This is a genomic window from Curtobacterium sp. UCD-KPL2560, assembly GCF_001705035.1.
Lineage (GTDB): Bacteria > Actinomycetota > Actinomycetes > Actinomycetales > Microbacteriaceae > Curtobacterium.
This window is the reverse complement of record NZ_MCIG01000001.1, coordinates 57,672-115,342: the sequence shown is the minus strand read 5'-3', so window position 1 is coordinate 115,342 and position 57,671 is coordinate 57,672. Positions and strand designations below refer to the sequence as shown.

At 72.8% G+C, this 57,671-nt stretch carries 44 protein-coding genes, 1 tRNA gene and 2 pseudogenes (2 of these 47 cut by a window edge); 32 read left to right on the top strand and 15 right to left on the bottom strand.

What is annotated here, in order from left to right; all coding sequences use genetic code 11:
* The 8 genes from trpC to BEP24_RS00460 all read left to right on the top strand — a co-directional run.
* Positions 1–303, top strand: the 3' portion of a protein-coding gene (gene trpC / locus BEP24_RS00495; protein WP_065959303.1) for an indole-3-glycerol phosphate synthase TrpC. It extends 498 nt beyond the left edge of the window; 303 of the gene's 801 nt are visible here — the last part of the coding sequence; the start codon falls outside the window, past its left edge; it ends in the stop codon at positions 301–303.
* 65 nt (positions 304–368) lie between these two features.
* Entirely contained in the window at positions 369–1,583 is a 1,215-nt protein-coding gene (trpB, locus tag BEP24_RS00490; protein ID WP_065959130.1) for a tryptophan synthase subunit beta, read from the top strand.
* Between the two features lie 35 nt (positions 1,584–1,618).
* Positions 1,619–2,383, top strand: coding sequence for a tryptophan synthase subunit alpha (gene trpA / locus BEP24_RS00485; RefSeq protein ID WP_216093094.1), 765 nt, complete (start codon positions 1,619–1,621; stop codon positions 2,381–2,383).
* A 274-nt stretch (positions 2,384–2,657) separates the two neighbouring features.
* The gene (lgt, locus tag BEP24_RS00480) at positions 2,658–3,650 is read left to right on the top strand and encodes a prolipoprotein diacylglyceryl transferase (protein ID WP_083229944.1); all 993 of its coding nucleotides are present in this window, start codon (positions 2,658–2,660) and stop codon (positions 3,648–3,650) included.
* Between the two features lie 208 nt (positions 3,651–3,858).
* Positions 3,859–8,466: a glutamate synthase large subunit gene (gene gltB, locus BEP24_RS00475; RefSeq protein ID WP_139266483.1), complete on the top strand. Its 4,608-nt coding sequence runs from the start codon at positions 3,859–3,861 to the stop codon at positions 8,464–8,466.
* Positions 8,459–9,916, top strand: a complete 1,458-nt coding sequence (locus BEP24_RS00470; RefSeq protein ID WP_065959127.1) for a glutamate synthase subunit beta — start codon at positions 8,459–8,461, stop codon at positions 9,914–9,916. Before gltB ends, BEP24_RS00470 begins: the two co-directional genes overlap by 8 nt.
* Positions 9,917–10,055: 139 nt before the next feature.
* Entirely contained in the window at positions 10,056–11,501 is a 1,446-nt protein-coding gene (pyk, locus tag BEP24_RS00465; RefSeq protein WP_065959125.1) for a pyruvate kinase, read from the top strand.
* A 373-nt stretch (positions 11,502–11,874) separates the two neighbouring features.
* Positions 11,875–12,963 carry a VIT1/CCC1 transporter family protein gene (locus BEP24_RS00460; RefSeq protein ID WP_253181515.1) on the top strand — a complete coding sequence of 363 codons (1,089 nt, stop codon included), beginning with the start codon at positions 11,875–11,877 and terminating at the stop codon, positions 12,961–12,963.
* A gap of 177 nt (positions 12,964–13,140) precedes the next feature.
* Here the strand turns inward: BEP24_RS00460 and BEP24_RS00455 are convergent, their stop codons facing one another.
* The 7 genes from BEP24_RS00455 to BEP24_RS00425 are packed head-to-tail and all read right to left on the bottom strand — an operon-like array spanning position 13,141 to position 21,890.
* On the bottom strand, positions 13,141–13,680 hold the full coding sequence (locus tag BEP24_RS00455) for a DUF308 domain-containing protein (protein ID WP_139266484.1): 540 nt from the start codon (positions 13,678–13,680) through the stop codon (positions 13,141–13,143).
* A 29-nt stretch (positions 13,681–13,709) separates the two neighbouring features.
* Positions 13,710–14,327 (bottom strand): hypothetical protein, encoded by a 618-nt coding sequence (locus BEP24_RS00450; RefSeq protein ID WP_065959120.1) that lies wholly within the window; start codon positions 14,325–14,327, stop codon positions 13,710–13,712.
* A complete protein-coding gene (gene eccCa / locus BEP24_RS00445; protein WP_065959118.1) occupies positions 14,324–18,274 on the bottom strand; it encodes a type VII secretion protein EccCa in 3,951 nt (1,316 codons plus the stop codon). The genes BEP24_RS00450 and eccCa overlap by 4 nt, the downstream gene beginning before the upstream one ends.
* Positions 18,271–19,125, bottom strand: coding sequence for a hypothetical protein (locus tag BEP24_RS00440; protein ID WP_065959117.1), 855 nt, complete (start codon positions 19,123–19,125; stop codon positions 18,271–18,273). Before BEP24_RS00440 ends, eccCa begins: the two co-directional genes overlap by 4 nt.
* The gene (locus BEP24_RS00435; protein WP_065959115.1) at positions 19,125–20,453 is read right to left on the bottom strand and encodes an EsaB/YukD family protein; all 1,329 of its coding nucleotides are present in this window, start codon (positions 20,451–20,453) and stop codon (positions 19,125–19,127) included. Before BEP24_RS00435 ends, BEP24_RS00440 begins: the two co-directional genes overlap by 1 nt.
* Positions 20,450–20,827, bottom strand: a complete 378-nt coding sequence (locus BEP24_RS17775; protein ID WP_065959114.1) for a hypothetical protein — start codon at positions 20,825–20,827, stop codon at positions 20,450–20,452. Before BEP24_RS17775 ends, BEP24_RS00435 begins: the two co-directional genes overlap by 4 nt.
* A complete protein-coding gene (locus BEP24_RS00425; protein WP_065959112.1) occupies positions 20,820–21,890 on the bottom strand; it encodes an FHA domain-containing protein in 1,071 nt (356 codons plus the stop codon). The genes BEP24_RS17775 and BEP24_RS00425 overlap by 8 nt, the downstream gene beginning before the upstream one ends.
* Before the next feature lie 134 nt (positions 21,891–22,024).
* On the opposite strand from BEP24_RS00425, the gene BEP24_RS00420 reads away from it, so the two are divergent.
* From BEP24_RS00420 to BEP24_RS00395, 6 genes are all read left to right on the top strand, one after another.
* Positions 22,025–22,441 (top strand): hypothetical protein, encoded by a 417-nt coding sequence (locus tag BEP24_RS00420; RefSeq protein ID WP_366556872.1) that lies wholly within the window; start codon positions 22,025–22,027, stop codon positions 22,439–22,441.
* A 16-nt stretch (positions 22,442–22,457) separates the two neighbouring features.
* A complete protein-coding gene (locus tag BEP24_RS00415) occupies positions 22,458–22,772 on the top strand; it encodes a pore-forming ESAT-6 family protein (RefSeq protein WP_065959111.1) in 315 nt (104 codons plus the stop codon).
* A gap of 155 nt (positions 22,773–22,927) precedes the next feature.
* Positions 22,928–23,272, top strand: coding sequence for a DUF6507 family protein (locus BEP24_RS00410; protein ID WP_139197247.1), 345 nt, complete (start codon positions 22,928–22,930; stop codon positions 23,270–23,272).
* On the top strand, positions 23,269–25,752 hold the full coding sequence (locus BEP24_RS00405; protein WP_065959107.1) for a DNA/RNA non-specific endonuclease: 2,484 nt from the start codon (positions 23,269–23,271) through the stop codon (positions 25,750–25,752). Before BEP24_RS00410 ends, BEP24_RS00405 begins: the two co-directional genes overlap by 4 nt.
* An 18-nt stretch (positions 25,753–25,770) precedes the next feature.
* A complete protein-coding gene (locus BEP24_RS00400; protein ID WP_065959105.1) occupies positions 25,771–26,619 on the top strand; it encodes a hypothetical protein in 849 nt (282 codons plus the stop codon).
* Between the two features lie 5 nt (positions 26,620–26,624).
* A complete protein-coding gene (locus tag BEP24_RS00395) occupies positions 26,625–27,488 on the top strand; it encodes an SseB family protein (RefSeq protein WP_065959103.1) in 864 nt (287 codons plus the stop codon).
* A 33-nt stretch (positions 27,489–27,521) separates the two neighbouring features.
* On the opposite strand, the gene BEP24_RS00390 is transcribed toward BEP24_RS00395, so the two are convergent.
* Positions 27,522–27,998: a hypothetical protein gene (locus BEP24_RS00390; protein ID WP_065959102.1), complete on the bottom strand. Its 477-nt coding sequence runs from the start codon at positions 27,996–27,998 to the stop codon at positions 27,522–27,524.
* A 908-nt stretch (positions 27,999–28,906) separates the two neighbouring features.
* Here BEP24_RS00390 and BEP24_RS16775 point away from each other — a divergent pair.
* On the top strand, positions 28,907–29,581 hold the full coding sequence (locus BEP24_RS16775; RefSeq protein ID WP_171898684.1) for a hypothetical protein: 675 nt from the start codon (positions 28,907–28,909) through the stop codon (positions 29,579–29,581).
* A 46-nt stretch (positions 29,582–29,627) separates the two neighbouring features.
* On the opposite strand, the gene BEP24_RS00375 is transcribed toward BEP24_RS16775, so the two are convergent.
* Both BEP24_RS00375 and BEP24_RS00370 read right to left on the bottom strand, forming a co-directional pair.
* Positions 29,628–30,026, bottom strand: coding sequence for a hypothetical protein (locus BEP24_RS00375; protein WP_065959098.1), 399 nt, complete (start codon positions 30,024–30,026; stop codon positions 29,628–29,630).
* Positions 30,016–31,101 (bottom strand): DUF6177 family protein, encoded by a 1,086-nt coding sequence (locus tag BEP24_RS00370; RefSeq protein ID WP_065959096.1) that lies wholly within the window; start codon positions 31,099–31,101, stop codon positions 30,016–30,018. The genes BEP24_RS00375 and BEP24_RS00370 overlap by 11 nt, the downstream gene beginning before the upstream one ends.
* A gap of 130 nt (positions 31,102–31,231) precedes the next feature.
* Between BEP24_RS00370 and BEP24_RS00365 the strand changes: the two genes are divergently transcribed.
* Together BEP24_RS00365 and BEP24_RS17900 are read left to right on the top strand one after the other, a co-directional pair.
* Positions 31,232–32,773: an aldehyde dehydrogenase family protein gene (locus BEP24_RS00365; RefSeq protein ID WP_065959094.1), complete on the top strand. Its 1,542-nt coding sequence runs from the start codon at positions 31,232–31,234 to the stop codon at positions 32,771–32,773.
* Positions 32,774–32,880: 107 nt separating this feature from the next.
* A pseudogene (locus BEP24_RS17900) lies at positions 32,881–33,207 on the top strand (DUF779 domain-containing protein); the annotation flags it as partial.
* 134 nt (positions 33,208–33,341) lie between these two features.
* On the opposite strand, the gene BEP24_RS00355 reads toward BEP24_RS17900, so the two are convergent.
* Positions 33,342–34,607, bottom strand: coding sequence for a glycosyltransferase (locus BEP24_RS00355; RefSeq protein WP_083229940.1), 1,266 nt, complete (start codon positions 34,605–34,607; stop codon positions 33,342–33,344).
* 62 nt (positions 34,608–34,669) lie between these two features.
* Here BEP24_RS00355 and BEP24_RS00350 point away from each other — a divergent pair, with 62 nt between their 5' ends.
* From BEP24_RS00350 to BEP24_RS00340, 3 genes are all read left to right on the top strand, one after another.
* A complete protein-coding gene (locus BEP24_RS00350) occupies positions 34,670–35,566 on the top strand; it encodes a UbiA family prenyltransferase (protein ID WP_253181514.1) in 897 nt (298 codons plus the stop codon).
* Entirely contained in the window at positions 35,563–37,089 is a 1,527-nt protein-coding gene (locus BEP24_RS00345) for an FAD-dependent oxidoreductase (protein WP_065959091.1), read from the top strand. Before BEP24_RS00350 ends, BEP24_RS00345 begins: the two co-directional genes overlap by 4 nt.
* Positions 37,090–37,261: 172 nt before the next feature.
* A complete protein-coding gene (locus BEP24_RS00340; protein ID WP_065959089.1) occupies positions 37,262–38,467 on the top strand; it encodes a GAF domain-containing protein in 1,206 nt (401 codons plus the stop codon).
* Positions 38,468–38,656: 189 nt separating this feature from the next.
* Here BEP24_RS00340 and BEP24_RS00335 read toward each other — a convergent pair whose 3' ends face one another.
* A complete protein-coding gene (locus tag BEP24_RS00335; protein ID WP_065959087.1) occupies positions 38,657–39,106 on the bottom strand; it encodes a hypothetical protein in 450 nt (149 codons plus the stop codon).
* A 144-nt stretch (positions 39,107–39,250) separates the two neighbouring features.
* Between BEP24_RS00335 and BEP24_RS00330 the strand changes: the two genes are divergently transcribed.
* Together BEP24_RS00330 and BEP24_RS18165 are read left to right on the top strand one after the other, a co-directional pair.
* On the top strand, positions 39,251–39,934 hold the full coding sequence (locus tag BEP24_RS00330) for a response regulator transcription factor (RefSeq protein WP_065959085.1): 684 nt from the start codon (positions 39,251–39,253) through the stop codon (positions 39,932–39,934).
* Positions 39,935–40,599: 665 nt separating this feature from the next.
* Positions 40,600–41,511: pseudogene (locus tag BEP24_RS18165) on the top strand (HAMP domain-containing sensor histidine kinase); the annotation flags it as partial.
* A gap of 122 nt (positions 41,512–41,633) precedes the next feature.
* Here the strand turns inward: BEP24_RS18165 and BEP24_RS18160 are convergent.
* Together BEP24_RS18160 and BEP24_RS00320 are read right to left on the bottom strand one after the other, a co-directional pair.
* The gene (locus BEP24_RS18160; protein ID WP_065959083.1) at positions 41,634–43,175 is read right to left on the bottom strand and encodes a tetratricopeptide repeat protein; all 1,542 of its coding nucleotides are present in this window, start codon (positions 43,173–43,175) and stop codon (positions 41,634–41,636) included.
* A complete protein-coding gene (locus BEP24_RS00320; RefSeq protein ID WP_065959081.1) occupies positions 43,165–44,592 on the bottom strand; it encodes an ATP-binding protein in 1,428 nt (475 codons plus the stop codon). The genes BEP24_RS18160 and BEP24_RS00320 overlap by 11 nt, the downstream gene beginning before the upstream one ends.
* Positions 44,593–44,794: 202 nt before the next feature.
* Between BEP24_RS00320 and BEP24_RS00315 the strand changes: the two genes are divergently transcribed.
* The 3 genes from BEP24_RS00315 (at position 44,795) to BEP24_RS00305 (ending at position 46,271) form a co-directional block, all read left to right on the top strand.
* Positions 44,795–44,875: transfer RNA gene (locus BEP24_RS00315), tRNA-Leu, on the top strand.
* Between the two features lie 92 nt (positions 44,876–44,967).
* Positions 44,968–45,573 (top strand): response regulator, encoded by a 606-nt coding sequence (locus BEP24_RS00310; protein WP_022903868.1) that lies wholly within the window; start codon positions 44,968–44,970, stop codon positions 45,571–45,573.
* A gap of 227 nt (positions 45,574–45,800) precedes the next feature.
* Positions 45,801–46,271, top strand: a complete 471-nt coding sequence (locus BEP24_RS00305) for a GNAT family N-acetyltransferase (RefSeq protein WP_065959079.1) — start codon at positions 45,801–45,803, stop codon at positions 46,269–46,271.
* Between the two features lie 11 nt (positions 46,272–46,282).
* Here the strand turns inward: BEP24_RS00305 and BEP24_RS00300 are convergent, their stop codons facing one another.
* Positions 46,283–46,651 carry a hotdog fold thioesterase gene (locus BEP24_RS00300; protein WP_058743365.1) on the bottom strand — a complete coding sequence of 123 codons (369 nt, stop codon included), beginning with the start codon at positions 46,649–46,651 and terminating at the stop codon, positions 46,283–46,285.
* Between the two features lie 116 nt (positions 46,652–46,767).
* On the opposite strand from BEP24_RS00300, the gene polA reads away from it, so the two are divergent.
* The 7 genes from polA to uvrA all read left to right on the top strand — a co-directional run.
* Positions 46,768–49,440, top strand: coding sequence for a DNA polymerase I (gene polA, locus BEP24_RS00295; RefSeq protein WP_065959075.1), 2,673 nt, complete (start codon positions 46,768–46,770; stop codon positions 49,438–49,440).
* A 126-nt stretch (positions 49,441–49,566) separates the two neighbouring features.
* Entirely contained in the window at positions 49,567–51,246 is a 1,680-nt protein-coding gene (locus tag BEP24_RS00290; protein ID WP_065959298.1) for a DUF885 domain-containing protein, read from the top strand.
* Positions 51,247–51,594: 348 nt separating this feature from the next.
* Positions 51,595–53,073 (top strand): 30S ribosomal protein S1, encoded by a 1,479-nt coding sequence (rpsA, locus tag BEP24_RS00285; RefSeq protein WP_065959074.1) that lies wholly within the window; start codon positions 51,595–51,597, stop codon positions 53,071–53,073.
* 140 nt (positions 53,074–53,213) lie between these two features.
* Positions 53,214–53,825, top strand: coding sequence for a dephospho-CoA kinase (gene coaE / locus BEP24_RS00280; protein ID WP_065959071.1), 612 nt, complete (start codon positions 53,214–53,216; stop codon positions 53,823–53,825).
* 87 nt (positions 53,826–53,912) lie between these two features.
* On the top strand, positions 53,913–55,985 hold the full coding sequence (gene uvrB, locus BEP24_RS00275; RefSeq protein WP_065959296.1) for an excinuclease ABC subunit UvrB: 2,073 nt from the start codon (positions 53,913–53,915) through the stop codon (positions 55,983–55,985).
* Positions 55,975–56,904, top strand: a complete 930-nt coding sequence (locus BEP24_RS00270; RefSeq protein ID WP_065959069.1) for an SDR family NAD(P)-dependent oxidoreductase — start codon at positions 55,975–55,977, stop codon at positions 56,902–56,904. Before uvrB ends, BEP24_RS00270 begins: the two co-directional genes overlap by 11 nt.
* A gap of 121 nt (positions 56,905–57,025) precedes the next feature.
* On the top strand, positions 57,026–57,671 hold the start of the coding sequence (gene uvrA, locus BEP24_RS00265) for an excinuclease ABC subunit UvrA (RefSeq protein ID WP_065959294.1). 2,315 nt of this gene lie beyond the right edge of the window; 646 of the gene's 2,961 nt are visible here — the first part of the coding sequence; it begins with the start codon at positions 57,026–57,028; its stop codon lies off the right edge, out of view.

The following is a 57,671-nucleotide window of genomic DNA, read 5'->3' as shown; positions in this document are numbered from 1 at the left end:
TCCGCCGACGAGGTCGCGCGCGGCCTCGACGCCGGGGCACGCATCCTCGGCGTGAACGCCCGTGACCTGACCGACTTCTCGCTGGACCGCGACCTGTTCGGCTCGCTCGCCGACCGGATCCCCGACGGGGTCGTCCGCGTCGCCGAGTCCGCCGTCGCCGGTCCCGCCGACGTCGCGCACTACCGCTCCGCGGGTGCCGACGTCGTCCTGGTGGGGGAGGCGCTCGTCACGGGCACCGACCCGGCCGCAACCCTCGCGTCGTTCATCGCCGCCGCGGACGGCCTCGGCCGCCCGCGCGCCTGACCGCGCTCCGTCCCACCGGCCGCGCCCGACTCCGGGCGCGGCCGCTCCACCCCGGGAGACCCACCGTGACCTCACTCCGTGACCTGCAGGGCCCGTACTTCGGCGACTTCGGCGGACGCTTCGTCCCCGAGTCCCTGGTCGAGGCGCTCGACGAGCTCGAGACCGCCTTCCGTGAGGCCTGGGCGGACCCGGCGTTCCGCGAGGAGCTCGACACGCTCCAGCGCGAGTACACCGGCCGCCCCTCGATCATCACCGAGGCGCCGCGGTTCGCGAAGCACGCCGGTGGTGCCCGGATCATCCTCAAGCGCGAGGACCTCAACCACACCGGTTCGCACAAGATCAACAACGTGCTCGGCCAGGCCCTGGTCGCGAAGCGCCTCGGCAAGACCCGCCTGATCGCCGAGACCGGCGCGGGCCAGCACGGCGTCGCGACCGCCACCGCGGCCGCACTGTTCGGCATGGACTGCGTCGTGTACATGGGTGCGGTCGACACCGAGCGCCAGGCGCTCAACGTCGCCCGGATGCGGCTCCTCGGCGCCGAGGTCATCCCGGTCGAGACCGGCTCCCGCACGCTCAAGGACGCGATCAACGACGCGCTGCGCGACTGGGTCGCCAACGTCGAGTCGACGCACTACCTGCTCGGCACGGTCGCCGGCCCGCACCCGTTCCCCGAGATGGTGCGCGAGTTCCACAAGGTGATCGGCGAGGAGGCCCGGCAGCAGGTGCTCGACCGCATCGGTCGCCTGCCCGACGCCGTCGCCGCGTGCGTCGGCGGCGGGTCGAACGCGATGGGCATCTTCGAGGCGTTCCTCGACGACGAGTCCGTCCGGCTGCACGGCTTCGAGGCCGGCGGCGAGGGGATCGAGACCGGTCGTCACGCGGCGAGCATCTCGCTCGGTCGCACGGGTGTCCTACAGGGCACGATGTCCTACCTCATGCAGGACGAGGACGGCCAGACGATCGAGAGCCACAGCATCTCGGCGGGTCTCGACTACCCGAGCGTCGGCCCGGAGCACGCCTACCTCGCGTCGATCGGCCGCGCGCAGTACACGCCGATCACCGACGCCGAGGCGATGGAGGCGTTCCGTCTGCTCGGCCGCACCGAGGGCATCCTGCCGGCGATCGAGTCGGCCCACGCACTGGCCGGCGCGATCAAGCTCGGCAAGGAGCTCGGCCCGGACGGCGTCGTGCTCGTGTCCCTGTCCGGACGCGGCGACAAGGACGTGGCGTCCGCCAGCCGCTACTTCGGCATCCTCGACGAGAACGCGGTGCAGCTGTGACGACTCCCGGAACCACCCGCTCGGTCGCGACGACGATCGACACCGCCAACGCCGAGCGTGCGGGCGCGGTCGTCGGGTACCTGCCCGCCGGCTTCCCGGACGTGCAGACCAGTGTCGACGCGGCCGTCGCCCTCGCCGAGAACGGCGTCGACGTCATCGAGTTCGGCCTGCCCTACTCCGACCCGGTCATGGACGGTCCCGTCATCCAGCGCGCCGCCGAGGAGAGCCTGGCGAACGGCTTCCGCGTCGCCCAGGTCTTCGACGCGGTCGACCAGATCACGAACCGCGTGGACGTGCCGGTCCTGGTGATGACCTACTGGAACCCCGTGCTCCGGTACGGCGTGGAGCGCTTCGCAGACGACCTCGTCGCCGCCGGGGCCTCCGGGCTCATCACCCCGGACCTCATCCCCGACGAGGCTCGTGCCTGGATCGACGCCTCGGAGCGCACCGGGCTCGACCGCGTGTTCCTCGCCGCCCCGTCCTCGACGGACGCCCGGATGCAGCAGGCCGTCCGGTCGAGCCGCGGGTTCGTCTACGCGGTGTCGACGATGGGCGTCACCGGCGCCCGGGTCGGCGTCGACGTCGCCGCGCGCACGGTCGTGTCGCGGCTCCGCGACGCGGGCGTCGAGCGCACCTGCGTCGGCCTCGGGATCTCGACGGCCGACCAGGTCGCCGAGGTGCTCGAGTACGCCGACGGCGCGATCATCGGATCGGCGTTCGTGCGCGCCCTCGCCGACCTCGGCGTCCAGGGCGTGGCCGACCGTGCGGCCGACCTCGCGTCCGGCGCTGCGCGCCGCTGACGACGGATCCGGGGTGCGCGGCCGACCGCTCCTCCGGCACCGCTGACCACCGGACCGACGCGCGTGGGGCCGTCACCGCGTTCCGGACGGGAGGCGCGGTGCGGGTGACCGACGTCGCTCACCCGCACCGCGCCTCCCGTCCGTGCGTGCGGTCACAGTTCCCACAGGTCGGTCGCCGGCGTTCCTGCCGGGCGCGGTTCCCGCGCTACAGTGAGCGGGGCCGCCGCCTCGGCGGAACCGCGGCCGTCCAGCACCGAAAGGCGACAGCACCTCCATGCCCCTCCTGAGCATCCCGAGCCCGAGCACCGCGTGGCAGTACTTCGACCTGACCGCCTGGCTGCGCGACGTCTTCGGCTGGAACCTGCCGCTCGACTTCCGCATCCACGCGTACGCCATCTGCATCCTGCTCGGGATCGTGGCCGCGGTGCTGCTCGCGAACCGTCGCCTGAACGCGCGCGGGGTCGAGCGGTGGATCATCATCGACATCGCGATCTGGGCGGTGCCGCTGGGGATCATCGGCGGACGGCTGTTCCACGTGTTCACCCACGTCAAGGACTACTTCGGTCCCGGCCGTGATCCGTGGTCCTTCCTCTACGTGTGGGAGGGCGGTCTCGCGATCTTCGGCGCGATCATCCTCGGGTCGCTCGGCGCGTGGATCGGGTGCCGCCAGGTGGGCCTGCGCTTCACGACGCTGATCGACGCCATCGCTCCGGGCGTGCTGCTCGCACAGGCGTTCGGCCGGCTCGGCAACTACTTCAACCACGAACTCTTCGGCATGCCGACGAACCTGCCGTGGGGCCTGCAGATCGAGTCGACGAACCCGGCGTTCCCGACCGGCCTGCCCGCGGGCACGCTGTTCCACCCGACCTTCCTGTACGAGATCATCTGGAACGTCGTCGGCGTGGTCGTCATCCTGCTGCTCGACAAGCGTTTCCAGCTGCAGTGGGGCAAGGTCATGGCCCTCTACCTGATCTGGTACGGCACCGGCCGTTCGGTCCTCGAGTCCATCCGTGTCGACACGAGCGAGACCTTCGCCGGCATCCGCACGAACGTCTGGATGTCCTTCGCGGCGATCCTCGTGGGCGTGATCGTGTTCCTCGTGCAGACCCGTCGCCACACCGGCAAGGAGCCCGGCCCGTACCGCCCGGGTCGCGAGCCGCGTCGGACCTCCGATGTAGACTCCGATGACACCTGGTCGGAACACGACGACGACGCTCCGGCAGCCGTCACGGACTCCGATCCGGTCACCGCAGCGGGCCGCGCCTAGGAAGCACCCCTCCCGCGTGGACGGCACCCGCCGGCCACGCGGCCACGCTGCACCGGTCCTCGTCGCCACGAGCGACGGCACGACCTCGCGCGTCGCCACCGACCACACCGACAGCGTCGCGCACGGGCACCTGTCCCGCCCGCTCGGGCGGAACGCACCACCGGGCCACCGACGTCCCTGTTCCACTTCCTCGTGAGGACGGTTCCCCATGGCGCTCCAGCCACACACTGCCCCCCGGTCGACCGGCGCGCTCCTGCCGCCGCACCGACGCTTCTCGGCCGTGCCCGACGCCGTCGGCGCGTACGACCCGGCGAACGAGAAGGACGCCTGCGGGCTCGCGATGGTCGCGACGCTCCGCGGCACGGCCGGACACGACATCGTCGACGCCGCCCTCGGCGCCCTGCGCAACCTCGAGCACCGCGGTGCGGTCGGGTCCGACGCGGGCACCGGCGACGGCGCCGGCATCCTGTGCCAGGTGCCGGACGCCTTCCTGCGCGACGAGGTCGACTTCGTGCTGCCCGCCGCGGGGGAGTACGCCGTCGGCACCGCCTACCTGCCCGTCGACGACGACGCCCGGCACGCGGTGCAGGGCGCGATCGAGCGGATCGCACGCGAGGAGGGCCTCAAGGTCCTCGGTTGGCGTCCGGTCCCGGTCCGTCCGGAGGTGCTCGGCACCCTGGCGCGCGCCGCGATGCCCGCCTTCGAGCAGCTCTTCGTCGCGTCGATGCGGCACGACGCGCACGGGGCCGCCTGGAGCGGCATCGCCCTCGACCGCCAGGCCTTCCGGCTCCGCAAGCGCGCCGAGCGCGACACCGAGGTGTTCTTCCCGTCGCTGTCGAGCCGGACCATGGTCTACAAGGGCATGGTCACGACGCTCCAGCTCGAGCCGTTCTACCCCGACCTGAGCGACGAGCGCTTCGCCTCGAAGCTCGCGATCGTGCACTCGCGGTACTCGACGAACACCTTCCCGTCGTGGCCGCTCGCGCAGCCGTTCCGCACCCTCGCGCACAACGGCGAGATCAACACCGTCCGCGGCAACCGCAACTGGATGCGCGCGCGGCAGTCGCAGCTCGAGAGCGAACTGCTCGGCGACGTCGCACCGCTGCTGCCCATCGTCAGCCCCGGCGCGAGTGACTCCGCCTCGTTCGACGAGACCCTCGAGCTGCTCACGCTGTCCGGCCGCTCGCTGCCGCACGCGGTGTCGATGATGGTGCCCGAGGCGTGGGAGAACCAGGTCGGGATGGACCCCGACCTGCGGGCGTTCTACGAGTACCACTCGATGCTCATGGAGCCGTGGGACGGCCCGGCCGCGATCACGTTCACCGACGGGTCGATCGTCGGCGCGACGCTCGACCGCAACGGCCTCCGTCCCGGGCGCTTCCTCGTCACCGACGACGGGCTCATCGTGATGGGCTCCGAGACGGGCGTCATCGACGTGCCGCCGGGCAAGGTCGTGCGCAAGGGCCGGCTGCGGCCCGGTCGGATGTTCGTCGTGGACACCGAGGCCGGCCGCATCATCGAGGACGACGAGGTCAAGCGCGGCCTCGCGGCCTCCGGTCCCTGGGCGCAGTGGCTCGACGAGGGCCGGATCAACCTGTCCGACCTGCCCGACCGCGAGCACATCGTGCACACCCCGGCCTCGGTGACGCGGCGGCAGCGTGCCTTCGGCTACACCGAGGAAGAGGTCCGGATCCTGCTCCGCCCGATGGCGCAGACCGGTGCCGAGCCGCTCGGTGCGATGGGTTCGGACACCCCGATCGCGGTGCTCTCCACCCGCCCGCGCCTGCTGTTCGACTACTTCACGCAGCAGTTCGCGCAGGTGACGAACCCGCCGCTCGACTCGATCCGCGAGCAGGTCGTCACCTCGATGGGCATGGGCCTCGGGCCGGAGCGCAACCTCCTGGACGCCGGACCCGAGCACGCGAAGCAGATCGTCCTCGACTTCCCGGTCATCGACAACGACGAGCTCGCGAAGATCCAGCACTTCGAGACCGCGTCCGGCCGCGACCTGACCGTGACGATCCGTGGTCTGTACCGCGTCGACGCGGGCAAGAAGGCGATGCAGAAGCGCATCGCCGCGGTGTGCGACGAGGTCGACGCCGCGATCGAGTCGGGCAAGCAGTTCATCGTGCTGTCCGACCGCGACGGCAACGCCGAGCAGGCACCCGTCCCGAGCCTGCTGCTGCTCGCCGCGGTGCACCACCACCTCATCCGCACCGAGCAGCGCATGAAGGTCGGGCTCATCGTCGAGGCCGGCGACGTGCGCGAGGTCCACCACGTCGCGACCCTGATCGGGTACGGCGCCTCGGCGATCAACCCGTACCTCGCGATGGAGACGTGCGAGAACCTCGTGCGCTCGGGCATGATCACCGGCATCACCCCGGAGCAGGCCGTCAAGAACGTCATCAAGGCGCTCGGCAAGGGCGTCCTGAAGATCATGTCGAAGATGGGCATCTCGACGGTGTCGAGCTACGCCGGTGCGCAGGCGTTCGAGGCCGTCGGGCTCAGCCAGGAGTTCGTCGACCGGTACTTCACCGGCACGTCGTCGATCCTCGGCGGTGTCGGCATCGAGGTCATCGCGAAGGAGAACGCCGAGCGGCACGCCCAGGCGTACCCGCAGGACGGCGCGGTGCTCTCGCACGAGCGGCTGCAGACCGGCGGCGAGTACCAGTGGCGCCGCGAAGGGCCGCCGCACCTGTTCAACCCGGACACCGTGTTCCGGCTCCAGCACGCCACGCGTGCCCGCCGGTACGACGTCTTCCGCGAGTACTCCAAGGCGGTCGACGACCAGTCCGAGGAGCTCATGACCCTCCGCGGGCTGTTCCGCTTCCGGCACGGCGTCCGCGAGCCGATCGCGCTCGAGGACGTCGAGCCGATCGAGTCCATCGTCAAGCGGTTCAACACCGGTGCGATGTCCTACGGGTCCATCTCGAAGGAGGCCCACGAGACCCTCGCGATCGCGATGAACCGCCTCGGCGGCCGGTCGAACACGGGTGAGGGCGGCGAGGACGTCGAGCGGCTGCTCGACCCCGAGCGCCGCAGCGCGATCAAGCAGGTCGCCTCCGGCCGGTTCGGCGTCACGAGCATGTACCTGACGCACGCGACCGACATCCAGCTGAAGATGGCGCAGGGCGCGAAGCCGGGCGAGGGCGGCCAGCTCCCGCCGACGAAGGTGTACCCGTGGGTCGCCCGCACCCGGCACGCGACCGCGGGCGTCGGGCTGATCTCGCCGCCGCCGCACCACGACATCTACTCGATCGAGGACCTCAAGCAGCTGATCTTCGACGTCAAGCGGGCGAACCCGTCGGCGCGCGTCCACGTCAAGCTCGTGAGCCAGTCCGGGATCGGCGCGGTCGCCGCGGGGGTGACGAAGGCGCTGGCCGACGTCGTGCTCGTGTCCGGCCACGACGGCGGGACCGGTGCGTCGCCGCTGAACTCGTTGAAGCACGCGGGCACCCCGTGGGAGATCGGCCTCGCCGAGACGCAGCAGACGCTCATGCTCAACGGCATGCGCGACCGCGTCGTCGTGCAGGTGGACGGGCAGATGAAGACCGGCCGGGACGTCGTCGTCGCCGCGCTGCTCGGGGCCGAGGAGTACGGCTTCGCCACCGCGCCGCTCGTCGTCGAGGGCTGCATCCTCATGCGGGTCTGCCACCTCGACACGTGTCCGGTCGGCGTCGCGACGCAGAACCCGGAGCTCCGCAAGCGCTTCACCGGCCAGGCCGACCACGTCGTGAACTTCTTCGAGTTCGTCGCGCAGGAGGTCCGGGAGATCCTGGCCGAGCTCGGGTTCCGCACCCTCGACGAGGCGATCGGCCAGGTCGACGCGCTCGACACCGACCGCGCCGTCGAGCACTGGAAGGCATCCGGCCTCGACCTGGCACCGGTCCTGCACGGGCCCGAGTTCGGCCGCCACGAGCCGCGCCGCCACCTGCGCGACCAGGACCACGAGCTCGACGAGCACTTCGACGTCCAGCTCGTGCAGCAGACCGCCGACGTCCTCGAGCACGGCGGGTCGGTCGCGCTCGACCTCCCGATCCGGAACACCGAGCGCGCGGTCGGCACCATGCTCGGCCACGAGGTCACGCTCCGCCACGGCGAGCACGGGCTCCCGGCCGGGTCGATCGACATCACGCTGCGTGGTTCGGCCGGGCAGTCGCTCGGCGCGTTCCTGCCGGCCGGGATCACCCTGCGCCTGGTCGGGGACAGCAACGACTACGTCGGCAAGGGCCTGTCCGGCGGGTCGATCACGGTGCGCCCCGACTCCGAGTCGGCGTTCGAGGCGTCCGAGAACGTCATCGCCGGCAACGTCATCGGCTACGGCGCGACCCAGGGCAGCATGTTCATCCGCGGCATCGTCGGTGAACGCTTCCTGGTCCGGAACTCCGGTGCGACCGCGGTCGTCGAGGGCGTGGGCGACCACGCGCTCGAGTACATGACCGGGGGCCTGGCGCTCATCCTCGGCGAGACCGGCCGGAACCTCGGCGCGGGCATGTCCGGCGGCACCGCGTACGTGCGGGACCTCCGGCGTGAGCACGTGAACACCGACGCGCTGGCGAGCGGTGAGCTGCGGCTCGAGGAGCTCGACAGCGCCGACGTCGAGATCGTCACCGACCTGCTCCGTCGGCACCACGCCGAGACCGGGTCGACCGTCGCGGCCGACCTGCTCGACTCGGGCGACCTGAGCGGCTTCACGAAGGTGCTGCCGCGGGACTACGCGGCCGTGCTCGCGACCCGTCAGCAGGCCGTCGACGAGGGCCTCGACCCGGACGGCGACGTCGTCTGGAACCGCATCCTGGAGGTGACCCGTGGCTGACCCCAAGGGCTTCTTGAAGGTGCAGGAGCGCGAGCTCCCGCCCCGCCGACCCGTCCCCGTGCGGCTCATGGACTGGAAGGAGGTCTACGAGCAGCAGGAGTCCGGTGCCCTGAAGCGCCAGGCCGGCCGGTGCATGGACTGCGGCGTGCCGTTCTGCCACCAGGGCTGCCCGCTCGGCAACCTCATCCCGGAGTGGAACGACCTGACGTGGCGCGGCGAGGGCCGCCAGGCGATCGAACGCCTGCACGCGACGAACAACTTCCCGGAGTTCACCGGCAAGCTGTGCCCGGCTCCGTGCGAGGCGTCGTGCGTGCTCGGCATCAACCAGCCGCCCGTGACGATCAAGCAGGTCGAGGCGTCGATCATCGACGACGCGTTCAAGAACGGCTGGGTGACGCCGCACCCGCCCGAGCGCCTGACGGGCAAGACCGTGGCCGTCGTGGGGTCCGGTCCCGCCGGACTCGCCACCGCGCAGCAGCTCACCCGCGCCGGGCACACCGTCGCGGTCTACGAGCGCGACGACCGGATCGGCGGGCTGCTCCGCTACGGCATCCCGGACTTCAAGATGGAGAAGCGCCAGATCGACGCGCGCCTCGCCCAGATGCAGGCCGAGGGCACCCGCTTCCGCGCGGGCGTCGAGATCGGTGTCGACATCACCTGGGACGACCTGAAGTCCCGCTACGACGCGGTCGTCGTCGCCACGGGTGCAACGGTCCCGCGCGAGCTGCCGATCCCGGGCCGCGACCTGGCCGGCGTGCACTTCGCGATGGACTACCTCGTCCAGCAGAACAAGACGAACGCGGGCACGACGGTCGACAACCAGGTGACCGCCGAGGGCAAGCACGTCGTCGTCATCGGCGGTGGCGACACCGGCGCCGACTGCATCGGCACGGCCCACCGCCAGGGCGCGCTCAGCGTGACGAACCTGGCGATCGGCAAGCAGCCGCCGCTCGAGCGTCCCGACGACCAGCCGTGGCCGATGTTCCCGACGGTGTTCGAGGTCTCGAGTGCGCACGAGGAGGGCGGCGAACGTCACTACCTCGCGTCCACGGTCGAGTTCCTCGGCAACGCGGCCGGCGAGGTCCGGGCACTCCGCGTGGCCGAGACCGCGTACGTCGACGGCCGGCGTGTGCCGAAGTCGGGCAGCGAGCGCGAGATCCCCGCGGACCTCGTGCTCATCGCGATGGGCTTCACCGGCCCGGACACCGAGACGCTCGAGCCGCAGCTCGGTCTCCCGGTGACCGCCGCCGGTGCCGTCGCCCGGCAGGCCGACTACTCCACGAACGAGCCGGGTGTGTTCGTCGCCGGCGACGCCGGTCGTGGTCAGTCGCTCATCGTCTGGGCGATCGCCGAGGGCCGGGCCGCCGCGGCCAAGGTGGACGAGTACCTCGAGGGCTCGACCATCCTCCCGGCGCCGGTCAAGGCGACCGACCGTGCGATCAGCATCTGACGCCGTGGACACCTCGACGACGCACGACCGTCAGTGACCAGCAGGCCACCGGCACTCGATAGGGTGCAGGTGGCCTGCTCGCGTTCCGCGCGGCCCCACAGCGCGGAAACCAGCACCATCAACCACACGAAGGAATCCATTGAGACGCGCAAAGATCGTTTCGACGCTCGGACCCGCCACGTCGGAGTACGAGACCGTCAAGGAGATCATCGAAGCGGGCGTCGACGTCGCCCGACTCAACCTCAGCCACGGTGACTACAGCGTGCACGAGGCCAACTACGCGAACGTGCGCCGCGCCGCCGAGGAGCTCGGCAAGCCGGTCGCGATCCTCGTCGACCTGCAGGGCCCGAAGATCCGCCTCGCGAAGTTCGCCGACGGCCCGCACGAACTCGCGGTCGGTGACGTCTTCACGATCACGACCGAGGACGTCCCCGGGTCGAAGGAGATCTGCGGCACGACGTTCAAGGGGCTGCCCCAGGACGTCAAGCCCGGCGACCCGCTCCTCATCGACGACGGTCGGGTGCGCCTCCGCGTGCTCGACACCGACGGCGTCCGCGTGCGCACCGAGGTCGTCGTCCCCGGTACGGTCTCGAACAACAAGGGCATCAACCTGCCCGGCGTCGCCGTCAACGTCCCCGCGCTGAGCGAGAAGGACGAGGCCGACCTGCGCTGGGCGATCCGCCAGGGGGCCGACCTCATCGCGCTGTCGTTCGTGCGCAACGCCGCCGACGTCGACCGCGCGCACGAGATCATGGACGAGGAGGGCAAGCGCCTCCCCGTCATCGCCAAGGTCGAGAAGCCGCAGGCCGTCGACGCGCTCGAGGAGATCATCGACGCGTTCGACAGCATCATGGTCGCCCGCGGTGACCTCGGTGTGGAGCTGCCGCTCGAGGCCGTCCCGATCGTGCAGAAGCGCGCGGTCGAGCTCTCCCGCCGCATGGCGAAGCCGGTCATCGTCGCGACGCAGATGCTCGAGTCGATGATCTCCTCGCCGATCCCGACCCGCGCCGAGACGTCCGACGTCGCGAACGCGGTGCTCGACGGCGCGGACGCGGTCATGCTCTCCGGCGAGACCAGCGTCGGCGAGTACCCGGTGCAGACCGTCCGCACCATGGCCCGCATCGTCGAGTCGACCGAGGACCACGGCCTCGAGCGCATCGCGCCGCTCGGCACCAAGCCGCGCACCCTCGGCGGCGCGATCACGCTCGCCGCGGTCGAGATCGCCGAGTTCACCGAGGCGTCGTACCTCTGCGTGTTCACCGAGTCGGGCGACTCCGCACGCCGCATGTCGCGACTGCGCCACGGCCTGCCGATCATCGCCTTCACGCCGAACGAGGCCACCCGCCGGCGGATGGCGCTCACGTGGGGTGTCCGCTCGTTCCTGGTCGACCGGAAGACGCACACCGACGAGCTGTTCTCGCAGGTCGACGACGTGCTGCTCGCGAACGGCCTGGCCGCCCCCGGCGACCGCGTCATCGTCACCGCCGGGTCGCCTCCCGGACTCGAGGGCTCGACGAACGACCTCCGCGTGCACCGCGTCGGCGATGCGCACGCCGAGGCCGCTCCGGCCTACGTCCGGAGCTGACGCCCGGTCACCACGCCACGGGGCGCGGACGGGAGGCACGGCGCAGCACGCGCACGTCGCCTCCGGTCCGCGCCCTTCCGCGTCCCCGTCGAGCCCGCCGCCGTCCGTCCCTGTTCCGTCCGGCTCCCGCGAAAGCGACAGTTCGCCGCCTCGGCATGGCCTTGTCTCCCGCGAGAGCGACAGTTCGCCACCGATGGTTCGCGGCGAACTGTCGCTTTCGCGACGGGGACCGAGCACGGCGACCGTGACCTGTCGCTTCCGCGACAGGGACCGAGCACGGCGACCGTGACCTGTCGCTTTCGCGACGGGGACCGTCGCGTCCCACGGCACCGGTGGTGACCCGACGCCGCCGCGAGCGGGCAGGATGGCCGGTGTGAGCCTCCAGGACGACACCCGCTCTGCACCCACCGCAGCCGACGTGCGCCGGTGGCGCCGCTACCTCGCCGACGAGCGGGCGGAGGCGGCCGTGTACCGGAACCTCGCCGCGCGGCGCGACGGCGAGGAGCGCGAGATCCTCGCCGCCCTGGCCGAGGCCGAGGGGCGGCACGAGCAGCACTGGGTCGACCTGCTCGGCGCCGAGGCCGGTCGGCCGCTGCGCGGGAGCCTGCGCACCCGCGTGCTCGCCGCCCTGGCGAAGCGGTTCGGGTCGGTGTTCGTGCTCGCGCTCATGCAGAACACCGAGGACCGCTCGCCCTACGCCGACGACGACGACGCGACCGCCCGGATGGCCGCCGACGAGCGCATCCACGGCGAGGTCGTCCGCGGCCTCGCGAACCGCGGGCGGATGCGACTGTCCGGCACGTTCCGCGCCGCGGTGTTCGGCGCCAACGACGGCCTCGTGTCGAACCTGGCGCTCATCATCGGCATCAGCGCCTCCGGGGCGGACCGCCACTTCGTGCTGCTCAGCGGCATCGCCGGTCTGCTCGCGGGCGCGCTGTCGATGGGTGCGGGGGAGTACGTCTCGGTGCGGTCGCAGCGGGAACTCCTCGACGCCTCGGCACCGCACCCCGATGCCGGCGACGCCGTGGCGCACCTCGACGTCGACGCGAACGAGCTCGCGCTCGTGTACCGGGCGCGCGGGATGCCGGAGGAGCAGGCGGAGGCGCACGCGGCGGACGTGCTCGCTGGCCTCACCGGCGGAGCGTCGACCGGTCCGGTGCGGACGTCCGAGGACCACGAGGCGGTCGGGACCGGGACGAGCGCGGCGCTGTCGAGCTTCTGCTTCTTCGCCTCGGGCGCGGTGATCCCGGTGCTGCCGTACCTGTTCGGCCTCGAGGGGTGGCCCGCGATCGCGGTCGCCGCGGTGCTGGTCGGGATCGCGTTGCTCGGCACGGGCGCCGTGGTCGGGGTGCTCAGTGGCGCGCCGCCGCTCCGCCGGGCGCTGCGGCAGCTCGGGATCGGCTTCGGTGCGGCGGTCGTGACGTACCTGCTCGGGCTGCTGTTCGGGACCGGCGCGGCCTGACCTGCGCGGCCTGACCGGCGCGGGGTGCCCGAGCCTCCGGACCGGCGGTCGGGAGGCGCGTGGCGGGCTGGTGCCGTGCCTCCCGTCGGTGACGGACCGGCGGTCGGGAGGCGCGTGGTGGGCTGGCGCCGCGCCTCCCGTCCGCGCGGTGCGCGCCGGGCGGCCGGTCCGCCGTCGTCAGCGGCGGGCCGCGGCCCGCGGTGGCAGCAGGAGCAGCGTCGCGGCGCCCACGACCACGAGGGCGATCCCGGCCACGACGACGAACACGCTGAGCGCGACACCCGGTGCCGCGAGCACCGCGACGCCGCACAGCAGGGACAGGACCCCGCTCACGGTGGTCGGCAGCCGCGACGAGCCGGGGTGCCCCACCACCGCGCCGACGAGCGACGCGACGCCCTCGACGAGGAACGCGATCCCCGCGAGGACGGCGTAGGCGACGAGCGGCACGAACGGGTCGAGGAGTGTCACGAGGCCCGCCAGTCCGACGACCCCGCCGACGACGCCCGTCGTCCACCGCCAGACCGGTGCCGTCCCGTGCCCGCGTGCGGCCGCGAAGACGCGCATCGCTCCGGCCACGACGAGGTACACGCCGAAGAGCAGCGCGACGACCACGAGGGTGGGCCGCGGCCAGGTGATCGCGACGACCCCGAGCACGAGGGCCACCACGGCGGCGGTGACGACGAAGGCCCGGAACGTCCGGACGGCACGGGTGTCCACGTGGGGCTCCTCCTGCTCGTGACGGCGGTTCAGACGGTACCCGCGGGACCGCCCCGGCGTTGCGTCGCGAGCAACCCGACCGTGCGGCGGTCGAACTCGGCGAGGGCCCGTCGGGTGCTCGCCGTCAGGCGTGAGGACGGGATGCGGCCGCCGACCGCGAGCGCCGGGTCGGCCGGCAGTCGCAGCACCGCGGCGTGGTGGTGCCGCGCACGGAACGCCTCGACCGCGCTCCCGCGGAGGGCGTCACCGGTCGCGGCGCTGACGACGACGACGATCCGTGTCGCCGCGGTCAGGCCCGACCGTCGCGCGGCAGCCTCGACCAGGAGGTCGGCATCGGCGAGGCCCGCGGCGTTCGCCGGCGCGACGACCACGAGCAGGTCCGACGGGGACGTGAGCGCGTCGAGCCCGCCCCGCATCGCGTGGGGGCCGGCGTCGTGCACCGCGACGGTGTCGTCGACGGCCGAGACGTCGTCACCGTTGGGCAGGCGGAGGCCGAGGTCACCGCCGGAGTGGTCGTACAGCACCGGTGCGCCGACGGTCGACGCCCGCCGGAGCGCCTCGAACAGCAGGGCGGCGACGGTGGTCGTGCCGACGCCGCCGGCCGTGCCGGCGACGACGATGCGGACCGGGACGGGCGCGGTCGTCATGCCTCGCCCCCGGTCCGGTCGGGGGCACCGAAGTGCGCGACCTGGGCGATGAACGCGCGTTCACCGCGGCGGAGCATGCGTCCGCGGCCCGGGGTCATCGGCTCGGCGTACACCTGGGGCGCGATCTGCCCCTCGCTCCGTTCGCCGGACATGAGGAACGTGCTGCCACCGGTGTCGCGCAGCGCCTGGAGCGTGAGGTCGAACAACGCCCGCTGGAGTCCCGCGACCGGACGGGCGACGAGGACGTGCAGCCGCAGGTCGCGGGCGGACGGGAGGTACGGCAGGAGCGGCTCCAACGGCTGCGTGCCGCCGCTGGCGAGGATGTCGAAGTCGTCGACCACGACCACGATCCGCGGACCGGCGCTGCGGTCGCTCGAGGCCTGCCGCTTCGCGAGTTCCTCCGCGATGGCGGCGGCGAGGGACCGCGCCTCGAGCGCGCTGGTCGCCTGGCCGCCCAGGTAGTCGTCCGGGCAGACGTCCGTCAGGCCGCCGCGGCTGTCCATCACCGCGACGACGAGTTCGTCGGGGGCGTGGCGGTCGACCAGACCCTCGACGACACCGCGCAGCAGCGTGGTCTTGCCGGAGCGCGAGTCGCCGAAGACGAGCAGGTGCTGGTCGCGGTCCGCGAGCTCGAGGAACGCCGGCTGCATGGTGTCCTGCCGGAGGCCGAACGGCACGCGGTCGGGCTCCTCGAACGGGTCCGGAAGGTCGGACGGCTCGTAGTCGCTGGGGAGCAGGCGGATCGGCGCGGCACCGGGCCCGCTCCAGCTCGCCGCCGCCCGGCGGGCGAGGGCCTCGAGTGCGTCGGCGACCTCGTCGTCCGCGACGTCCTCCATCACCGGCAGGGCGAGCTGGACGAAGCGACGCTCCTCGGTGATCGCCCGGCCGCGCTGGTCCGGGCGGATCGTCTGGGACAGCTTGCGGTCGACGACCGAGTCGGCGGGGTCGTTCAGTCGGAGTTCCACACGGGTGCCGACGAGCGGTTGGACGGCCATGCGCAGCTCGTTCCACCGGGTCAGGGTGACCACGACGTGCACGCCGAGACCGGAGCCGCGTTGCAGCAGTTCCGCGATCATCGGCTCGAACAGTTCGTACTCGTCCCGCACGGCGCCGTACCCGTCGACGAGCAGGACGACCTCCGCGCTCGGGAGCTCCGGCAGGTCACCGTCGGCGTGCCGGGCACGGAGGGCGTCGAGCGAGTCGACGCCGTGCACGCGGAACACCCGCTCGCGGGTCGCGAGCATGAGCTGCAGCTCCTCGAGGAGCCGCTGCATCGTGGCCGGGTCGGCGCGGGTCGCGACGCCGCCGACGTGCGGGAAGCCCTCGATGCGCGCCAGGCCGCTGCCGGTCAGGTCGAGCCCGTAGATGCTCACCTGCTGCGGGGTCGTCGTCAGGGCCGTCGCGGCGGCGACCGACCGGAGCATCGTCGACCGGCCGGACTGCGGAGCCCCGATGACCGCCGCGTGGCCGCCCGCACGGGTCAGGTCGAGGGACCAGGGACGCTGCGCCTGGTCGGACGGGTCGTCGAGCAACCCGAGCGGGATCCGCAGTGCCGGGGTGCCCTCGAGACGCTCGGTCACGACACGGGACAGGGCCAGCCGGCCGGGCAGGGGCGGCAACCAGATCGGTCGCGTCGTCCGGTCGGCGTCGAGCAGGCGCTCGACGGCCTCGTCGACGAGCGCGCGGCCGGTCTGCGGTCGGCGCAGCTCCGGCTCGGCGGCGGACCGCGACGGGTCCTGCTCCGCGGCGAGCGTGTTGAAGACGGGCAGGAGGACCGGCTCGGGGCGTGTCGACGCCTCGGTCCGCGCGGCGCTCGCCTCGACCGGGCCGGACACGTACCCGGCACGGAACCGACGGTAGACGGACGTGTCGACCTTGAGGTAGCCGTAGCCCGGGATCGCGGGGAGGTGGAAGGCGTCCGGGCGGTCGAGGATGGTCGAGCTCTCGGCCTCGGAGAACGTCCGGAGCCCGAGCCGGTACGACAGGTAGGTGTCGAGGCCGCGGAGACGACCGGCCTCGATGCGCTGGCTCGACAGCAACAGGTGCACGCCGATCGAGCGACCGATGCGGCCGATCGTCATGAGCAGCTCGATGAACTCGGGCTCGGCGGTGAGCAGCTCGCCGAACTCGTCGATCACGAGGAGCAGGTGCGGGAGCGGGGCGAGGTCGGGACGCTGGGTGCGGAGCTCCCGGTAGTGCGTGATCGACGGCGCGTTGTCGGCGTCGCGGAGCACCCGCTGGCGTCGGACCACCTCGCCGGCGATCGACGCGCGGGCACGTTCGATGAGCCCGGCGTCGTCCTCGAGGTTGTCGATGATGCCCGCGACGTGCGGCAGCCCGGCGAACGGGGCGAACGCGGCGCCGCCCTTGTAGTCGACGAGCACCATGCTGAGGTCCTCGGGCGAGTGCGACAGCGCCAACCCCAGGACGAGCGTGCGGAGCATCTCCGACTTGCCGGAGCCCGTGGCCCCGATGCAGATGCCGTGCGGCCCCATCCCGAGCTGCGCCGACTCCTTGAGGTCGAGCAGCACCGGGGCGCCGAAGTCGTCCAGCCCGATCGGGACGCGGAGGAAATCGCGGGGCGACCGCGGCAGCCAGACCTGCTCGGGCGAGACCTCGGTGACGTCCTCGATGCCGAGGAGCTCGGCGATCCCGATGCCCTCGGTGGACTCCGCGGCGTCCTGCGCGGTCAGGCTGAGCCGGAGCGGGGCGAGTTCGCGTGCGAGCGTCTCGAAGGTCGACGCCGGGACACGGTCGGTGCGGAAGCGCGTCTCGACGACCTCGCCGTCGGCCTCGCGCCGGGCGTCGGTGACGGTCGCCACCTCGTCGTCGACGACCACGCGCACCGTGACGTCCGACGGCTCGTGCAGGCGGTCGGACAGCAGGTGCACGGTCGTGACCTGCAGGTCGGCGAGCCCGAGGTCGGCGTCGGGTACCGGCAGGTCGGAGGCGACGTGCCCGTGGTCGTCGACGAACACGACGAGCCGGGAGTTCTCGGCCTGGTCGCTCGTGCCGGCGCTGCGCTTCGCGGTCGCCGCGAACTGCGCCCGGTCCGCGAGCTCGCCGCCGACGACACCGAGCAGGGCGGGCACGTCCGGAGCGATGCGGCGCGCGGGCACGTCGCCGTCGAGCAGTTCGTCGTCGACCGCGTGCGGCAGGAGGTCGAAGCCGCGCCAGTCGTCGGCGACCCCCGCCGGGTGCACGAGGGCGAGGTGCAGGTCCTCGGGGGAGTGGAACGCTGCGAGCTGCGCGATCATGCCGCGGGCCACCTCGAGGACCCGGGCGCGGTCGCCGATCACGGCGACGTGCCCGGCCCGGTCGAGGTCGACCGTGACCGGCATGCCCGCGACCGTGGCGTAGTGCCGGACCACGGTGCTCGCCTCGTCGAGCATGATCGGGTCGAACGGTTGCACGGGGTTGTCGTCGTCGGGCAGCACGAGGTCGAACCACCGTACGTCCCCGAGCCCGGTGCGGACCCGCAGGAAGTCGTCGTGGCCGCGGCGGCGCTCCCACAGCCGTGCCGGGTCGCGGACCACTTCGACCAGGGCGTCGGGTTCGGGGTTGAGCACGGTCGCCTTCGCCCGGACCTCGCGCGCCCGCGCCCGCATCTCGGTGCGGGTCCGTTCGAGGAAGTCGAGGTAGCGCTCACGCTGGGACCGTCGGGTCCTGGCCTGGTTGCCGCGCTGCGAGAGCGCCATGCCGACGCCGCCGACCAGTGCGACGACGAGGACCACGGCGCCGATCACCATGAACACCGGGTTCGCGTTCCGGAGCACCACGATCATCACGATCGAGGACAGCGAGCCGACGACCGGCAGCAGCGTCTGGATGGGGATGCCGCCGACGGGCCCCTCCGGGAGCGCGGGCGGGGGAGCGAGGTGCTCGGTCGGCTCCTCGCGGAGCGGTCGGCTCACGCGCGTCGGGCGGTGGACGAGGCGACGGGTCATCGTGCGGTCCTCCCGGGGGTGAGCAGCGCGGCGGCGAGGCGGACGTGGGCGGTGCGGGTCGCGACGGTGAGGTCGCGGCTGGACCGCGGCACGTCGCTGCGGCGCGCACGGTCCGTCGGCACCGCGAACACCGTGCCCGGAGGCCAGCGGACGGCGTCGACGGCCTGCGACCCACCACCGCCGAGGTCGACGGCCGCGACCACGACGACCGGGGCGTGCTCGAGCGAGCGCACGGCCTCGACCACGGCGACCGCGCGCTCGAGCGACACCCGCTCGCTCCGGGCGACCAGGCAGACCGCGTGACTGGCGTACGCCACCGCGGTGAGGTCGACGCCCGGAGGTCGGACGCCCCAGTCGGTGCAGACCACGTCGAAGAAGCGCGTCACGGGGGCGACGGCATCGGCCCACGCCGACTCGGTCGCCTGGCGCGGCGGCGCACCCTGCTCGTCGTCGACCGGCGTCGGACGGACGTCGAGCGCGTACAGCCCGGATCCGGCGCGGACGAGCCCCGCGGTGGCGTCGGCGGTGCTGACCGGGTCGAGGCGGCGGGGGTCCGTCCCCTGCGCGGCCGTGTCGGGCAGCCCGGCGTGCCACAGCATCGACCGGCCGCCGGCCGCCGCGTCGACCCCGAGGACCGGTCCCGAGCGGCGGTGCGCGACCAGGTTCGCGACGAGGGCGGCCGTGGTGGACGCGCCGACACCGCCGGTGAGCTGGACGAAGCCGACCCGTCGGCTGAGCGCCAGGGGCGCCCGGACCGCGCGGTCGGCGTCCCGCAGCACGCTGGTGCGTGCTGCGGTGGCTCCGAACACGGCCGCCGGCGCAGAGCGGACGAGCGAACCGAGCGCGCCCATCAGAACGCCCCGAGGAGCTGCTCGTAGACGCCGAACACGCCGAGCAGGAGCGGGACGAGCGCGACGACCGAGAGCGTCTCGAGCACGTTGCCGAGCCGTCGGAGGGATGCACGCTGGTGTCGCGCCGGGGTGACGAGCACGAGCAGGGCGACGACCACCGCGAGCCCCGTCAGCACCGCGGTGCCGAGGACACCGTCGGTCCCGTGCAGGTGCCGGGATACGCCGACCACGACGCCGGGCAGGACCGCGGCCCAGAGCGCTCCGACCTGGGTCGCGAGGGGGAACGCCCTGGTGCGGAGGACGGTCACGAGGACGAGCGCCACCCCCAGCCACGGTGCCCAGGGTCCCGGTCCGCCCGCCACACCGACGAGTGCGATCCCGAGCGTCGACGCGACGGCGAACGTCGACCAGGTGAGGGTCCGGTAGGCGCGGTCGACGGTGGTGAGCACCGTGCTGCGCTGTGCCAGGCGGCCGGCGATCACCTGGTCGTCGAGGCCGGTGAGCCCGGAGAGGGACATCGCGTACCAGGGGACCAGTCCGACCACGACGACGGCTGCCGTGGCGAGGACGCCCGCGCCCTCGGCCGCGGTCATCGGTGTCAGGGCGAGGAACGTCGCGGCACCCGCGCCGACGACGCCAACGGCGGAGCCGAGCGCGGCCGACGCGGAGCGGCGCCCGAGCCCGGCGACCAGGAACAACGCGAGCCAGACGAGCGTCGCGACCGGCGCGGCGAGGGCGGGTGTCACCGAGCCGGACGGACCGGAGGAGGTGAGCAGCGCCTCCAGGTCGGCTGCCGCGGGCACGGCGAGACCGAGGGCCGCGCCGAGCAGCGTCCACGCGACCGTGCGGGCGCCGGCGAGGGCGATCCCGGTGCCGCCGAGCACGCAGACCAGCCAGGCGACCGCCGGGACGGCCCCGAGCCCGGGAGCGCCGAGCGCGGTGGTGCCGGCGGCGAGGGTCAGCGCGCCGGTCCCGACGGCGCCGACGAGGAGCCGAGCCCGGGCGTCCCAGAGCCCGGCCCGCGCCCCGAGCGCGTCGCTCACGGCGTCCGTGACGTCACTGACCTCGGGCGGCGGCGGTGCCTCGTCGAGGCGGAGCAGCCGGAGCACCTCGCCGTCGAGCACGCCCTGCTCGGCGGCGGTCGCGGTGGTGTCGAGCTGTTCGCCGGTCGCGCGCAGGAGGGTCAGCGGTCGCGCCACCGGGGCGACGCGCTCGTCGAGCAGCTCCACGAGGCGGGGGACGAGCGAGCCGAGGGTCTCGTCGCTCGGGATGACGAGCGTCGCGCGGCGCGTGGCACCGACGACGGTGAGGCGCGTGAAGTCGGTCACCGGTCCCCTCCCGACGTGGCGGGACCGACGGGGGCGGTCGACCCTGTGGCTGCGGCCGCCCCAACGGCTTCGGTGGATGCCGCGCTCCCGTGGGACGTGGCCGCTCCGGCGGCCCTCGCCGGGGTCGCCGGGCTCGACGGCACCGTCGTCGTCGCACCCCCGACCTGCCCGTCGCGGATGGCGCCGAGGACGAAGGCGGTCCCCACGCAGCCCGCGCAGACCACGGCCGCGAGGACCACGCTCCCGATGAGCCGCCGGACGTTGTCGTTCACGGATCGGCGCTCGTCGAGCCCGCCGATGAGGAACGCACCGCGCAGCCGCACCCGGTGGGTCCGGACGGACTCGAGCAGGATCGTGTCGTCGTTGTCAGGCACGTGCCGTCGTCTCCTCGTGGTCGGGTCGCGGGACCGCGGGCACGGCCCGGGTGCCGGCGGTCACGGTGTAGGTGCGCTCACCGAGCTCGACCCGCCACCCCAGGGCCGCAGCGGTGCGCTGCCCGGGGACGAGCGGTTGCACCGTCCCCTCGGGTGACGTGATGGTCGTGCCGTTGGTGGTGTGCAGGTCGGTCACCCAGAGCAGCTCGTCGGCCCACTCGAGCACCGCGTGGTTCCGGGACAGGGTCCGCGCGATGTCCGGGAGCGCCAGCACCGTCACGTCCGGGGCGTCGGACTCGGGTCGCCGACCCACCAGGACGGTGCCCCGGACGACGATCGCGTCCCCGGTGCCGGGGACGAGCCGCACGTCGAGCAGGCGGGCGGTGTCCCGACCGCCACGACGGCTGCTCCCGGCCGAACCCCGTCCGGTGGTGTCCGGCTGTCCGGCGGCGTGCGTCGCGGTCCCCGCCGGCGGTCGCGTCCGAGCGGCGCGGCGTCCCTCGACCGGACCCGTCGCGACGGGTACGACCGCCGGTCCGAGCTCCTGACGGTCCAGCGGGACCCGCGCCGGGGTGAGCGGGTCGCGCCCACGCCGCAGGTCGGCGGTGATGGTGGCGGGCGCCGACCACGGGACGAGCGCGCCGCGGACGGCCGTGAGCGGTGCCGGTGGGAGTGCGGTGAGGACGTCGACACGGCGGGCTCGGCACACCGCGAGCCCGACGGTGCGTCCCGACCGGGCCGTCGCGACGAGCTGCGCGACGAGCACCAGGACCGCCGTGGCGACGCCCCAGGCGGTGCGCGTGGCCGGCTCCGCGGACGGCGCGGCCAGCGCCACGGCGACGGCCGGGAGGACCGTGGCCAGGACGTCGACGAGGACCGCTGTCCGCCGTCGGGTCGCGTTCGCGGGCACGACCCCCGTGAGCAGACCGGCTGCGGTCGACGTCGCGGCACCGCCTGCGGCGGCGACCTGCGGGGCGCCGCACCGCGTGCAGAACCGCTCACCGGACGCGAGGATGCGGGAACACCGTGCACAGCTCAACGAGCCGACGAGCGCGCTCGGCATCGGTTCCTCCCCGTGGATCCGCGTGGTTGCAGGCGTCCGACGTTAGCAGTCCGGCCGCGCGCAGGGCCGGCCCCGAGGGCGTCCGCGGTCCGGCCGGACCGCGGACGCCCTGAACCATCGTCCAGGTTCAGCGCGTGTCCCTTGCACGGGGGGTGGGGATCGACGACAATTGCTCGCTGAACCAGGGACGCACGACCGATCGAGGGGAAGACGACGTGAAGTTCGCGATGGGGGCCGACACACTCGGTCAGCTCGGCAAGAGGACGGGGAGCGCCTCGCAGGACCTCGGCGCGCAGGTCAAGGCACTGCTCGCCGCGGCCGAACCCCTCCAGGGCAAGTTCAACGGTGCGGGCCGTGCGGCGTTCGACCGCTTCAAGGCACAGTCCGACCAGGTCGCCAACGAGCTGAACGCGGCACTCGCCGCGGTCCTCAGCGGCATCGGCGGGATGGACACCGCGTTCGGCCAGGGCGACCAGCAGATGGCGGACGACGCCACGCAGGCGGCCGGCACCGTGAACTTCGACGCAGCGCGCTTCGGCGCCGGTCACTGAGACGAGGGGGACGACCATGGCAGGGAACCAGGCAGACCGCCGCGACTACGACGTCGCCGCGTCGCAGAGCGCCCAGGACAACTTCAACCGGCTCGCCGCGCAGCTCGAGGCGCTGATCGACCAGCGCGACGCCGACGTGCGCGCCGCGATGAGCGACTACCAGGCCGACGGCGTGTCCGACGAGTACCAGTCGAAGGAACTCCGCTGGAAGAACGCGGCGACCGAGGTCCGGGGCATCATCTCGACCCTCCGCACCTCGCTGCAGTCCACCGACCAGACCGCGCAGCAGACCGTCCAGAAGGCCAAGAGCGCCGTCGACAGCATCGGCTGACGACCCGATTCCGCATCCCTCGGCATCCCGGCCGAGGGCGAGTCCACGTCCTTCGGCCGTCCTGGCCGAGGGCGAATCCACGTCCTTCGGCCGTCCTGGCCGACGGCGAGTCCACGTCCTTCGGCCGTCCTGGCCGACGGCGTGAGAGGTGAGCCATGACGTACAGAGTCGACCCCGCAGGGGTGAAGAGCGTCCTGACGGACGTCGCGTCCAAGAGCCAGCCCGTGATGGACGCGCTCGGCAAGATCGACGGCACCGTGCAGACCGTCGCGACGGGCGCCCAGTCCGAGCTGATCAACGGCGCGCTGTCGAAGTTCTTCGACGCGATGTCGGGGAACGTCACGACGATCACGCGCCACGTGCCGGCGGCGATCGACGGTGCCGTCGCGGCGACGAACGCGGTCGTCCACGGCGACGAGGACATCGCCGCCACGATGGAGACGAACGCGGGCCGTGCGGCGGCGAACGGTGACCTCTCGATCCTCGGGGTCGCGCAGTGAGCCTCATCGACCCGGACGCGTTGCCGGGCGCGAAGATCGACGCCGCTGCGGTGTCCTCCGGGGCCTCGACGCTCGCGACCCTCGCCTCGACCGTGAGCACGGGCGGCGGTGACACCGTCCGCGCCTGGCAGGCGATCTCCGGCTCGTACCAGTCCGACGGTGCCGAGCACCTGTACTCCGTGATGACGCCCGTCGGCACCGCCACCACCGCGCTGGGGGACGGACTGTCCTCGGTGGCCACGGCGCTCACCACCTACGCCGAGACCCTCGCGCAGATCAAGACGAAGCTCGACGCCCTCAAGACCGAGGCCGAGGACTTCGTCCACCGCGCGAAGAACTTCCAGCCGCGGTGGCAGGACTCCGAGGACGGTTACGTGATCGCCTCCCAGGCGGTCAGCACCATGGGCGTCAGCCTGCTCACGGGGACCAAGGTCGAGATCACGTCCTGGGACAAGGACCCCGACATGGTCGACGAGAACAACCGGCTGATCCGACGCGGCGCCGACCTGGCCGAGGAGTGGCTCGCCGCGCAGCAGCAGTGCGCGAACGCGATCCTCGGCGCCGCCTGCCTCGCACCGCTGCCCGGGACCGGCCAGAAGTCGCCGCAGCAGATCATGGCCGAGGCCGAGGCGTCGATGCCGTGGGCGGGCGAGCAGGACATCGACACGCCCTGGGGCTCGACCGGGGACCGCAAGGAGTCCTGCGGTGAGAAGGCCGCGGGCTTCCCGGCGCACCTCGTCAAGGGCGTCGTCGTCGACGGCCTTGGCGGGATGGCGAAGGGGCTCAGTTCGCTGCTCCTCGGCTGGGACGGCACCGGGGTCCCGTGGTTCTCCGAGGCGATCGTCGGTGCGGTCGTCGGGCGGAAGGACATGGTCGACGACGCCTGGGACCGCGCCGGACAGACCTACGGGGGCTCGTGGCTCGGGCTGGGCCACCTCGCCTCGGCGCTGTCCCCGGTGGGCACGGTCGTGAACACCCTCGGCAACACCCCGATCGGTGACTTCCTGCCGAAGGACACCCAGCAGTTCCTGTCCGACTGGGGCCACGACGACACGACCGCCCTGGCGGACACCGTCGGCGGACTCGTCGGGCTGAAGCTGCCCGAGCAGTGGTGGGAAGCCTCCTCGTGGGACGGCTACAACCCGGCGCAGTCGTGGGTCGACGACCCCGGCGGCACCTTCGGTGCGAGCGCGTTCAACATCGGCACGATGTTCATCCCGGGGGCCGGCGAGGCCAGTGCGGGCGCCCACGCGACCGCTGCGGCTGCCGACGCCGCGGGTGACGTCGCGCGCGCCGGTGGGTTCGCGGACGACGCGGCGCGGGCTGCCCGTGGTGCTGACGAGTTCGTGAACGCGGCGAAGGGCGTCACCGTCGGGGACCTGGCGAACCTCGGGAAGGGCGTCGACGCGGGTGACGTCGCGAAGATCGCGCGCGAGGGCGACCTGCCGACGACGAGCGTCGACCTGGCGAGCGATGCCGGCAAGGTCGACGTGCCGACGACGCATGCGGATCCCGCTCCGGCTCCGCACGTCGAGGCGCCGCGCGGCGAGAGCCCGACCGCGGGGCGGGGCGATGCGCCGTCGGTCGCGCGGGATGATGCTCCGGCTGCTGGTCGTGGTGACGTTCCGGCGGCTGAGCGGGGCGATGCGCCGTCGGTCGCGCGGGATGATGCTCCGGCTGCTGGTCGTGGTGACGCTCCGGCGGCTGAGCGGGGTGACGCTCCGACCGGTGAACGTGGTGACGCCCCCACCGCCGGGCACGGCGACGCTCCGGCGGCGGATCGCGGTGACGCTCCGACGGCTGGGCAGCACGACAGTCCTGCGGGCGCTCGTGATGAGTCTCCGGTCACCGGGCGCGACGATGCGCCGTCGTCGGCGCACGACGAGTCGCAGCCTCCGCAGTCCGCGGACGGGACCGGCGCCCACGACCCGTCGCCGACGACCCACGTCGGGAAGGACGGGGTCGAGCGGACGGTGCTGCAGTTCGACTCGGGTGCCAAGGGTGGCTGGAACACCGACCTCTACCACAAGGCGATTGAGCCGAACACGCGCTACGAGATCGACGGCGGCAAGTGGGTCTACGAGACCGACGAGCACGCGCGGGTCGTCCACGCCGAGGGCCACCTCGACCAGGTGGTCAAGCAGCTCGAGGACCGGAACCGGCACGGCGGTCAGCAGAAGACCGCAGGTGGCGATGACCGCCTCGACGTCGACCACGGCGGTCACATCTTCGCCACCCTGTTCGGTGGTCCCGGTGAAGGCATCAACCTCACCGCGCAGTGGAGCAAGGTCAACCTCGGCTCGTACAAGGCACTCGAGAACCAGTGGGCGGCGGCGATCGATTCAGGGAAGTCCGTCAGAGTCGAGGTCAACTTGGAGTATGCGGGCAAGAACCTTCGACCCGATTTGTACGATGTGAGGTGGCAGGTCGGAGACGGACCGCTCCGTGTCCGACCGTTCAGCAACATCCCGACACCGTGATCAACGACCAGGAGTGACGTGAGCACAGGAACACCGGACGACGAAGCCACCCTGGTGGAAGCAACCCGGAACCTTCTGGCCCAGGAGGACTGGGTCTCCGCGCAGTTCGAGGGTGCCTTCGTCGGCCCTGAAGCCTCCGTCGTCGGCAAGTTCGTTCGTCCAGACGGATCGACCGGGGTGCTCTGGCCCGCGCTCGCATTCACACGGAAGTGGTGGGCCTTCCACGACTCCTGTGCGAGCCAGGAACGCGGGACGTGGTTCTCGATGAAGATCAACCTGATGCGGGAGCCTGTGGAGGCCGAAGTGTCCTACAACTGGCAGGACCGGGTCTTCTTCGACCAGATGGTTCCGGACCTGGACCCGGCGGAAATGGACTTGACCATGCCCCTCGACGAGTCCTGGGCGGACGAGTTGCAGCGGCACCCTCGGTCGCCTCAGTACGTGCCGACGTGGTTGCGAGAGCTGGTCGGCAGCGAGGACGCGGAGCGAGCATCCGGGGACCATGCTGCCGTCGAGCGGGCGATCGCTGCGGCGCCGACGTGGCCGCCGTTGCGCGCCGAGTTGGCGTCGTCGGCGCGGTGGTCGGCGGTGTTCGATGCCGTGTCCGAGGAGATCGTGCGGGCACTGCGTGCGGAGACCCCGGCGACGGAGTTGCTGCGACGGGAGGCGGACGACCGTGCGTTGGAGCAGGTTGCCGAGACGGCGACGAACGCCCTGCTCACCCGGTTCGTCGAAGACGAGTCGGCGTGTGCTGCGCTCGCGGCGGAGTTGGGTTCGTCGAACGGTCCTGAGGGGGCTGAGGACGACGTGACGGATGCGATCACGGATCTGGTGGACTGGCAGCTCGCACGGCGGTTCGAGCAGTGAGCGGCATGGAGAACCCGGAGCTCGACGCCCAGCTCGAGCAGGCACTCGTGGACCCGTCGTCGCTCGGTGCGTTCGTGAACCACTTCATGAGCAGCCCGCTCCTCGTGCCGATGAACATCGACGGTGACACGGCGTTCCCGATCGCGAAGCGTTTCGATGACGGACCGGCACTCGTGGTCTTCACCGGGGAGCAGCACAGCTTGCAGGTGGACCTGCCGACGGCAAACCAGGTCGTCGTGTTGAACGGAGCGCGGGTCATCGAGTTGGCCGATCCGGACCACGGCGTGCTCGTCAACCCCGGGCCGCAGGAACTCCACCTGCCGATCGGCCTGGTCGCACACCTGCGCCCGCAGATCCCTGCGGAGCTGCTCGCGCCGGCGACGGGCGCTGCGGATCAGCGGCCTGCGGCGCCCGAGCCCGCGCCGGGGGGGTCCTTGGTCGCCGCGCAGCAAGTACAGACGACCCTCGCGGGGAACGCTCACCGGTGGCTGATGCAGGGGCCTGCGTTCGAGACGGCCGACTTCTTCGTGGCGTTCTGCGGGAGCGAGCACACCACGCGGGGTCGCGTCGAGTCCGGCGGCCAGGCCGTCGCGGTGCCGGTCCCAGACCCGATGGTCGATGAGTTCCGTGCACTCCGGCAGGCCGCAGCCGTCCCGGACAAGGGGACGTGGATCGGTGCCGAACTGCACCTGACCTCAGCGGGGTCGTTCTCGTACTCGTTCGTCTACGACGACCGGCTCGACTTCGGCGCGCCCGATCCGCGCGTTGCTCGGACGGACGCCGAACCAGCGCCGGGCCTCGAAGCCTGGCGGTCGGAGTTCATCGCGCAGGGGCGCGCGGAACGGTACGTCCCGGAGTGGGCGCGCTGACCCAGGGATGCGGTCCTGCCGACGGTCGTCTGCTCAGGAACGCGTACCGGTCGAACGGGCTGGTTCTGGCGGTTCCGGCGGGAGGTCGAGCACGACGATCTCGCCGTCCGCGCTCATCGCACTCGGAACGACGTCCGGACGGACGCCGCCGCCTCGCCACAGGGGCAACAGGTTCGGCGAGCGCTGTCGGATGAGGTCGGCGTACCAGGGGCCGTACTCTGGATCCGGCTCACGCCCGCGCGCGTCGAGGTCGAGTTCGAGGGCGTCGGCGATCTCGTCTGGCGTCATCGAGGCCGACGGATCGTGGGGGAACGGCATCTCCCAGTCGTCGGCGCCGATGTACAGGCCGAGTCGGAACGGTCGTCTTCCTGATCGCCATCCCGAAGCATGGAGCCAGCAGCGCCAGTCGCCGATCTCGTACAGCTCGGTGAACACGCGCACGGATTCCCATCCGCGCCGGTGGAGGACCGCGACGGCCTGCAGGAAGGCGTGCGAGGGAGTGAGGTCCACGGGGCAGAGGCTACCCCTGGTGCAGCTTCCGCCACGGAACGGCCCGCCGTGCCGTGAACCACGTGCCCGTTTCCCGACGATTGTCCACCGCGCAACGAGCCGAGGCGACCCACCACTGACCAGTGGATCGATGAGCTCGAGGGGTAGCCGCGAAGTCCTGAGTGCGTTCCGACGTGGTTGCGGGCGCTGGTCGGGGACGGGAACGCGCAGCGCGAGGCCGTCCAGGGCAGCCATGCGACCGGCCCTGATTCTGGGGGCCGCCAGATGAGGACGATGACGAGGGCGAGGACGAGGACAGTGTCGACGGAGCAGCAGCAAATCGAAGCCACCATCGCCGCGGATGCCCGTCGGGTGCTCGAGCCGATAGAAGTCCCGAGCCCGCTCGCCGACCTCTGGGAGGAGCTCCGCGAGGTCATGGCGCGCTGGACCGCGGGACGTGGTTCTCGGCGACGCTCGACCTGGTTCGCGCCGACGGCTCCGCCGCGTTCTCCTACAACCACGACGAACGCATCTGGTTCGATCGGCTGATCCCCGAACTCGACCCGGCAGACATGGATTTGACGTCGCCGCTCGACGAGTCGTGGGCGGATGAGTTGCGGCGGCATCCTCGGTCTCCTGCGTACGTGCCGGCGTGGTTGCGGGAGCTGGTCGGGGGCGAGGCCGTGGCACGCGGGTCCGGCCAGGACGGTCGCGGCACGACTCCAGAGCCCGATGTCCACCGAACCACGAGGACAGTGTTGCCCAAGCAAGAACAGATCGAAGCGACCATCGCCGCGGAGGCACGTCGTCTGCTCGAGCAACGTGAGTGGACGACAGCGCGGTTCACTGTCGCTCGGGTCGGTGGCGAAGGAACTTCCGTCGGGCGCTGCACTCGACCCGACGGCTCACTCGAGGCCATCCGCCTCCGCATGCCCTTCAGGGATCTCTGGGAGGAGCTGCGCGAGGTCATGAACGAGCCGGACCGCGGCACGTGGTTCTCGGCGACGCTGGACCTGGACCGCGCCGACGGCTCCGCTGCGTTCTCCTACAACCACGACGAACGCATCTGGTTCGACCGACTCATCCCGGATCTGGACCCGGCGGACGTGCACCTGACCGTGCCGCTCGACGAGTCGTGGGCGGATGAGTTGCGGCGGCACCCGCGGTCTCCGGAGTACGTGCCGGCGTGGTTGCGGGCGTTGGTGGGCAGCGAGGCCGCGGGGAGCGAGCCCGAGGATGGTGCTGCCGTCGAGCGGGCGATCGGCGTGGCTCCGACGTGGCCGCCGTCGCGTGCGGGGCTGGCGTCGTCGGCGCGGTGGTCGGCGGTGTTCGATGCGGTGTCCGAGGAGATCGTGCGGGCACTGCGTGCGGACACCCCGGCGACGGAGCTGCTGCGGCGCGAGGTGGACGACCGCGCGTTGGAGCAGGTTGCCGAGACGGCGACGAACGCCCTGCTCACCCGGTTCGTCGAAGACGAGTCGGCGTGTGCTGCGCTCGCGGCCGAGTCGGGCTCGCCGAACGGTCCTGAGGGGGCTGAGGACGACGTGACGGATGCGATCACGGATCTGGTGGACTGGCAGCTCGCACGACGGTTCGAGCGATGAGGCGTGCGGAGGAACCCGGCTGACCTTCGCCGGGAACCCGTTCCGTTCAGGAGCGCTGCTCGTCCGATCCGGAGAGCACTCCACCCGCGTGCTCGGCGATCGACCGCGCGAGCGCGACCCCGAGCGGTTCGGCGCCCAGGAGCGTCGTCCCGTCGTCCTCGTCGTGGAGCGGCACGAAGACGTCGGTCCACCACCAGCCGCCGCCCTCGGCCTGGGCGGGGAGCTCGACGATGTCAGGCAGGAGTCGGCGCACCTCCGACTCCGATCGGATCCGGCGGGGGTGTTGCACCGTCGCGACGACACGGCCCTCGGCATCGCTGAACCGCCCGACGAGTCCGTCGCGTTCCAGTCGGAGACCGATGCCGTGGCCGACGGCTTCGGCGGCCGGATGGAACTCAGCATCACCGACGAGCGTCGGACCGATGACGGTCAGCTCACGAGGCATCGCGGTCTCCCTCCGGTCCGGTCGTCCGTGCCGCACCGAAGTCGCGGCCGGTGAGGCGTTCGACCGCATCGCGTCCGAGGTGGTCGACGACCGGTCGCAGGCGTTCCCACCCGGTGGCGTCCGGGCGCGACGGTCCGTCCCGGAACCGCAGGACGAGCGACGGGACGCGCGGTCGACCGACGCGTTCGGCGCCGAAGCGATCCCGCATCTCGTCGACGTCGAGCCCGAGCCCCCGCACGGCGGGTGCTCCGAGCAGCATCGCGACCGGCTCCGGCTCCTGCTCGAGCACCGGTCGGAGGGTCAGGTCGCGTGACCCGACCCGCGCGAAGACGAGCGCGACGAGCGGGAGGGCCGTGCTGCAGAGGTCGGCGAGGAGCACGGTCGCGGCGTCGTGCGCGCGCTGCACCTCCGGGGTCCCCGGTGCTCCGACGCCGACGAGGCCGGCCACGACCTCCTCGACACCGTGCTCGGTCCGTCGCGCGGTCACCGAACCGGCGAGTGGTGCGCCGGCGTCCCCGACGACGACGAACCGCGCGTCCGCCGGCATCCTGCCGCGTGCCGCCGCCGTCAGCGTGTCCTTGTCCCAGTCGGCTTCGACCGGCTCGTGGGTGCCCCACCCGGCCGGTGTCGAGCCGGGTCCGAGCGCCGCGAAGGTCTCCCACGCACGTCCGAGACGCGTTCCGGCGTCGGCGCGGTGTCGGATCGACGCCGACACCACGAACTGCACCTGCTCCGGACGAGGGAGCTCGAGGTAGCGCGGGTCGACGGCGTCGGTCGTCCCCGGAGCGCGGAAGGCGTCGGCGACTCCCAGCAGCGCCGTACCGGTCGACCCGTCACGGAGCGCGCCCTCGGCCGACCGGACGACCCAGCGTCCGTCGGCCGCGTCGAGGACCTGCCGGAAGGGTTCGGTCAGCCGGGTGGTCTCGGGGGTGAGGAACACCACCCGCAGTCCGGCGGCCGTGGCCTGGACGACGAGGTCGGCACGCATCGGCGTGAGGGCCACGATCGGCCCGACGGTCTCGCTGACCACGTAGCCGTCACCGGTCCCGTCCACCAGCGGGTGTTGCATCCCCATGCACCCGACCATACCGGGGCCCCCGTCGGACCGGACTGCTCGCAACCGGGTGCAACCTCGGCGGTCGTAGCCTCCCGACCGAGGCGCGCAGACCGTGCGCCGTCGACACCGTCGTCGAGAGGGCACCACCATGACCATCGCAGCATCGCCGACCACCTACGCCGCGCCGGGCGAGGACGGAGCGCTCGTCTCCTTCCGCCCCCGGTACGACCACTACATCGGCGGGGAGTACGTCCCGCCGACAGGTGGGCAGTACTTCGAGAACCCGACCCCGGTCACCGGCAAGACCTTCACCGAGGTCGCCCGGGGTGACTCCACGGACGTCGACAAGGCCGTCGCCGCGGCCTGGAAGGCGTTCCCGGCGTGGGGGAGGACGAGCGTCACCGAGCGCGCGAACATCCTCAACCGGATCGCGGACCGGATGGAGCAGAACCTCGAGATGCTCGCCGTCGCCGAGACGTGGGAGAACGGCAAGCCGATCCGCGAGACCCTCGGCGCCGACATCCCCCTCGCGATCGACCACTTCCGGTACTTCGCCGGGGCGATCCGGGCACAGGAGGGCTCGACGGGGGAGATCGACCACGACACCGTCGCCTACCACTTCCACGAACCGCTCGGCGTGGTCGCGCAGATCATCCCGTGGAACTTCCCGATCCTGATGGCGGTGTGGAAGCTCGCCCCCGCCCTCGCCGCCGGCAACTGCGTGGTGCTCAAGCCCGCCGAGCAGACGCCGGCCTCCATCCACGTGCTGCTGGGACTCATCGAGGACCTGCTCCCCGCCGGCGTCCTCAACGTCGTCAACGGGTTCGGCTTCGAGGTCGGCGCGCCGCTCGCGCAGCACCCCGACGTCCGGAAGGTCGCCTTCACGGGAGAGACCACCACGGGGCGGCTCATCATGCAGTACGCCTCCCAGAACCTCATCCCGGTGACACTCGAACTCGGCGGGAAGAGCCCGAACGTGTTCTTCGCAGACGTCGCCCAGGAACGAGACGCGTTCTACGACAAGGCCCTCGAGGGGTTCGCCTTCTTCAACCTCAACCAGGGCGAGGTCTGCACCTGCCCGTCGCGGGCGCTCGTCGCGGAGGAGATCTACGACGGGTTCGTCGCCGACGGCCTCGACCGTGTCCGCGCCGTGAAGCAGGGCCACCCGCTCGACCTGTCGACCATGATCGGAGCGCAGGCGTCGAACGACCAGCTCGAGAAGATCCTGAGCTACATCGACATCGGCAAGCAGGAGGGCGCGAAGCTGCTCACCGGCGGCGAGCGCGCCGACCTCGGCGGGGAACTCAGCGGCGGCTACTACGTGACCCCGACCGTGTTCGAGGGCGACAACGCGATGCGGATCTTCCAGGAGGAGATCTTCGGCCCGGTCCTCGCCCTGACCCGGTTCAGCGGCTACGACGACGCGATCCGGATCGCCAACGACACGCTGTACGGCCTCGGTGCCGGGGTGTGGAGCCGCGAGGCGACGACGCTCTACCGGGCCGGCCGTGACATCCAGGCGGGTCGCGTCTGGTCGAACACCTACCACCAGTACCCGGCGGGCGCGGCGTTCGGCGGCTACAAGCAGTCCGGCGTCGGGCGCGAGAACCACAAGATGATGCTCGACCACTACCAGCAGACGAAGAACCTGCTCGTGTCGTACGCCGAGGGTCCGATGGGGTTCTTCTGATGCCGCTGCCGGACGGCGGTGCCACCGTCGGCCGGTCCGAGGGGACCGGCCCCGCCGCCGGGACGGTCCCGGACCGGGTCGCGGTCACGCCGGCGGCGGAGGAGCTCCTGCGCTCCCTCGCCGCCCGGCACGGCCCCCTGATGTTCCACCAGTCGGGTGGCTGCTGCGACGGCTCGAGTCCGATGTGCTACCCCGTCGGCATGTTCCGGACCGGACCGGGCGACGTGCTGCTCGGGACGCTCGAGGTGGCGGGCACGGCTCCGGTCGAGGTGTACATGTCGCGCTCCCAGTTCGAGTACTGGAAGTACACGCACCTGACGATCGACGTGGTCGAGGGTCGGGGCAGTGGGTTCTCCGTCGAGGTCCCCGAGGGCAAGCGGTTCCTCACCCGGTCACGGATGTTCACCGACGCCGAGCTCCGCGCCTTCGGGCTCCTGCCCACGGCAGAGCAGCCGACGGCAGGGCAACCCTCGGGTGAGCAGCCGGCGGCAGAGCAACCCACGGGTGAGCAGCCGACGGCCGCGCAACCCGCGGCGCACCCCCGGACGGCAGCCCGAGGCTGAGGACGTCACGGCCCGCCGGCGGATGCCCGCACCGACCCCGACGGTGGGCCCACGACGTCCGACGTCGACCCGGCTCCGATTGACTCGAGCACGTCGACCGCCCGCTGCACCCCCTGTTCCCGCCGCACGGCCCGCCCCACCTCGGCCGCACGTCCGCGACGCGACAGCGCGTCGCCCATCGCGCGGCCGAGTGTGTCGGCCGACACACGGCGCAGCGGGACCGGGGCGGCGGCGACACCCTGGCGGTGGAGCTGCGCTGCCCAGAACGGCTGGTCGGCGGTGACGGGCACGACGACCGCCGGCACACCCGCCCGGGCGACCGCGTGCGAGGTCCCGGCCCCGCCGTGGTGCACCACGAGCGTCGCGTGCGGCAGGACCGCGTCGAACGGGACCGAGCGGACGGCCAGGACGTCGTCGTCGGCTCCTCCCGTCGGCAGTGCGAGGCCGCCCCACCCGGTCACGAGCAACACCCGGAACCCGTGTGCCCGTGCGGCTGCGACGACCGCCGCACCACGGGCTGTCGCGTCGCCGACGGCCATCGACCCGAAGGAGGCGACGACGGACGGACCGCCCCGCAGGAAGTCGCGCACCGCCGCGTCCGCTCCGGCCTCGTCAGCGCCGTCGTACCAGGCCCCGGTCTGGTGCACCCGCGCCGGCCAGTCGTCGGGACGCGGCAGCAGCGTGGGGCTGACGGCCATGAGCACGGCGCTCGACGCCGTCCGGTGGGCGGGACGACGGCCGCCCGGCAGTTCCGCTGCGGCACGGGCCACGTCGGTGTCGAAGAGCCGTGCCGCGGCTCGCGGGACGGCGTAGGTGAACCGGTTGGCCGCACCGAGGTCGCGGGTCGCGGTGGGCCCTCCGGCCGCGGGGATCCGCTCGCTCGCCGTGGCGACCGGGGCGAACTCGACGAGCACCCGCGGCACGCCGAGCGCGTCCGCCACCATCGGCGCGCTGAGCACCAGCGGGTGGTGCACCACCACGTCCGGCGCGAAGGCGATGCTCTCCCGCACGGCTGCGGCGAGCATCCGCTGCATCGCCGGGCGGACCTCGACGCGCAGGTGACGAGCGAGTGCGAGCGGGGTCCGGCCGCGCGGCGTGAGCATCCGCTGCACGTCCAGACCGAGCGGCACGGAGTCGACCCCGTCGGGCGCCGCGGCGTCGTCGGGCAGCGCCAACCGGACCTCGTGACCCCGCGCGACGGCGTGCCGTGCCAGCGCCGCGAACGGCTCGACGTCACCGCGGGTGCCGGCGGTGAGCAGCATGATGCGCATACGACCAGTGTGGCGGGGGCGCCTCCGCCGGTTGTCGAGGTGCACCGGGTAGCCTCGGCCCTGTGACCGACGGGAGTGAGTGGATGCTGCGCACCACCCCCTCGGGGACCGCCACGGCCGTGCGCCGACTCGTGCACATCTCGCGGCCGGTGCTGTGGATCAACACGATCGGCTCCGGTCTCGTCGGCGTCTGGCTCACCGGCGCGCTGTTCGACGTCCGCGCCCTGCCGGTGCTCCTGTGGCTCACCCTGCCGTTCAATCTGCTCATCTACGGCGTCAACGACGTGTACGACCAGGACACCGACGCCACCAACCCGCGCAAGGGATCGATCGAGGGTGCCCGGATCCGCCAGTCCGAGGTCCGGCTCATCGCCTGGGCGGTCGCGGTCACGAACGTCCCGTTCCTGGTGTACTTCCTCGTCGCACTGCCGCCGCTCGCGAACGCCGCGATCCTGCTGTACGTCGGCGTCTTCGTCTTCTACTCGGCGCCGCCGCTGCGGTTCAAGGCGCGTCCGTTCCTCGACTCCCTGAGCAACGCGGCCTACGCGCTGCCGTTGGTCATCGTCCCAGCGGCCCTCGCGGAGACGCCGGTCTGGCCGGCCGCCCTCGGGCTCATGGCGTGGAGCGTCGCCAAGCACGCGTTCGACGCGGTGCAGGACATCGGGGAGGACCGGGATGCGGGCATCACGACGACCGCCGTGCTCCTCGGCCCACGCGGGACCGCGCTCTGGAGCGGCGCCTGGTGGCTCGTGTCCGTGGCGCTCTTCGCGGTGGTGAGCGTGCCCGTCGCCGTCGTCGACCTCCTCATCGCGGGTGTGCTCGTGGTGTGCCTGTTCCGCGATCCGACGCCGGCGACCGGCCACCGGCTGTACCGGCTGTCCGTGGCGTTCCCGTACATCGGCGGGACGTTCGCCGGGGTGCTGCTCCTGGTCTCGATGGTGCTCGGGGGGACCCGGTGAGCCGCGTCGTCGTCGTCGGCGGGGGGATCGGCGGCCTCACCGCCGCCGCGCTGCTCGCCCGTGCCGGTCACCGGGTCACCCTGCTGGAGGCGTCCGGCGAGCTGGGCGGCAAGAGCCGCCGCATCCAGCTCGGCGACGAGCGCATCGACACCGGGCCCTCGCTCGTGACCTTCCCCGCCGTGTGGGACGAACTGCTGCGTCGCCTCGGCGACCGCGGAGCCGAACTCGACCGGTCGCGCGCCGACGGCGGAGCCGAACTCGACCGGTCGCGCGCCGACGGCGGAGCCGAACTCGACCGGTCGCGCGCCGACGGCGGAGCCGCACTCGACCGGGTCGACGCCGACCTCGATCTTGTCCGGATGCCCGAGGTGGGCCGGTACTACCACGCCGGCGAGGAGACCTCCCTACCGGTGGCACCGGACCACCCCTGGTACCCCGCGTGGCGGCGGTTCTCCGAGCTGCACGCGCCGCTGGCCGACGACGTCACCCGACTGCTGCTCGCCGACCCGCTCGACCGTGCGGCGCTCCCGGCCGTCCGCCGGCTGCTCGCCGTCTACGGCTCACGCCTCACGACGCGCGCCTACCTCGACGGCCTGCCCTGGCTGCCCGACGGATTGCGCGAGATCATCGCGATCCACACGCTGAACGCCGGTGTCTCGCCTGCTCGCACCCCGGCCCTGTACGCGAGCATGCCCGCGATCATGGCGGCGACCGGGGCGTGGGTCCCGCGCGGGGGCGTGTACGAGATCGTGCTCGCGCTGACGCGCCTGGCCGAGGCCGCCGGGTGCGAGGTGCGCACCGGCGAGGTCGTCACCCGCATCGAGCGCGGTTCGGTCACCACCGACCTCGGTCACCACCGCGCAGACCTCGTCGTCAGTGCGCTCGACGCCGACCGGCTCGCACAGCTGACCGGCCCGTCGCGGGTCCCGGCACTGCCCCGACTGCGCCCGCGCACGCTGTCCTGCTCGGCCGTCGCCCTGTACGGCGTGCTGCGCGAGGAACTCCCGGCGGAGATCGCCACCCACAGCGTGGTGCTGCCGACGAAGCCGGCCGCGCTCCACCGCAGCCTCGAGGCGGGCGACGAGCCGGCCGACACGATGGTGTTCGTCAACCAGTACCGCCCGGGCGAGGTCTACCCGAACGCGCGCGGCACCCTCGGCATCCTGCTCACCGCACCCGCCGACGGCGGCCACTACTCGGTCGACCACCCCTTCGTGCGCCGCGAGGTGGACCGTGTGTCCCGGGCGATGGGGCTCGACGGACCCCTCACGGACCTGCTCGACGAACAGACCGTGCTCGACCCGCAGCACTACGGCACCCTGGGCGAACCGCACGGCGCACTGTACGGTGCCGCGCGACCGCCGTGGCAGAGCGGGCCGTTCCACCGACCGTCGTACAACGACCGGTGGCGGCCGTGGCTGTGGCGCGTCGGTGCGTCGGTGCACCCCGGCGGCGGCATCCCCGCGGTGGTCGGCGGCGCGATGATCGCGGTGGACCGGCTGCTGCGCGCGAACCGCGCCTGACCGACTCGACCGACCGACCGACCGCCCGCCCGGACCTCGCCCGACCGGCGCCGGACCGGCGCCGGACCGGTGCCGGACCGCCAGCACCGCGCCCGACCGCCCGAGCCACGGCCGACGTAGGCTGACCCCACCGACCGCGACGACGCGGCCGCGACCTGCGAGGGGAGGCGACGTGCCCGTCCCCGCCGGTCTCCGCCCGCTCGTCGCCGCGTCGTGGCGTCGCTCGTCCCGGGTCGACCCGGACGGCACCCCGGCCCTCGCCCTCGACGACGACCAGCTCGACGCCCTCCGCGCCGAGGGTCCGATCGGGACCGCCCTGCCGGTGGTCCGCCGGCTGCTCCTCGACGAGGTGCGCGCCGCGGGCTGCGTGGTCGCGGTGACCGACGCGACGGGCTGCATCGTCTGGGTCGACGGTGCCCGCCGCGCTCGACGCGCCGCGGAGGACATGGGCTTCACCGCGGGCGCCGACTGGGCGGAGGACCACGTCGGCACGAGCGCCCCGGGGACGGCCCTCCGACTCGGCCGCGGCGTGCAGATCCGGTCGGAGGAGCACTACGCCACCGCCGTCAAGGCGTTCTCGTGTACGGCGGTCCCGCTCCACGCGGCCGACGGCTCGGTCGTGGGCGCCCTCGACATCACCGGCGACGACCGGGCCGTCGAACGGCACACCCTGCCGCTCCTCACCGCCACCGCCGCAGCGGCCGAGGCGCAGATCGCCCTCGCCGCCGTGCGGCGTCCGCCGGGAGCGGCGACCGAGGAGCCCACCGCGGGCGTCGCCCGGCGCCGGACCACTGTCCGGTCCGAGCTCGACCTGCTCGGGTCCGACACCGCGACCCTGCGGACGGGCGACCGCTCGGTCCGTCTGTCGGAGCGGCACTCCGAGGTCCTCGCCGTGCTCGCATCGACGCCCGGCGGGCTCGCCGCCGAGGACCTCGCGGTCGCCGTCTACGGCGACCGCCGCGCGGTGCCGACGCTGCGTGCCGAGGTGGTGCGGCTGCGGCGCGTCCTCGCGGAGCACGCGCCGGACGCGCGTCTGACGTCGCGTCCGTACCGCCTGACCGGGATCCGCACCGACGTCGACACGGTGCTGTCCGCGCTCGACCGCGGGGCGCGCCTCCAGGCCGTCGACGGGTACCCCGGACCGGTGTTGCCGGGTTCGGCGTCCCCGGGGGTCGACGACCTGCGCGACGCGGTGCGTCTGCGGTTCCGCGAGTCGGTGCTCACCGACGGCGGCGCGGAGGCGCTGCACGCGTGGTCGCGCACGGCGGACGGTGCCGCGGACCCGGAGGTGCTCCGTGCCCTCCTCGCGACCCTGCCGCGGCGGTCGCCGCGACGGGCCGGACTCGTGGCCGCGATCGAGGCGCTCGACCGCCGCTGACGGGTCCGGGACCGGGCCGGGAGGCGCGCCCCGCGAAGCCGAGCCGACCTGCGGATGCGGGACCCGGGGCCGGGAGGCGCGCCCCGCGTCGACGGGTCGGCTCCCGTGGGCGGAACCCCGGACGGGAGGCGCGCACCGCGACGGCCGCCCGGCCGGCGGGTGCGCCTCCCGCACCTGGTGCGGTCCGGGTCAGGACCCGGAGGTCGGGGCCGGGGTCGCCTGGTCGCCCTGCTCCGGTGCGGCCGGCGCGTCCTTCGGCGYCGYGCCGTCSGCGGGCGGCTTCGGAGCGGTGCCACCGGGAGCCGGGAGTGCGACGCACCCCGGAACCGGCGCAGCCGATCCGCCGGGGCCCGCGGCGTCCTTGCCCTTCGCGTCCTTGCCGGTCGCGTCCTTGCCCGTCGCGTCCGTGCCGCCGACGCCGGGCGTGGGTGCGCCATTCGGCGCTCCGGTCGGCGCACCGCTGGGCGCTCCGCTCGGTGCGGTCACCGTCGGCGCGTTCCCGCCCCCGTCGGCCATCGCGGCAGTGACGCCGATCCCGCCGAGCACGAGCACCGCGGCGGCCGCGGTGCCGATGCCCGCGGCACGGAGGGTCCGGCGACGGCGGTCACCGGTGGGCTGGTCGTGTCGTTCGTCGTGCATGGTCTCTCCTGTTCGTCGGGCGGATCGGGTCGGTCCGCCGGCGAGGACGACGGTCCGATCCGAACCTGAAGCAGGACTGAAGTCCAGGTGATGTCCAGGTCGCTCCATGCTCCGTGCGGGCCGAACCCACCTACGGTTGCCGCCGTGAACGCACCAGCACGCATCCTCGTGGTCGAGGACGACGACGCCCTCCGCACCGCCGTCGTCACGACCCTGCGCGCCGAGGGGCACCTCGTCGCTGCCGCGGCCGACGGTCGGATGGTCGTCGACGACCTCGAGCGCGCGGTCCCCGACCTCGTCCTCCTCGACTGGATGCTGCCGGGCCCGAGCGGCATCGCCCTGGCCGCCCGCATCCGGGCCCGCTCGGACGCCGCCGTGGTGATGATGACGGCGCGGGACGAGCTCGACGACCGGCTCCGCGGGTTCGCCGAGGGCGCCGACGACTACGTGGTGAAGCCGTTCGCGATGGCCGAGCTCGTCGCGCGCGTGACGGCAGTGCTCCGTCGGCGCGGTCGCGTGCCCAGCGTGATCGAGGTCGGTGACCTCGTGATCGACCCCGAGGGCGCGACGGTCCGGCGCGGCGGCGTGCTGCTCGACCTCACCGCGACGGAGTTCCGGCTGCTCCGCTTCCTCGCCGAGAGCCGCGGCCGGACGGTCTCGAAGGGACAGATCACGACGCAGGTGTGGGGCTACGACGCGGTCGCGGGGAACCTCGTCGAGGTCCACCTCAGCGCGCTGCGTCGCAAGATGGAGGCGCACGGGCCCCGGCTCGTGCACACGGTCAGGGGCCTCGGGTACCGGCTCGGCGTCGACCGGGGTGCAGCGTGACCGCGGGTGTCGCGGGTGTCGCGGGTGTCGCGGGTGCCGCGGGTGCTGCACGCACGGCGGGCGCTGCGGGCACCGCGGGCACGGCTGCTCCCGCGGGGGAGCGCGGCCTGCGCACCCCGTCGCTCCGGCTGCGCACCGTCGTCGCCGTGCTCGTGCTCCTCGCCGTCCTGCTCACCGGACTCGTCGTCGCGGTCGAGGCGGTCCTCGGCGCCCGGCTCCGCGCCCAGGTCGAGGACCGACTGCGCGACCGTGCCTCGGCCGCGGCGGCCCTCGTCGGCGTGCTCGACGCCGACGACCTGGCCGACCGGCTGTCCGCACAGGGACTGTCGGTCCGGATCGTGCAACCCGACGGAGCGGCCGTCGACGCCGGACCCACGCCCGACCAGCTGCGCTCCGGACCGCCGGACCCCGCGACCCTCCCCGGACCCGCGGGTCGCGATGGCCGCGGCTCCGCGGACTCGGGGTCGACCGCGGACCGGGGGACCGACGCGTCGGACGGCTCGTCGTCGGCCGCGCGGACGGGCGGCGTCCGGGTGACGTCGTCGTCCGTCTCGTCCGACGACGGGGTCCTGACACTCCGGTCGGTGCTCGACGACGGCACCCGGATCACCCTCACCGCGGGGACCCGGGACGTCGAGGAGACCCTCACCCAGCTCGGCTGGGTGATGGGCGGTGCCTCGCTCGCGTTCCTCGGTGTCGCCGTGGTCGGCGTCGTGTTCGTCGTGCGGCGCTCGCTCCGTCCCCTCGACGAGCTCGCCGCCACCGCACGGTCCATCACGCAGGGCGACCGCGGTCGGCGGCTCCGCCCGTCGCGCCGGGACACCGAGATCGGCCGGGTCGCGGTGGCCCTCGACGACATGCTCGACGCCGTCGAGGGTGCCGAGGCGCAGGCCGTGGCCGCCGAGGAGCGCGTCCGCGGGTTCCTCTCCGACGCCGCCCACGAGCTGCGCACCCCGGTCGCGGGCGTCCGCGCGGCGGCGGACACGCTCGTCCGGGATGCCGACCCCGCGATGCGCGAAGAGCTCGCGGTGCACGTGGTCCGACAGGCCGACCGTGCCGCGCGGCTCGTCGACGACATGCTCACGATGGCCCGGCTCGACCGGGGGATCGCGCTCGACCGGCGCCCGGTCGACCTCGTCGCCTGGGCACGCGCCGAGGTCGACCGCGCGTGGGTCCGCCTCCCCGCGATGACGCTCGACGTCCGCGCGCCCGACCGAGCCGTGACCGCCGAGGTCGACCCGGACCGGCTCGCACAGGTCCTCGGCAACCTCGTCGACAACGCGGCCCGCGCCACCGACGGCGTGGGCACGGTCCGCGTCACGGTCGCGCGTGAGCACGACGCGGTGCTGCTCACGGTCGAGGACGACGGTCCCGGCATCCCCGTCGCCGACCGGGAGCGGGTGTTCGACCGGCTCGTGCGCCTCGCCGAGGCACGCGACGTCCGCTCCGGCGGGGCCGGCCTCGGGCTGCCGATCGCCCGCGGGATCGCGGCGGCGCACGGCGGCACGCTCGCCCACGCGCCCGAGCACGCGCCGTCGGACGAGCCACCGCTCGGCGGCGCACGCTTCGTCCTCCGCCTACCCGTCCGGACGGCCCGAACGGCGCCAGGACCGGCAGCGGGCGACCGCGCCGGTCAGGTGCCGCCGGCCGCGGGCGACCGCGCCGGTCAGGTGCCGCCGGCAGCGGGCGACCGCGCCGGTCAGGTGCCGATCGAGGGCACGTCGAACGGTGGGAACGACGGCAGGTCGAGCGTCGGCGTCGGCACGCTCGTCGGCGGCGCCCACGACGGTGCCGGTGCCGGGACGGAGCGCCCGTCGTCGACCGGCACGGCCCGCGCCGACGCGTCCCGGAGCCCGAGCCCGCCGAGCACGAGCAGCAGCGCCGTCAACCCGAGGAGTGCGACGAGCCGGTAGCGCACGCCGACGGCACGGAGCCACCGCTGCGGCGCGTGCCGACCCGCGCGGACGGCCTCGACGAACGAGGCGGCGGTGACCAGGGCGGCCGGCCAGGCGACGAGCGTGACCGCACCGATCGGTGCCGTGGCCAGCACCGCTCCGGCGACGGCTGCCGTGAGGGCCGCGACCGCGAGGCCGGTCCCGAGCGCGAGTTCCTGGCGCAGCCCGCCGTACCGCCAGGCGGTGCCGAACGCGACCCGACCGGAGCGGCGTCGGGCTGCGAGGAGGACCCGGTCGTCACCGGGCAGCGGCGTGGCGACCACGACCAGGCCGGCCACGACCGCGACGCCGAGGACGGCCAGGACCGCGACCGGGGCCACCACGGTCAGGGGCGTCCACGCGAGGACCGCACCGGCAGCCGTCGCGACCGCCGCGGTCCACGCCGCCCACCGCGCCGGCCGTCGCCCGGTCGCGGGCAGGGTGTCGAGGTAGCTCGTCGGCAGTCGGTCCCGCCGCGCCCGGTACCGCCGCCGCACGAGCAGCGCGAGCCCGCCCGACACCGCGGCGAGCAGGGTCGTCAGCGGGCCGGCGGCAGCCGGAGCCGCGACGACCGCACCGAGCGCGACGACCGCGACCACGACGGGCAGCACCGCGGCGGTGGCGGCGAGCCGGCGCTCCCAGGTGACGGCCGCGTCGAGCAGCTCCCGCGCCTCCTGGTCCGCCGGGTTCGTCGTGAGCAGGTCGAGCAGCAGGGCCGGCTGCTCGCGGACGGGCGCGTACTCGGCGCGGAGCCCGAGCAGGGCGGGGGACTGCGGCGCGATGGAGAGCCCGCGCGCCACGAGGTCCCGCGCGACCGCGTGCCGGCGGTACGCGTGCTCGCAGACCGCGGCGACGACCACGTGGTCGGGGTCGTCGGGCGCCAGGTCGATCGCCCGGCGGTACGCGTCGCGCACGGTCGCGAGCGACCCCGGGCGTCGGTCGTCGACGGAGGCCAGTGCGTGGGTCGTCCAGACCGCGGGCACGTCCGGCGCCTGGGCGACGAGCTGCGCGGTGACGGCCCGCGCCTCGCGCCCGCGCTGTGCCGCGACGAGCACCAGGGCCAGCCGGACGTACCCCGCGAGCGACTCGGGCGCGGCGCGGACCGCGGCTCGCGCGGCGGACTCGGCGCCCGCGAGGTCGCCGCGGTGCTGGAGCAGGGTCGCCCACTCGACGAGCAGCACCGGGTCCTCGGGCGCGTGCGCGGACGCCTCGCGCAGCACCTGTTCCGCGCGGTCGAGCTGCCCGACGGCGCGGAGCGACCCGGCCAGTGCCGCCGCGGACGCGGTCGCGTCGGCGTCAGAGGACACGCTTGCGCCGCAGGTACGCGACGAGGTCGTCGTACCGGCCGTCCGCGTTCGCGAAGGCCGCGACGTTCTTCGCCGTGACGAGCCAGGACCCGGTCGACGGCTGCACCTGCGAGCGGGCACGCAGGACGTCGTCCATCACGACCGGTTCGATCCGTCCGGCGGCCACCGACCGCGCCATCGCCTGCTCCGCCGCCGAGGTGACGAGGTGCTCCAGGTCGGCTCCGCTGAAGTCCTCGGTCGCGGCGACGACCTCCGCGAGGTCGATCCCGGCGATCGGCCGTCGCGCGAAGTGGTGCCGGAGGATCGCCTCGCGAGCCGGGGCATCGGGCGGTAGCACGAGTGTCATCCGGTCGAAGCGACCGGGTCGCAGGAGCGCGGGGTCGACGTCCCACGGGCTGTTCGTCGCGGCGAGGACGAACAGGCCGTCGTTGTCCGACCCGACCGAGTCGAGCTCGAGCAGCAGCTGGTTGACCATCTGCCGCAGGCCGCTCCACCCCGTGCCGATGCTCGAGCGGCGTGCACCGAGGGCGTCGATCTCGTCGAGGAACAGCACCGCGGGTGCCTTGGCCCGCGCGGCCTCGAACACCGCGTGCAGGTTCTTCTCCGTCGCGCCGACGTACGGGTCGAGCACCTGGTCGATCCGCACCGTGACGAAGTGCGCACCGAGCTCCCCGGCGATCGCCCGCGCCATGAACGTCTTGCCGCACCCGGGCGGGCCGTACAGCACGAGGCCGCCGCGGAGGGTCTTGCCGAACGCCGCCGCCAGCTCGGGGTGCCGCATCGGTTCGAGGAACGACTCCCGGATCCGCTGCTTGACGTCCTCGAGACCACCGACGTCGGCGAGGGTCACCTGCGGGCGCTCCACCTCGACGTCGACGACCGGTTCCCCGTCGCCGCCGTCCACCCGGATCCGCTCCGGGCGGTCGCCGTCGCCGTCCGCCGCGGACCGGTCGGACGTCGGGGTCGCGTCGACGAACGGCGGCGGCACGACGTGTCCCAGCTCCGCCTCCGCGCGTCGCCAGTCGAAGTCGTCGCCGGCACGGCCGGGAGGCGCGGTGCCGGTCCCGGGACCGGCCGCGTCGGCGGGGTGGTCGCCGTCCGCCGCGGTGCTGCGGTCCCCGGTCGCCTCCGGTGTCGCATCCGCGTGCGGCCGGACGCCGCCGTCGGTCCCGCGCTCCGGGGTCGGGACGGCGTCGCCCGCCGCCGACCCGCGCAGGGCTGCGGACGCCGCGGTCAGCACCCGCAGCGCGGTCGCGTCGCCCGGGGCGTGCTGCAGGGCGACCGCCGCGTGCTGCAGCGCCTCCGCCGGACGGCCGCGGTCGAGCAGGAGCTGTGCGACCTGCCCGCGCAGGGCGACGTCGTCGGGGGCTGCGGCCACCGCGGCGAACAGGCTCGAGAACAGGGCGTCGTCGGTCATGGGTGCCTCCGGGTCGGTGCGAGGGGACGACGACGTCGGCCTCGCGCCCCCGCATCCCCGTGCGACCGACTGTAGCGGCCGGCCCCGACGACCGCGGCGGACGACGACCGCGGCGGACGGCGACCGCCGCGGACGACGACCGCGGCGGACGGCGGGCGCGCGAACGGGATGCGGCGTGCCGGGCTGCTAGCCTGGCCTCCTCGCGAGTGTGGTGGAACGGTAGACACGGGGCACTCAAAATGCTCTGCCTCACGGCGTGCGGGTTCGAGTCCCGCCACTCGTACCGATCGTCCGTTCGCCGGGTCCTCGGTCGGGCCGGTCGTCCGTCGGGATGCCCGGCGGCGTCCTCTCCGGCCGTCTAGTAGGCTCTCCGTCGTGAGTGACACAGAAGCAACCCCAGCAGCACCGCGTCGCGTCGTCGTCGCCGAGGACGAGTCGCTCATCCGTCTCGACATCGTCGAGATCCTCCGCGACAACGGCTTCGACGTCGTCGGCGAAGCGGGTGACGGCGAGACCGCCGTGCAGCTCGCGACCGACCTCCGCCCGGACCTCGTGGTCATGGACGTCAAGATGCCCCAGCTCGACGGCATCTCCGCGGCCGAGAAGCTCTCCAAGAACCACATCGCTCCGGTGGTCCTCCTCACGGCGTTCAGCCAGAAGGACCTCGTCGAGCGCGCGACCGAGGCGGGTGCCCTCGCCTACGTCGTGAAGCCCTTCACCCCGAACGACCTGCTCCCCGCGATCGAGATCGCCCTCTCGCGGCACCAGCAGATCATCACGCTCGAGGCCGAGGTCGCCGACCTGGTCGAGCGCTTCGAGACCCGCAAGCTCGTCGACCGCGCCAAGGGCCTGCTCAACGAGAAGATGGGCCTCACCGAGCCCGAGGCGTTCCGCTGGATCCAGAAGGCGTCGATGGACCGCCGCCTCACCATGCACGACGTCGCCAAGGCGATCATCGAGCAGCTCAGCGCCAAGAAGTAGCACCCGCTCGCTCACGCGACAAGCGCCGCCGGACACCGTCCGGCGGCGCTTGTCGCGTTCCCGGGCCGCCCGCCCCGGCCGCCGATGGAGCAGGAACCGTCGGGTGGGCGCCCGCGACCCGACGTCGTCTGCTCCGTCGGCGCGGGTGACGGCCGACGCGTGGTGCGGGTCGGACGGGAGGCGCGGGTCGGCCCCGCCGCGGACCGGCCACCTGGCAGGGTGGGGGCATGGACGACGTGGTGATCCGTGCCTCCCGGCCGGAGGACATGGCAGCGGTGGCCGACCTGCGGTGGCGGTGGAGCGTCGAGGAGGACGGTCGGGTACCGACCGTCACACCCGAGGCGTACCGCGACGCGACGGCGGCGTTCGGGCGCGAGCACGCGGACTCGCACCGGTGCGTCGTCGCGGAACGGGGCGGCGTCGTGCTCGGCATGGCGTGGCTCGCGCTGAACCCGCGCCCGCCGGTGCCGCACCGGCCGCACGGCCGCGTCGCGGCGGAGCTGCAGAGCGTCTACGTGCACCCGGACCTGCGTGGTGGGGGCGTCGCGGGTGCGCTCGTCGCCGCGCTGGTCGACCTCGCGGACGAGGCCGGCGCGGAACGGGTCGTCGTGCACTCGAGCGTCGTCGGGGAGCGGCTCTACCGGCGGCTCGGCTTCGGCGACGCGCGACTGTTGCTGCAGCGACCGCCGGAGGACTGACGGCTGCGGGGTCAGCGCCGCTCGCGGATCATGTTCGTGATGCGGACGGTCGAGCAGCGTCGGCCCTCGTCGTCGGTGAGCACGATCTCGTGCGTGGTGAGCGTCCCGCCGAGGTGGATCGCCGTGCACGTCCCGGTGACCCGGCCGCTCGTGGCGCTGCGCGAGTGCGAAGCGCTCAGCTCGATCCCGACGGCGTACCGACCCGGGCCGGCGTGCACGTTCGCGGCCATCGACCCGAGGCTCTCGGCGAGCACGACGTACGCGCCGCCGTGCAGCAGGCCGACCGGCTGCCGGTTGCCCTCGACCGGGATCGACCCGACCGCGCGCTCGGCGGTCAGCTCGGTGATGACCATGCCCATCTTCTCGGCGAGTTCCCCCATGCCGCGGTCGGCCAGACGGGGGTCCACCCCGGCGTCGGCGAGGGTTCCACCGGTGGTCGCTTCGTCGGTCACGCGCGCAGGACTCCCGTGTCGTATGGCGTCGGTAGGCTGTCCGGGTGTCGGACTCCGCAAAGCCTACCCTCATGGTCATCGACGGCCACTCGCTCGCCTTCCGTGCCTTCTACGCCCTGCCGGTCGACAGCTTCGTGAACCGCGAGGGGCAGCACACGAACGCCATCCACGGCTTCATCTCGATGCTGCTCATGCTCCTCCAGCGCGAGAAGCCCACGCACCTCGCGGTCGCGTTCGACATCTCCCGGTTCTCCTTCCGCACGCGGGAGTACGAGGACTACAAGGGCACCCGCTCCGAGACCCCGGCCGAGTTCAAGGGGCAGATCCCGCTCCTGCAGCAGGCGCTCGAGGCGATGGGCATCACCACCGTCACGAAGGAGGACTACGAGGCCGACGACATCCTCGCCACCTTCGCCCGCCAGGGGTCCGAGCAGGGCTACCAGGTGTACGTCGTCTCGGGCGACCGCGACTCGATCCAGCTCGTCAACGACGACGTGACGCTGCTGTACCCGTCGGTCCGCGGGGTGTCCGAGCTCACGCGCTACGACCGCGACAAGGTGTACGAGCGGTACGGCATCGAACCGCACCAGTACCCGGACATCGCCGCCCTCGTCGGTGAGACGAGCGACAACCTCATCGGCATCGACAAGGTCGGCGAGAAGACCGCGGTGAAGTGGATCACCCAGTACGGCTCGCTCGACGGCGTCCTCGAGCACGCCGACGAGATCAAGGGCGTGGTCGGCGGCAACCTGCGCGACCAGAAGGACCGGGCGATCCGCAACCGCAGGCTGAACCGACTGGTGGACGACGTCGAGCTGCCGGTGGGCCCCGGCGACGTGGCGCTCCGGCCGCTCGACGAGCAGGCCGTGCGCGAACTGTTCGCGAAGCTGCAGTTCCGCACCCTGCTCGACCGCGTCCTCAAGGTCGCGGGCACCGGCGAGCCGTCCGACGGCACCGCTGCCGAGGGCGCCGTCGACAGCGGTGCGCCGACCCCGCCGCCCGTGAAGACCGTCATCGACGAGGAGCTCGGCCACTGGCTCGACCAGAAGGTCGCGAAGGACGCCGAGAACGGGTTCGGCGTCGCGGTCGAGGTCATCGACGGCCGCCTCAGCGCCATCGGCATCGCGACCCACGACGACGCCGTTCTGGTCCCGGGCGGCAGTGGCACGAAGGACTACGAGCAGCTCGCGGCGTGGTTCGCCTCCGACGCGCCGAAGCACTTCCACGACGCCAAGGCCGCGATCAAGGCGCTCGGCACGGTCGGCATCACCGTGCACGGCATCGCCGGTGACGCCCGACTGACCGGGTGGCTCGCGCAGCCCGGCAAGCAGGGCCAGCCCCTCGCCGACCTCGTCTACCAGGAGCTCGGCGAGGAACTCCCGACCGCCGACCCGAACCAGCTCGTGCCCGAGACCGACCCGGTGAACGTCGGGGTGCACGCCTGGTACGTGCTCCGCGTCGACACGGCCCTGCGCGCCCGGGTCGACGAGTCCTCGCTCCGGGTCCTCGACACGATCGAGCTCCCGCTCGTTCCGGTCCTCGCCGGCATGGAGACCATCGGCGTCGGCATCGACCGGCCCGTGCTCACCGGTCTGTCGCACGACCTCGGGGAGCGCGCGGCCGAGCTCGCGCAGCAGGCGTTCGCCGAGATCGGCCACGAGGTGAACCTCGGCTCGCCGAAGCAGCTGCAGGAGGTCCTGTTCACCGAGCTGGCGATGCCGAAGACCCGCAAGACCAAGACCGGCTTCTCGACCGACGCCGCGAGCCTCGCCGACCTGCAGGAGCAGCACCCGCACCCGTTCCTCGGCCTGCTGCTCCAGCACCGCGACGCGACCAAGCTCCGGCAGATCGTCGACACCCTCGACGCCGCGGTCGTCGACGGCCGCATCCACACCAGCTACGAGCAGACCGGCAGCAGCACCGGCCGCATCTCGTCGACCGACCCGAACCTGCAGAACATCCCCGTCAAGACCGCCGTGGGCCGTCGGGTGCGGTCGGCGTTCGCCGTCGCGGAGCCGTACACGACCCTCGTCACCGCCGACTACTCGCAGATCGAGATGCGCATCATGGCGCACCTGTCCGGCGACCCCGGGCTGATCCAGGCGTTCAACGAGGGCGAGGACCTGCACCGCTTCGTCGGCGCCCGGGTGTTCGGTGTCGAGCCGGCCGACGTCACGCCCGAGATGCGCACCAAGGTCAAGGCGATGTCGTACGGCCTCGCGTACGGCCTCAGCCCGTTCGGCCTGTCCAAGCAGCTGCGCATCGAGCAGTCCGAGGCGCGCACGCTCATGAACGAGTACTTCGCCCGGTTCGGCGCCGTCCGCGACTACCTGCGCGGCGTCGTCGAGCAGGCCCGCGAGGACGGCTACACCGAGACCATCTTCGGACGCCGACGCCCGTTCCCCGACCTGAAGAGCCCGAACCGCGTCCTGCGCGAGAACGCCGAGCGCGCCGCGCTGAACGCGCCGATCCAGGGGTCCGCCGCGGACATCATGAAGATCGCGATGCTCGGCGTCGCCGCCGACCTGCGGGACGGCGACCTCGCGTCGCACCTGCTGCTCCAGGTGCACGACGAGCTCATCCTCGAGGTCGCACCGGGGGAGCAGGAGCGCGTCGAGGAGATCCTGCGCACGCGCATGGGCGGTGCCGCCGAGCTCAGCGTGCCGCTCGACGTGTCGGTGGGCGTGGGCCCGAACTGGGAGGCGGCGGCGCACTGACGCCGGCCGCGACCAGCGGACGGACGGAAGGCACGGTGCGGGCCCGCACCGCGCCTCCCGTCCGCCTTCCCGGGCGTTCCGCGGCCACTCCCATGCTCCGGAACGCACGTGGGTATGGTCGGGGACATGACCGAAGCCCGTCCCGTCCGCCAACCGTCCGCCGTCGACCGCGTCGCCGAGGACTGGGTGTCCACGCTCGTCGATCTCGACCCGACCGTCGCCACGTACATCGGCGTCCCGGGCCGCACCGACGGGTACGGCGACACGTCGCCCGCCGGTGCCGACGCGCTGGCCGACGCCGCCCGCGCCGCGCGTCGCGCGCTCGACGCGGCCCCCGCGGCCGACGACGTCGACCGGGTGACGAAGACCGACCTCGGTGCCGAGCTCGACCTCGTGCTCGAGTCGCACGAGCGGCAGCTGCACCTGCGCGACCTCAACGTCATCGCGAGCCCCGCGCAGGAGCTCCGGGACGTGCTCGACCTCATGCCGACCGCGACGACGGACGACTGGCAGCACGTCGCCGGCCGGCTGCACGCGCTGCCGGACGCCCTCGAGGGCTACCGCGAGACCCTCCTCCAGGGCACCCGGGAGCAGGTCACGCCGGCACGGCGGCAGGTCGCGCTCATCGCCGAGCAGGCCGCCCGCACCGGCGCCCCTGACGGCTTCTTCCGCCAGTTCGTCGCGTCCGCCGCGCTCGAGGGCGGTGCGCCGCTGCCCGAGTCGCTGCAGGCCGAGCTCGCCCGCGGCGCCGAGGTGGCCGCGGCTGCCTACCGCTCGTTCGGCGGGTTCCTCGAGCACGAGCTGCTGCCCCTCGCGACGCCGGTCGACGCCGTCGGACGCGAGGACTACGCGCTGCACTCCCGCCGCTTCCTCGGCGCGGTCGTCGACCTCGACGAGACGTACGAGTGGGGGATCGAGGAGCTCGCCCGGATGCGCGACGAGCAGGAGCGCATCGCCGACCGCATCGAGTCCGGCGCCTCGGTGGCCCGTGCCATCGAGCTGCTCGACGCCGACCCGGCCCGGGTCCTGCACGGCACCGACGCGCTGCAGCGGTGGATGCAGGAGACGAGCGACGCCTCGATCCGCGCGATGGACGGCGTCTACTTCGACATCGCGGACCCGATCAAGCGCCTCGAGTGCCGGATCGCGCCGACGCAGGAGGGCGGCATCTACTACACGGGGCCCTCGGACGACTTCTCCCGCCCCGGCCGCATGTGGTGGTCGGTGCCCGAGGGCGTCACCGACTTCGGCACCTGGCGTGAGAAGACGACGGTCTACCACGAGGGCGTCCCGGGCCACCACCTGCAGATCAGCCAGGCCGTGCACAACCGCGGCGAGCTGAACACCTGGCGCCGGCAGCTCGCCGGACCGTCGGGGCACGTCGAGGGCTGGGCGCTCTACGCCGAACGCCTGATGGAGCAGCTCGGCTTCCTCGACGACGACGGCGACCGGCTCGGCATGCTCGACGGGCAGCGGATGCGTGCCGCGCGGGTCGTGCTCGACATCGGCGTGCACCTGCAGAAGACGAACCCGGACGGCGGCGGCTGGACGTGGGAGTACGCGCTCGACTTCATGGGCCAGAACGTCAACATGGCGCCCGAGTTCGTGCAGTTCGAGGTCGCCCGGTACTTCGGCTGGCCCGGGCAGGCGCCGTCGTACAAGGTCGGCCAGCGCGTGTGGGAGTCGATCCGCGACGAGGTCCGGGCGCGCGAGGGCGACGCGTTCGACCTCAAGGCGTTCCACCACCGCGCGCTCGCACTCGGCGGCGTCGGGCTCGACACGCTCCGGAGCGCACTGCTCGACTGAGCGGACGCCGGGGGCGGGTCACCGTCGCCGGTCATCGGGGCCGGCCCGCGTCGCCGGGGGTGCGCACCTGGCGGACGGGAGGCCCGTGGCGGCCCCGCCACGGGCCTCCCGTCCGCCGCGGTGCGGCCGCACCGCGGCACCACCGCCGGGTCTGCACCGCACGTGACGCTCCGTGACACGCCCGACCGGCCTGGTTGTGGGTGCCCGCGCGGTGCGGTTAGACTCCATTGGCGCAATCCGCGCCAACCAATCACTGCCATGACGGCTCGCACCGACGATCGGTGTGGACCAGGGGGTCGCTCCCTCGTCGTCACGGCCCGACTCATGTCCGTTCGGAGCAATCTCTACATGACAACCACCACGACCAAGGCTCCCAAGCAGGTCGCCATCAACGACATCGGCTCGGCTGATGACTTCCTGGCCGAGGTCGAGAAGACCCTCAAGTTCTTCAACGACGGCGATCTGATCTCCGGAACCGTCGTGAAGATCGACCGCGACGAGGTCCTCCTCGACGTCGGCTACAAGACCGAGGGCGTCATCCCCTCGCGCGAACTCTCGATCAAGCACGACGTCGACCCCAACGAGGTCGTCGAGGTCGGCGACGAGGTCGAGGCCCTGGTCCTCCAGAAGGAGGACAAGGAAGGTCGCCTGATCCTGTCGAAGAAGCGTGCGCAGTACGAGCGTGCGTGGGGCGACGTCGAGAAGATCAAGGAGTCCGACGGCGTCGTGACCGGCACGGTCATCGAGGTCGTCAAGGGCGGCCTGATCGTCGACATCGGTCTCCGCGGCTTCCTCCCGGCCTCGCTCATCGAGCTGCGTCGCGTCCGCGACCTGACCCCGTACCTGGGCCAGGAGCTCGAGGCGAAGATCCTCGAGCTCGACAAGAACCGCAACAACGTGGTCCTCTCGCGCCGCGCCCTGCTCGAGCAGACGCAGTCCGAGTCGCGCACCACCTTCCTCAACAACCTCCACAAGGGCCAGGTCCGTAAGGGCATCGTGTCGTCGATCGTCAACTTCGGTGCGTTCGTCGACCTGGGCGGCGTCGACGGTCTCGTCCACGTCTCCGAGCTCTCCTGGAAGCACATCGAGCACGCCAGCGAGGTCGTCGAGGTCGGTCAGGAAGTCACCGTCGAGATCCTCGAGGTGGACCTGGACCGCGAGCGCGTGTCGCTCTCGCTCAAGGCCACCCAGGAGGACCCGTGGCAGGTCTTCGCCCGCACCCACGCGATCGGTCAGATCGCGCCGGGCAAGGTCACGAAGCTCGTGCCGTTCGGTGCCTTCGTCCGCGTCGCCGACGGCATCGAGGGTCTCGTCCACATCTCGGAGCTCTCGAACAAGCACGTCGAGCTCGCCGAGCAGGTCGTCTCCGTCGGTGACGAGGTCTTCGTCAAGATCATCGACATCGACCTCGACCGTCGCCGCATCTCGCTCAGCCTCAAGCAGGCGAACGAGGGCGTGGACCCGGAGGGCACCGAGTTCGACCCGGCGCTCTACGGCATGCCGACCGAGTACGACGACAAGGGTGACTACAAGTACCCCGAGGGCTTCGACCCGGAGACCAACGAGTGGCTCGAGGGCTACGACACCCAGCGCACCGAGTGGGAGGGCCAGTACGCGGCCGCCCAGGCGCGTTGGGAAGCCCACAAGGCGCAGGTCGCGAAGACCATCGCCGACGAGGAGAAGGGTGGCTTCGACCTCCCGGCCGGCGCGTCCTCGACGTCGACCTCCTCGACGCCGTCGTTCTCGAGCGAGTCGAACGGTCAGGGCACCCTGGCCGACGACGCCTCGCTCGCGGCGCTCCGCGAGAAGCTCAGCTCGAACAACTGATCGAGCTGGTCGCACCGACCGGAAGCCCGGCACCCATCGTGGGTGCCGGGCTTCCGGCGTTCCCGGGCGTCGTCGTCCCGTCGTGCGTGCGGCGTTCCGGGACGCCGTCCCGTCCGGGTGTCGCTCGGTAGCCTGGTGGCGTGCGCATCATCGGTCTGACGGGCGGCATCGCCGCGGGCAAGTCCACGGTCTCCCGACGCTGGGCGGAGCACGGCGCGGTCGTGGTGGACGCCGACCAGCTCGCTCGGCAGGCGGTGGCGCCGGGGAGCCCCGGACTCGCCCGGGTCGCCGAGCGCTTCGGGGCCGGTGTGCTGACCGCAGACGGCTCGCTCGACCGGCCGGCACTCGGCAGCATCGTCTTCGCCGACCCGCAGGCGCGGAAGGACCTCGAGGGGATCACCCACCCGGAGGTCTGGCGGCTCGCCCAGCAGGCCTTCGACGCGGCCGAGGCCGCCGGCCCGGACGCGGTCGTGGTGTACGACGTCCCGTTGCTCGCGGAGGCCCGGGGGAGCCGTCCGCTCGCGTTCGACGCCGTCGTGGTCGTCGACGCCCCGGCCGCGCAACGGGTCGAGCGGCTCGTCGCCCACCGGGGGATGCCCCGCGACGAGGCCGAGCGGCGTGTGGCGGCCCAGGCGTCCGACGCCGAACGGCTCGCCCTCGCCGACCACGTCGTGGACGCCACGGGGACGCTCGACGACACGGTGCGGTCTGCGGACGAGGTCTGGTGGCGGATCGCTGGCGTGCGGGACTGACCAGGTGGGCGGGGTCCTTCTGCCCTGGGCGAAGCGGCCGGTCCGGTGTCGGCGGTCCCGACTACCGTTGCCTGCATGGCAGTGTCGATCGAGCCCACGCGGGCGATCCGTCCGTTCGAGGTCATCAGCGAGTACTCGCCGAGCGGCGACCAGCCGGCGGCGATCGCCGAGCTCGCCGGTCGCATCAACGCCGGTGAGACCGACGTGGTCCTGCTCGGCGCGACGGGTACGGGCAAGTCGGCGACGACCGCCTGGCTCATCGAGCAGGTGCAGCGTCCGACCCTGGTCCTGGCGCACAACAAGACCCTCGCGGCGCAGCTCGCGAACGAGTTCCGCGGGCTCATGCCGAACAACGCCGTCGAGTACTTCGTCTCGTACTACGACTACTACCAGCCCGAGGCGTACGTCCCGCAGACCGACACCTTCATCGAGAAGGACTCGTCCGTCAACGCCGAGGTCGAGCGCCTCCGCCACTCCACGACCAACTCGCTGCTCAGCCGGCGCGACGTCGTGGTGGTGTCGACCGTGTCGTGCATCTACGGCCTGGGCACGCCCGAGCAGTACATGAACGCCTCGGTCGCGCTGCACGTGGGCCAGACGATCTCCCGCGACCAGCTCGTCCGCAAGTTCGTCGGCATGCAGTACCAGCGCAACGACGTCGACTTCGCGCGCGGCACCTTCCGGGTCCGCGGCGACACCATCGAGATCATCCCGATGTACGAGGAGCACGCGATCCGCATCGAGATGTTCGGTGACGAGATCGAGGCGCTGTCCTCGCTGCACCCGCTCACGGGCAGCGTGATCGACGACCTGCCCGCGGTGTCGATCTTCCCGGCGTCGCACTACGTCGCCGACACCGACGTCATGCACAAGGCGATCGAGCGCATCAAGGACGAGCTCGCCGACCGGCTCGCCGAGCTCGAGGGCCAGGGCAAGCTGCTCGAGGCCCAGCGGCTCCGCATGCGCACGACGTTCGACATCGAGATGATGGAGCAGATCGGGTTCTGCTCGGGCATCGAGAACTACTCGCGGCACATGGACGGGCGCGAGGCCGGCGAGGCACCGCACTGCCTCATCGACTACTTCCCGGACGACTTCCTCATCGTGATCGACGAGTCGCACGTCACGGTGCCGCAGATCGGCGCGATGTACGAGGGCGACGCCTCGCGCAAGCGCACCCTGGTCGAGCACGGCTTCCGCCTGCCGAGCGCCCTCGACAACCGCCCGCTCACGTGGGAAGAGTTCCTCGAGCGCGTCGGGCAGAAGGTCTACCTGTCGGCGACGCCCGGCAAGTACGAGCTCGGCGTCACGGACAGCGTCGTCGAGCAGATCATCCGCCCGACCGGCCTCGTCGACCCGGAGATCGTCGTCAAGCCGAGCGACGGCCAGATCGACGACCTGCTCGAGGAGATCAAGCTCCGCACCGAGCGCGACGAGCGCGTGCTCGTCACGACCCTCACCAAGCGCATGGCCGAGGAGCTCACCGACTTCCTCGGCAACGCGGGCGTGCGGGTGCGGTACCTGCACTCCGACGTCGACACGCTCAAGCGCGTCGAGCTCCTCACCGAGCTGCGCCAGGGCGTGTACGACGTCCTCATCGGCATCAACCTGCTGCGCGAGGGCCTCGACCTGCCCGAGGTGTCCCTCGTCGCGATCCTCGACGCCGACAAGGAGGGCTTCCTCCGGTCGTCGACGTCGCTCATCCAGACGATCGGTCGCGCGGCGCGCAACGTGTCCGGCCAGGTGCTCATGTACGCCGACAAGATGACCGACTCGATGCGGAACGCCATCGACGAGACCGACCGGCGCCGCGAGAAGCAGGTCGCGTACAACCTCGAGCACGGCATCGACCCGCAGCCGCTGCGCAAGAAGATCGCGGACATCACCGAGGTCCTGCAGCGCGAGAACGACGACACCAAGGCCCTGCTCGAGGGTCGGGGCGGTGCGGACGGTCGGCGGTCCCCGACGCCGAACCTGCGGCGCGAGGGCATCGCCGGCGAGGGTGCGACGCAGCTCGGCGCGACGATCGCCGACCTCAACGAGCAGATGCTCCAGGCCGCCGCCGAGCTGAAGTTCGAGCTCGCCGCCCGCCTCCGCGACGAGGTGCAGGACCTCAAGAAGGCGCTCCGGCAGATGGAGTCCGCCGGCCATGTCCGCTGACGCCGTCCGGGCCGAGCCGGAGCACCGCACGGTCGTGGTGACCGGGGCGAGCGCCGGGTTGGGCTACCACGCGGCCGAACAGCTCGCGGCCCGTGGGCACCGGGTGGTCCTGGCCGTCCGGGACCCGGAGCGGGGTGCGGCCGCCGAGCGGAGCATCCAGCGCCACGTCGACGGTGCGGACACGGCGGTGCTCCGACTCGACCTCGCCGACCTCGACAGCGTCCGGTCCGCGGCCACGGCCCTCGCCGACCACGGACCGGTCCACGCGGTCCTCAACAACGCCGGCGTCGTCGGGTCCGCCGAGCGCCGCAGCACGGCGCAGGGGTTCGAGCTGCAGGTCGGCACGAACCACCTCGGGCACTTCGCCTGGACCGCACTCGTCCTGCCGCTGCTCGACCCCGCGGTCGGCCGCGTCGTGCACCTCGGCTCGATCGCACACCGGTTCACGACGCTCGACCGGACGGACCCGCTCGCGACCGGTCGGTACGAGGGGCACCGCCAGTACGCGCGGAGCAAGCTCGCCGTCATGCTCTTCGGGTTCGAGCTCGCCCAACGCCTCGGCGACGCGGGGTCCCGGCTGCGCAGCGTCGTGGCGCACCCCGGCCTCGCGCTCGACGCGGCCGCCCCACCGCGGCCGGAGATCGCGCCGACCCGGTCCGAACCGGCGTGGATGCGTGCGGGCTCCGGCTGGGTGGCACAGGGCAAGGACGCCGGTGCGCACCCGCTCGTGCACGCTGCCGTCGGCGACGGTGTCCGGTCGGGGGAGTACTGGGGGCCGGGCGGTCCGCTGCAGTTCGCCGGTCCGCCGGCGCTCGTCCCGGCCCGGACCCGCGCGCACGACCGCACCGCGGCAGCGCGGCTGTGGGCCGCGAGCGAGCGGGCGACCGGTGTCGCGTTCGCTCTCGACGGAGTGCTCTGACCCGCCACGCGCGGGCGGATGTCGGTGCGGGTTCGTAGACTCGTCTCCGATGACCATCACCTCTGACCGCGGAACCTCGACGTCGGGCGGCGACGCCTTCGGCGAGCCCGCCGACCTCCACATGCCCGGCGGGACCGCTCCGCACAGCACCTCGACGCTCAGTGTCCGGGGTGCGCGCGTGCACAACCTGCAGGACGTCGACCTCGAGATCCCGCGGGACTCCCTCGTCGTGTTCACCGGGCTCTCCGGTTCCGGCAAGTCCTCGCTGGCGTTCGACACGATCTTCGCCGAGGGGCAGCGTCGTTACGTCGAGTCGCTGTCCGCCTACGCGCGCCAGTTCCTCGGCCAGGTCGACCGCCCGGACGTCGACTTCATCGAGGGCCTGTCGCCCGCGGTGTCGATCGACCAGAAGTCGACGAACCGCAACCCGCGGTCGACGGTGGGCACCATCACCGAGGTCTACGACTACATGCGTCTGCTCTGGGCGCGCATCGGCGTCCCGCACTGCCCCGTCTGCGGCGAGGTGATCAGCAAGCAGAGCGTGCAGCAGATCGCCGACCAGCTCATGCAGTTCGAGACAGGGACGCGGTTCCAGGTGCTCGCGCCGGTCGTGTCGAAGAAGAAGGGCGAGTTCGTCGACCTCTTCCAGGAGCTCGCCGCCTCCGGCTACGCCCGCGCGATCGTCGACGGCGAGCGTGTGCAGCTGAGCGACCCGCCGACGCTCAAGAAGCAGGTCAAGCACGACATCTCGGTCATCGTCGACCGCC

What these genes read in the sequence shown, in the direction of transcription:
- BEP24_RS00355 (WP_083229940.1), bottom strand. Translation starts at nt 34,607, where the DNA reads ATGCGCATCATGCTGCTCACCGCCGGCACCCGCGGTGACGTCGAGCCG.
- BEP24_RS00440 (WP_065959117.1), bottom strand. Translation starts at nt 19,125, where the DNA reads ATGGGCGCGCTCGGTTCGCTCGTCCGCTCTGCGCCGGCGGCCGTGTTC.
- eccCa (WP_065959118.1), bottom strand. Translation starts at nt 18,274, where the DNA reads ATGACCCGTCGCCTCGTCCACCGCCCGACGCGCGTGAGCCGACCGCTC.
- BEP24_RS00375 (WP_065959098.1), bottom strand. Translation starts at nt 30,026, where the DNA reads ATGCCTCGTGAGCTGACCGTCATCGGTCCGACGCTCGTCGGTGATGCT.
- lgt (WP_083229944.1), top strand. Translation starts at nt 2,658, where the DNA reads ATGCCCCTCCTGAGCATCCCGAGCCCGAGCACCGCGTGGCAGTACTTC.
- BEP24_RS16775 (WP_171898684.1), top strand. Translation starts at nt 28,907, where the DNA reads ATGCCCTTCAGGGATCTCTGGGAGGAGCTGCGCGAGGTCATGAACGAG.
- BEP24_RS00270 (WP_065959069.1), top strand. Translation starts at nt 55,975, where the DNA reads ATGTCCGCTGACGCCGTCCGGGCCGAGCCGGAGCACCGCACGGTCGTG.
- rpsA (WP_065959074.1), top strand. Translation starts at nt 51,595, where the DNA reads ATGACAACCACCACGACCAAGGCTCCCAAGCAGGTCGCCATCAACGAC.
- BEP24_RS00370 (WP_065959096.1), bottom strand. Translation starts at nt 31,101, where the DNA reads ATGGGGATGCAACACCCGCTGGTGGACGGGACCGGTGACGGCTACGTG.
- BEP24_RS00290 (WP_065959298.1), top strand. Translation starts at nt 49,567, where the DNA reads ATGACCGAAGCCCGTCCCGTCCGCCAACCGTCCGCCGTCGACCGCGTC.
- BEP24_RS00395 (WP_065959103.1), top strand. Translation starts at nt 26,625, where the DNA reads ATGGAGAACCCGGAGCTCGACGCCCAGCTCGAGCAGGCACTCGTGGAC.
- BEP24_RS00320 (WP_065959081.1), bottom strand. Translation starts at nt 44,592, where the DNA reads ATGACCGACGACGCCCTGTTCTCGAGCCTGTTCGCCGCGGTGGCCGCA.
- BEP24_RS00305 (WP_065959079.1), top strand. Translation starts at nt 45,801, where the DNA reads ATGGACGACGTGGTGATCCGTGCCTCCCGGCCGGAGGACATGGCAGCG.
- BEP24_RS00365 (WP_065959094.1), top strand. Translation starts at nt 31,232, where the DNA reads ATGACCATCGCAGCATCGCCGACCACCTACGCCGCGCCGGGCGAGGAC.
- BEP24_RS00450 (WP_065959120.1), bottom strand. Translation starts at nt 14,327, where the DNA reads ATGACGACCGCGCCCGTCCCGGTCCGCATCGTCGTCGCCGGCACGGCC.
- BEP24_RS00410 (WP_139197247.1), top strand. Translation starts at nt 22,928, where the DNA reads ATGACGTACAGAGTCGACCCCGCAGGGGTGAAGAGCGTCCTGACGGAC.
- gltB (WP_139266483.1), top strand. Translation starts at nt 3,859, where the DNA reads ATGGCGCTCCAGCCACACACTGCCCCCCGGTCGACCGGCGCGCTCCTG.
- BEP24_RS00425 (WP_065959112.1), bottom strand. Translation starts at nt 21,890, where the DNA reads ATGCCGAGCGCGCTCGTCGGCTCGTTGAGCTGTGCACGGTGTTCCCGC.
- BEP24_RS00300 (WP_058743365.1), bottom strand. Translation starts at nt 46,651, where the DNA reads ATGGGGGAACTCGCCGAGAAGATGGGCATGGTCATCACCGAGCTGACC.
- BEP24_RS00415 (WP_065959111.1), top strand. Translation starts at nt 22,458, where the DNA reads ATGGCAGGGAACCAGGCAGACCGCCGCGACTACGACGTCGCCGCGTCG.